Source organism: Rossellomorea sp. YZS02 (assembly GCF_033963925.1).
Taxonomy (GTDB): Bacteria; Bacillota; Bacilli; order Bacillales; family Bacillaceae_B; genus Rossellomorea.
In genome coordinates, this window is record NZ_JAXBLY010000024.1 from 1 (window position 1) to 57,671 (window position 57,671).

Annotated in this window: 56 protein-coding genes and 4 pseudogenes; 47 read left to right on the forward strand and 13 right to left on the reverse strand. The window is 41.5% G+C overall.

What is annotated here, in order from left to right:
* The 6 genes and pseudogenes from SLH55_RS19965 to rfbD form a co-directional block, all read left to right on the forward strand.
* Positions 1-698: pseudogene (locus SLH55_RS19965) on the forward strand (hypothetical protein); the annotation flags it as partial.
* Positions 695-1,003 carry a hypothetical protein gene (locus SLH55_RS19970; RefSeq protein ID WP_320324323.1) on the forward strand — a complete coding sequence of 103 codons (309 nt, stop codon included), beginning with the start codon at positions 695-697 and terminating at the stop codon, positions 1,001-1,003. The pseudogene SLH55_RS19965 and the gene SLH55_RS19970, both read left to right, overlap by 4 nt.
* Before the next feature lie 142 nt (positions 1,004-1,145).
* A complete protein-coding gene (rfbA, locus tag SLH55_RS19975; RefSeq protein WP_320324324.1) occupies positions 1,146-2,042 on the forward strand; it encodes a glucose-1-phosphate thymidylyltransferase RfbA in 897 nt (298 codons plus the stop codon).
* A complete protein-coding gene (gene rfbC, locus SLH55_RS19980) occupies positions 2,029-2,586 on the forward strand; it encodes a dTDP-4-dehydrorhamnose 3,5-epimerase (RefSeq protein ID WP_320324325.1) in 558 nt (185 codons plus the stop codon). Before rfbA ends, rfbC begins: the two co-directional genes overlap by 14 nt.
* 5 nt (positions 2,587-2,591) lie before the next feature.
* A complete protein-coding gene (gene rfbB / locus SLH55_RS19985; RefSeq protein ID WP_320324326.1) occupies positions 2,592-3,557 on the forward strand; it encodes a dTDP-glucose 4,6-dehydratase in 966 nt (321 codons plus the stop codon).
* On the forward strand, positions 3,526-4,422 hold the full coding sequence (rfbD, locus tag SLH55_RS19990) for a dTDP-4-dehydrorhamnose reductase (RefSeq protein ID WP_320324373.1): 897 nt from the start codon (positions 3,526-3,528) through the stop codon (positions 4,420-4,422). The genes rfbB and rfbD overlap by 32 nt, the downstream gene beginning before the upstream one ends.
* Here the strand turns inward: rfbD and SLH55_RS19995 are convergent.
* From SLH55_RS19995 to SLH55_RS20005, 3 genes are read right to left on the reverse strand one after another with little or no spacing between them, the layout of a single operon-like run.
* Entirely contained in the window at positions 4,417-5,283 is an 867-nt protein-coding gene (locus SLH55_RS19995) for a glycosyltransferase family 2 protein (protein ID WP_320324327.1), read from the reverse strand. The genes rfbD and SLH55_RS19995 overlap by 6 nt on opposite strands.
* Before the next feature lie 19 nt (positions 5,284-5,302).
* Positions 5,303-5,938, reverse strand: coding sequence for an acetyltransferase (locus SLH55_RS20000; RefSeq protein ID WP_320324328.1), 636 nt, complete (start codon positions 5,936-5,938; stop codon positions 5,303-5,305).
* Positions 5,935-7,050 (reverse strand): aminotransferase class I/II-fold pyridoxal phosphate-dependent enzyme, encoded by a 1,116-nt coding sequence (locus SLH55_RS20005; protein ID WP_320324329.1) that lies wholly within the window; start codon positions 7,048-7,050, stop codon positions 5,935-5,937. Before SLH55_RS20005 ends, SLH55_RS20000 begins: the two co-directional genes overlap by 4 nt.
* A 109-nt stretch (positions 7,051-7,159) precedes the next feature.
* Here SLH55_RS20005 and SLH55_RS20010 point away from each other — a divergent pair, with 109 nt between their 5' ends.
* From SLH55_RS20010 to SLH55_RS20050, 10 genes and pseudogenes are all read left to right on the forward strand, one after another.
* Positions 7,160-8,218, forward strand: a complete 1,059-nt coding sequence (locus SLH55_RS20010; RefSeq protein ID WP_320324330.1) for a glycosyltransferase — start codon at positions 7,160-7,162, stop codon at positions 8,216-8,218.
* Between the two features lie 30 nt (positions 8,219-8,248).
* Positions 8,249-9,778: a glycosyltransferase gene (locus SLH55_RS20015; protein ID WP_320324331.1), complete on the forward strand. Its 1,530-nt coding sequence runs from the start codon at positions 8,249-8,251 to the stop codon at positions 9,776-9,778.
* A gap of 8 nt (positions 9,779-9,786) precedes the next feature.
* Positions 9,787-10,035: pseudogene (locus SLH55_RS20020) on the forward strand (hypothetical protein); the annotation flags it as partial.
* Between the two features lie 308 nt (positions 10,036-10,343).
* Entirely contained in the window at positions 10,344-10,619 is a 276-nt protein-coding gene (locus SLH55_RS20025; RefSeq protein WP_320324332.1) for a hypothetical protein, read from the forward strand.
* A 227-nt stretch (positions 10,620-10,846) separates the two neighbouring features.
* Entirely contained in the window at positions 10,847-11,422 is a 576-nt protein-coding gene (locus tag SLH55_RS20030) for a hypothetical protein (RefSeq protein WP_320324333.1), read from the forward strand.
* Positions 11,423-11,589: 167 nt separating this feature from the next.
* On the forward strand, positions 11,590-11,772 hold the full coding sequence (locus SLH55_RS20035; RefSeq protein WP_320324334.1) for a PspC domain-containing protein: 183 nt from the start codon (positions 11,590-11,592) through the stop codon (positions 11,770-11,772).
* A 242-nt stretch (positions 11,773-12,014) separates the two neighbouring features.
* Entirely contained in the window at positions 12,015-12,272 is a 258-nt protein-coding gene (locus SLH55_RS23290; protein WP_413787118.1) for a PH domain-containing protein, read from the forward strand.
* 39 nt (positions 12,273-12,311) lie between these two features.
* On the forward strand, positions 12,312-13,274 hold the full coding sequence (locus SLH55_RS20040; protein ID WP_320324335.1) for a YafY family protein: 963 nt from the start codon (positions 12,312-12,314) through the stop codon (positions 13,272-13,274).
* A gap of 74 nt (positions 13,275-13,348) precedes the next feature.
* Complete coding sequence (locus SLH55_RS20045; RefSeq protein WP_320324336.1) at positions 13,349-13,981, forward strand: type 1 glutamine amidotransferase family protein; 633 nt, start codon at positions 13,349-13,351, stop codon at positions 13,979-13,981.
* 229 nt (positions 13,982-14,210) lie between these two features.
* Positions 14,211-14,687: an SRPBCC family protein gene (locus SLH55_RS20050; protein ID WP_320324337.1), complete on the forward strand. Its 477-nt coding sequence runs from the start codon at positions 14,211-14,213 to the stop codon at positions 14,685-14,687.
* Between the two features lie 12 nt (positions 14,688-14,699).
* Here SLH55_RS20050 and SLH55_RS20055 read toward each other — a convergent pair whose 3' ends face one another.
* Positions 14,700-15,212, reverse strand: coding sequence for a DUF6143 family protein (locus tag SLH55_RS20055; protein WP_320324338.1), 513 nt, complete (start codon positions 15,210-15,212; stop codon positions 14,700-14,702).
* Between the two features lie 861 nt (positions 15,213-16,073).
* Here SLH55_RS20055 and SLH55_RS20065 point away from each other — a divergent pair.
* Complete coding sequence (locus SLH55_RS20065) at positions 16,074-16,793, forward strand: glycerophosphodiester phosphodiesterase (protein WP_320324339.1); 720 nt, start codon at positions 16,074-16,076, stop codon at positions 16,791-16,793.
* Positions 16,794-17,355: 562 nt separating this feature from the next.
* Here the strand turns inward: SLH55_RS20065 and SLH55_RS20070 are convergent.
* Positions 17,356-17,865, reverse strand: a complete 510-nt coding sequence (locus tag SLH55_RS20070) for a GNAT family N-acetyltransferase (protein ID WP_320324340.1) — start codon at positions 17,863-17,865, stop codon at positions 17,356-17,358.
* 514 nt (positions 17,866-18,379) lie between these two features.
* Complete coding sequence (locus SLH55_RS20075; protein WP_320324341.1) at positions 18,380-18,619, reverse strand: hypothetical protein; 240 nt, start codon at positions 18,617-18,619, stop codon at positions 18,380-18,382.
* A 215-nt stretch (positions 18,620-18,834) separates the two neighbouring features.
* Here SLH55_RS20075 and SLH55_RS20080 point away from each other — a divergent pair, with 215 nt between their 5' ends.
* The 6 genes from SLH55_RS20080 to rbsB are packed head-to-tail and all read left to right on the forward strand — an operon-like array spanning position 18,835 to position 24,499.
* The gene (locus tag SLH55_RS20080; RefSeq protein WP_320324375.1) at positions 18,835-19,815 is read left to right on the forward strand and encodes a LacI family DNA-binding transcriptional regulator; all 981 of its coding nucleotides are present in this window, start codon (positions 18,835-18,837) and stop codon (positions 19,813-19,815) included.
* Positions 19,816-19,821: 6 nt separating this feature from the next.
* A complete protein-coding gene (gene rbsK, locus SLH55_RS20085) occupies positions 19,822-20,712 on the forward strand; it encodes a ribokinase (protein WP_320324342.1) in 891 nt (296 codons plus the stop codon).
* Positions 20,709-21,095: a D-ribose pyranase gene (gene rbsD / locus SLH55_RS20090; protein ID WP_320324343.1), complete on the forward strand. Its 387-nt coding sequence runs from the start codon at positions 20,709-20,711 to the stop codon at positions 21,093-21,095. The genes rbsK and rbsD overlap by 4 nt, the downstream gene beginning before the upstream one ends.
* A gap of 18 nt (positions 21,096-21,113) precedes the next feature.
* Positions 21,114-22,604, forward strand: a complete 1,491-nt coding sequence (locus tag SLH55_RS20095; protein ID WP_320324344.1) for a sugar ABC transporter ATP-binding protein — start codon at positions 21,114-21,116, stop codon at positions 22,602-22,604.
* Positions 22,597-23,550, forward strand: coding sequence for a ribose ABC transporter permease RbsC (gene rbsC / locus SLH55_RS20100; protein WP_034756545.1), 954 nt, complete (start codon positions 22,597-22,599; stop codon positions 23,548-23,550). Before SLH55_RS20095 ends, rbsC begins: the two co-directional genes overlap by 8 nt.
* A gap of 10 nt (positions 23,551-23,560) precedes the next feature.
* The gene (gene rbsB / locus SLH55_RS20105) at positions 23,561-24,499 is read left to right on the forward strand and encodes a ribose ABC transporter substrate-binding protein RbsB (protein ID WP_320324345.1); all 939 of its coding nucleotides are present in this window, start codon (positions 23,561-23,563) and stop codon (positions 24,497-24,499) included.
* 16 nt (positions 24,500-24,515) lie between these two features.
* Here the strand turns inward: rbsB and SLH55_RS20110 are convergent, their stop codons facing one another.
* Entirely contained in the window at positions 24,516-24,746 is a 231-nt protein-coding gene (locus SLH55_RS20110) for a hypothetical protein (protein ID WP_320324346.1), read from the reverse strand.
* Positions 24,747-24,867: 121 nt separating this feature from the next.
* Between SLH55_RS20110 and SLH55_RS20115 the strand changes: the two genes are divergently transcribed.
* The 4 genes from SLH55_RS20115 to SLH55_RS20130 all read left to right on the forward strand — a co-directional run bounded on the left by SLH55_RS20115 (position 24,868) and on the right by SLH55_RS20130 (position 32,854).
* On the forward strand, positions 24,868-25,272 hold the full coding sequence (locus SLH55_RS20115) for a hypothetical protein (protein ID WP_320324347.1): 405 nt from the start codon (positions 24,868-24,870) through the stop codon (positions 25,270-25,272).
* Between the two features lie 551 nt (positions 25,273-25,823).
* Positions 25,824-28,007, forward strand: a complete 2,184-nt coding sequence (locus SLH55_RS20120) for an AAA family ATPase (RefSeq protein ID WP_320324348.1) — start codon at positions 25,824-25,826, stop codon at positions 28,005-28,007.
* A complete protein-coding gene (locus SLH55_RS20125) occupies positions 27,961-29,748 on the forward strand; it encodes an ATP-dependent helicase (protein ID WP_320324349.1) in 1,788 nt (595 codons plus the stop codon). The genes SLH55_RS20120 and SLH55_RS20125 overlap by 47 nt, the downstream gene beginning before the upstream one ends.
* Positions 29,749-29,965: 217 nt before the next feature.
* Positions 29,966-32,854: a DEAD/DEAH box helicase gene (locus SLH55_RS20130; protein WP_320324350.1), complete on the forward strand. Its 2,889-nt coding sequence runs from the start codon at positions 29,966-29,968 to the stop codon at positions 32,852-32,854.
* A gap of 274 nt (positions 32,855-33,128) precedes the next feature.
* Here the strand turns inward: SLH55_RS20130 and SLH55_RS20135 are convergent, their stop codons facing one another.
* Positions 33,129-34,457, reverse strand: coding sequence for a purine-cytosine permease family protein (locus SLH55_RS20135; RefSeq protein ID WP_320324351.1), 1,329 nt, complete (start codon positions 34,455-34,457; stop codon positions 33,129-33,131).
* A 241-nt stretch (positions 34,458-34,698) separates the two neighbouring features.
* Between SLH55_RS20135 and ald the strand changes: the two genes are divergently transcribed.
* Together ald and SLH55_RS20145 are read left to right on the forward strand one after the other, a co-directional pair.
* Positions 34,699-35,817 (forward strand): alanine dehydrogenase, encoded by a 1,119-nt coding sequence (ald, locus tag SLH55_RS20140; RefSeq protein ID WP_113969681.1) that lies wholly within the window; start codon positions 34,699-34,701, stop codon positions 35,815-35,817.
* Positions 35,818-35,984: 167 nt separating this feature from the next.
* Positions 35,985-36,665 carry a metal-dependent hydrolase gene (locus tag SLH55_RS20145; RefSeq protein WP_219166602.1) on the forward strand — a complete coding sequence of 227 codons (681 nt, stop codon included), beginning with the start codon at positions 35,985-35,987 and terminating at the stop codon, positions 36,663-36,665.
* Between the two features lie 152 nt (positions 36,666-36,817).
* Here SLH55_RS20145 and lepB read toward each other — a convergent pair whose 3' ends face one another.
* Positions 36,818-37,360 carry a signal peptidase I gene (lepB, locus tag SLH55_RS20150; RefSeq protein ID WP_226673480.1) on the reverse strand — a complete coding sequence of 181 codons (543 nt, stop codon included), beginning with the start codon at positions 37,358-37,360 and terminating at the stop codon, positions 36,818-36,820.
* A gap of 518 nt (positions 37,361-37,878) precedes the next feature.
* Between lepB and SLH55_RS20155 the strand changes: the two genes are divergently transcribed.
* Both SLH55_RS20155 and SLH55_RS20160 read left to right on the forward strand, forming a co-directional pair.
* Positions 37,879-38,127, forward strand: a complete 249-nt coding sequence (locus SLH55_RS20155; RefSeq protein WP_320324352.1) for a hypothetical protein — start codon at positions 37,879-37,881, stop codon at positions 38,125-38,127.
* A gap of 308 nt (positions 38,128-38,435) precedes the next feature.
* A complete protein-coding gene (locus SLH55_RS20160; RefSeq protein WP_079533633.1) occupies positions 38,436-39,755 on the forward strand; it encodes a DRTGG domain-containing protein in 1,320 nt (439 codons plus the stop codon).
* A gap of 47 nt (positions 39,756-39,802) precedes the next feature.
* Here the strand turns inward: SLH55_RS20160 and SLH55_RS20165 are convergent, their stop codons facing one another.
* Positions 39,803-40,108, reverse strand: coding sequence for a YtpI family protein (locus tag SLH55_RS20165; protein ID WP_061809474.1), 306 nt, complete (start codon positions 40,106-40,108; stop codon positions 39,803-39,805).
* 94 nt (positions 40,109-40,202) lie between these two features.
* On the opposite strand from SLH55_RS20165, the gene SLH55_RS20170 reads away from it, so the two are divergent.
* The gene (locus SLH55_RS20170; RefSeq protein WP_320324353.1) at positions 40,203-41,144 is read left to right on the forward strand and encodes a bifunctional oligoribonuclease/PAP phosphatase NrnA; all 942 of its coding nucleotides are present in this window, start codon (positions 40,203-40,205) and stop codon (positions 41,142-41,144) included.
* A 32-nt stretch (positions 41,145-41,176) separates the two neighbouring features.
* On the opposite strand, the gene SLH55_RS20175 is transcribed toward SLH55_RS20170, so the two are convergent.
* Positions 41,177-41,530: a hypothetical protein gene (locus SLH55_RS20175; protein ID WP_320324354.1), complete on the reverse strand. Its 354-nt coding sequence runs from the start codon at positions 41,528-41,530 to the stop codon at positions 41,177-41,179.
* 87 nt (positions 41,531-41,617) lie between these two features.
* Here SLH55_RS20175 and SLH55_RS20180 point away from each other — a divergent pair.
* From SLH55_RS20180 to SLH55_RS20195, 4 genes and pseudogenes are all read left to right on the forward strand, one after another.
* Positions 41,618-42,214: pseudogene (locus tag SLH55_RS20180) on the forward strand (class I SAM-dependent methyltransferase).
* 383 nt (positions 42,215-42,597) lie between these two features.
* Positions 42,598-42,807 (forward strand): hypothetical protein, encoded by a 210-nt coding sequence (locus tag SLH55_RS20185; RefSeq protein ID WP_320324355.1) that lies wholly within the window; start codon positions 42,598-42,600, stop codon positions 42,805-42,807.
* Positions 42,808-43,174: 367 nt separating this feature from the next.
* Complete coding sequence (locus tag SLH55_RS20190) at positions 43,175-43,810, forward strand: hypothetical protein (protein WP_320324356.1); 636 nt, start codon at positions 43,175-43,177, stop codon at positions 43,808-43,810.
* A gap of 562 nt (positions 43,811-44,372) precedes the next feature.
* Positions 44,373-47,504 (forward strand): SBBP repeat-containing protein, encoded by a 3,132-nt coding sequence (locus SLH55_RS20195; protein ID WP_320324357.1) that lies wholly within the window; start codon positions 44,373-44,375, stop codon positions 47,502-47,504.
* Between the two features lie 386 nt (positions 47,505-47,890).
* On the opposite strand, the gene sph is transcribed toward SLH55_RS20195, so the two are convergent.
* The gene (gene sph / locus SLH55_RS20200) at positions 47,891-48,862 is read right to left on the reverse strand and encodes a sphingomyelin phosphodiesterase (protein ID WP_320324358.1); all 972 of its coding nucleotides are present in this window, start codon (positions 48,860-48,862) and stop codon (positions 47,891-47,893) included.
* 370 nt (positions 48,863-49,232) lie between these two features.
* On the opposite strand from sph, the gene SLH55_RS20205 reads away from it, so the two are divergent.
* The 4 genes and pseudogenes from SLH55_RS20205 to SLH55_RS20220 all read left to right on the forward strand — a co-directional run bounded on the left by SLH55_RS20205 (position 49,233) and on the right by SLH55_RS20220 (position 52,805).
* Complete coding sequence (locus tag SLH55_RS20205; protein WP_320324359.1) at positions 49,233-49,811, forward strand: hypothetical protein; 579 nt, start codon at positions 49,233-49,235, stop codon at positions 49,809-49,811.
* Positions 49,812-50,832: 1,021 nt separating this feature from the next.
* Positions 50,833-51,315: a hypothetical protein gene (locus tag SLH55_RS20210; RefSeq protein WP_320324360.1), complete on the forward strand. Its 483-nt coding sequence runs from the start codon at positions 50,833-50,835 to the stop codon at positions 51,313-51,315.
* A 123-nt stretch (positions 51,316-51,438) separates the two neighbouring features.
* Positions 51,439-51,900 (forward strand): nucleoside 2-deoxyribosyltransferase, encoded by a 462-nt coding sequence (locus tag SLH55_RS20215; protein WP_320324361.1) that lies wholly within the window; start codon positions 51,439-51,441, stop codon positions 51,898-51,900.
* A gap of 250 nt (positions 51,901-52,150) precedes the next feature.
* Positions 52,151-52,805, forward strand: a pseudogene (locus SLH55_RS20220) (DNA alkylation repair protein).
* 190 nt (positions 52,806-52,995) lie between these two features.
* Here the strand turns inward: SLH55_RS20220 and SLH55_RS20225 are convergent.
* Complete coding sequence (locus SLH55_RS20225) at positions 52,996-53,160, reverse strand: hypothetical protein (RefSeq protein ID WP_320324362.1); 165 nt, start codon at positions 53,158-53,160, stop codon at positions 52,996-52,998.
* 538 nt (positions 53,161-53,698) lie between these two features.
* Here SLH55_RS20225 and SLH55_RS20230 point away from each other — a divergent pair.
* The 7 genes from SLH55_RS20230 to SLH55_RS20260 all read left to right on the forward strand — a co-directional run bounded on the left by SLH55_RS20230 (position 53,699) and on the right by SLH55_RS20260 (position 57,547).
* Positions 53,699-53,932: a hypothetical protein gene (locus SLH55_RS20230; protein WP_320324363.1), complete on the forward strand. Its 234-nt coding sequence runs from the start codon at positions 53,699-53,701 to the stop codon at positions 53,930-53,932.
* Positions 53,933-53,948: 16 nt separating this feature from the next.
* Complete coding sequence (locus tag SLH55_RS20235; protein WP_320324364.1) at positions 53,949-54,443, forward strand: DUF1572 family protein; 495 nt, start codon at positions 53,949-53,951, stop codon at positions 54,441-54,443.
* Between the two features lie 17 nt (positions 54,444-54,460).
* Positions 54,461-54,883, forward strand: a complete 423-nt coding sequence (locus tag SLH55_RS20240; RefSeq protein WP_320324365.1) for a GNAT family N-acetyltransferase — start codon at positions 54,461-54,463, stop codon at positions 54,881-54,883.
* A 44-nt stretch (positions 54,884-54,927) separates the two neighbouring features.
* A complete protein-coding gene (locus tag SLH55_RS20245; protein ID WP_320324366.1) occupies positions 54,928-55,458 on the forward strand; it encodes a GNAT family protein in 531 nt (176 codons plus the stop codon).
* 76 nt (positions 55,459-55,534) lie between these two features.
* Positions 55,535-56,401: a GNAT family N-acetyltransferase gene (locus SLH55_RS20250; protein WP_320324367.1), complete on the forward strand. Its 867-nt coding sequence runs from the start codon at positions 55,535-55,537 to the stop codon at positions 56,399-56,401.
* A gap of 102 nt (positions 56,402-56,503) precedes the next feature.
* The gene (locus SLH55_RS20255) at positions 56,504-56,983 is read left to right on the forward strand and encodes a hypothetical protein (protein WP_320324368.1); all 480 of its coding nucleotides are present in this window, start codon (positions 56,504-56,506) and stop codon (positions 56,981-56,983) included.
* A gap of 18 nt (positions 56,984-57,001) precedes the next feature.
* On the forward strand, positions 57,002-57,547 hold the full coding sequence (locus SLH55_RS20260) for a GrpB family protein (protein WP_320324369.1): 546 nt from the start codon (positions 57,002-57,004) through the stop codon (positions 57,545-57,547).
* Positions 57,548-57,671 lie beyond the last annotated feature (124 nt).

A 57,671-nucleotide genomic window follows, 5' to 3' on the forward strand; every position in this document is an offset into this window, starting at 1 on the left:
CCCACAAGGCGAACAAGGCCCACAAGGAGAGCAAGGCCCTCAGGGTGAACAGGGTCCTCAAGGAGAACAAGGTCCACAAGGAGAGCAAGGTCCACAGGGAGAACAAGGCCCACAAGGCGAACAAGGCCCACAAGGAGAGCAAGGCCCTCAGGGTGAACAGGGTCCTCAAGGAGAACAAGGTCCACAAGGAGAGCAAGGTCCACAGGGAGAACAAGGTCCTCAAGGAGAGCAAGGTCCTCAAGGAGAGCAAGGCCCTCAGGGTGAACAGGGTCCTCAAGGAGAACAAGGCCCACAAGGAGAGCAAGGCCCTCAAGGAGAACAAGGCCCACAAGGCGAACAAGGTCCACAAGGAGAGCAAGGCCCTCAGGGAGAGCAAGGCCCTCAGGGAGAGCAAGGCCCTCAGGGTGAACAGGGGCCTCAAGGAGAACAAGGTCCACAAGGAGAGCAAGGTCCACAGGGAGAACAAGGCCCTCAAGGAGAGCAAGGCCCTCAGGGTGAACAGGGTCCTCAAGGAGAGCAAGGCCTTCAGGGAGAACAAGGCCCACAAGGAGAGCAAGGTCCACAAGGAGAACAAGGTCCTGAAGGGGGCCCTCAGGGTGAACAGGGTCCACAAGGGCCATCAGGTCCTTCAGGTGGAATGTCGGCGATTTTCCTTGCCACATCACAGAACGTTTCAAACGGAAACTATGTCGGGTTGAGTACCACTTCGGGTGTCTACTCACGAAGTACAGTAGTGGTGCCTCAGAACGCTACGATTACAGGAATCGCTTTACACACTCGCGATAACATCATTGGAACTGTCACGGCTACGGTTGTGAGGAGCACTACATGTGACCTCACTCCTGTCGATACTGCAGCGACGGTAACCGTTAATGATCCGGATTGCTGCGATTTTGCACCTGCAAGTGTCGCAGTCAATGAATGTGACCTATTATCTGTTAGGATCGATTATACTGCTTCAAACCTGACCACAGGGGTTGCCGTCACGATTTTACTATCCTAGGAGTGGAATGAAAGAAATAGTCGTACTGCGGTATGGCTATTTTTTTATTCAGACAGAGCACTTCCTCTTCAGAATAGTACCAATTCATTTTTTGACTCATAGACTAAAAATGAGAGATGTATTTGTTCAGGGAGGGATGGAATTGAAAGGCATCATCTTAGCAGGAGGCAGCGGAACCCGGTTATATCCCTTGACGAAATCGGTTTCCAAGCATTTATTACCAATTTATGATAAGCCGATGATCTATTATCCCTTGTCGTCTTTGATGAATGCGGGAATCAGGGAAGTCCTGGTCATCTCAACCAAGGAAGATGTCTCGCGTTATAAAAATTTGCTGGGAAACGGTTCCCATCTTGGGATCAGGATCGAATATAGGGTTCAGTCAGCGCCGGAAGGGATCGCTCAGGCGTTTCTAATCGGCGAGGATTTCATAGAAGGCGATCGGGTTGCACTGATTCTCGGGGATAATCTTTTTTACGGGTATACCTTCGAGAAGAAAATGATGAAAGCCAAAAAACAAGAGAGTGGGGCTACGATCTTCGGCTGTTATGTGAACGACCCTGAGCGATTTGGGGTGGTGACCTTCTCTAAGGAAGGGAAGGTGCTCTCGATTGAAGAGAAACCAGTAAATCCCTCATCACATTATGCGGTGCCGGGACTCTATTTCTATGATTACCGGGTGGTGGACATAGCTAAAACGCTCACGCCTTCCAATAGGGGGGAGCTTGAGATTACGGACATCAATCAAGCTTATCTCTCAGAAGGTGAACTATCCGTGCAATTGCTGGGTTCGACCGATGTCTGGATAGATGCCGGTACCCCGCAGTCTCTGTTCAGGGCCTCGCAGTTTGTCAAGACAATTGAAGAGACACAGCAGACGAAATTGGGGTGCATTGAAGAGATTGCTTACCGAAAGGGGTATATCTCTGAAGCGCAATTGATTCCCCTTGCAGATTCTCTAGCGAAAAGCGATTACGGTAAGTATTTAAAAGAGTTGGTCAAGAAAAGACGATTCGAGGTGGAGCATGAAGATACGTGAAACAGAAATAGAGGGGGTGTGGATTCTTGAGCCAAGGATTCATACAGATCATCGGGGGTTTTTTATAGAAACCTTTCATAAAAAACGGCTGGAAAGCCTGGGGCTCCCTCACGAGTTCAAACAGGATAATCACTCCTTTTCCAAGGAGAGAGGTGTCCTAAGGGGGTTGCATTATCAATTGAACCCAAAGGCCCAGACCAAGCTAGTGAGGGTGGCCACCGGTTCCATCTATGATGTGGTAGTGGATCTGCGCCGAGATTCAACCACATATGGCCACTGGCTTGGTTTCGTACTGGATTCAGAGAGTAATCGCCAACTGCTTGTGCCGAAAGGGATGGCTCATGGATTTTGTACACTTTCTCCAGATACAACGGTTTTGTACAAAGTCGATGAGTGTTATGATCCTACATTGGACAGAGGGATCAGATGGGATGACGAAAAACTGTCCATTGATTGGCCGGTCGCGTCTCCGATATTATCGGATAAGGATTCTACTCTGCCTTTTTTAGAACAGGCGGAATTTGATTTTTCAATAAAGGGGTAACGTATATGACGATACTGGTGACAGGCGGGGCGGGATTCATTGGAAGCCACTTTATCCGCTACATGATTGAGAAGTACCCGAAGCAGCCCATTGTGAATGTGGATATTTTGTCGTATGCCGGCAATTTGAAGAATGTGAATGATATCCAAGGGAGTGAGCACTATTTCTTTGTGAAGGGGGACGTGACACATTATGAATGGATGGACGATGTGATAAGAAAGCATGATGTGGAGCTGATTGTCCATTTTGCCGCAGAATCCCACGTGGACAGGAGTATCCTGAGCTCTTCAGAGTTCGTCCGGACCAATGTGATGGGGACCCAATGTTTGTTGGATATCGCCAAGGAACATGGGATCCGGTTTATACAAATTTCCACAGACGAAGTGTATGGCTCATTGGGGCGAAGAGGGGCATTTACAGAAGAAAGCCCCCTGAAGCCGAACAGTCCTTACTCTGCCAGTAAGGCAGGTGCAGACTGTCTGGTGCGTGCCTATCACGAAACATTCGGGCTGAATGTAAATATCACCCGGTGTTCCAATAATTATGGTCCGTTCCAATTTCCGGAGAAACTTATTCCGCGTATGATCCTACTTGCCCTTCAAGAAAAGAAGCTGCCGGTTTACGGAAATGGACAGAACATCCGTGATTGGCTACATGTCAGGGATCATTGTTCTGCCATCGATGCTGTAATTCAAAAAGGGAAGCCCGGCGAAGTCTATAATATTGGAGGACATAATGAGCGAACCAATCTCGAGATTGTGTATAGTATTGTGGATGCAATCGGGAAGTCTCGGGACCTTATCACGTTTACTTCCGACCGACCGGGTCATGATTTTCGCTATAGTATTGATTCCGGAAAGATTCAAAGGGAGCTCGGGTGGAGACCGTCCCATCCTTTCGAGAAGGGCCTTCTTGAGACGATTAGCTGGTATCAATCGAATGAGGCTTGGTGGGGAAAGAGAACGGAATGAAAAGGAGGGGATCTCTGTGAAGAAGGTGCTTGTCACAGGAGCAGAAGGACAGTTAGGGACAGACCTTTGTCTGCTTTTGAAAAGTAGAGGGTATAAAGTGTTGGAGAAAAATAAAACACAGATGGATGTGACCAATCCAGACAAAGTTGAAGAAGTCATCCTTAACGCACATCCCGATGTCATCATTCATTGTGCTGCATACACAAAGGTGGATGAGGCGGAAAAGAATGCGGACCTGGCCTTCCTGGTCAATACTTTGGGGACCCGATATGTAGCAACGGCTGCAGAACGTTTAGGAATACCGATTGTGTATATGAGCACCGATTATGTATTTGATGGAGAATCAGGTGTACCCTATCATGAATTTTCCTGTCCATCACCAATCAATGTCTACGGTGAATCAAAGTTTGCTGGTGAAAGGATCGTAAAGGAAGTGCACTCACGCTATTTTATCGTGCGAACATCTTGGTTGTTCGGTCAAAAAGGTCCGAATTTTGTAGAGACGATGCTGAAGCTTGCACGAGAGAGAGCATCCCTTTCCGTTGTGGATGATCAAAGGGGGAGCCCGACTTATACCGTGGACCTTTCCTCGTCCATTGTCGGGCTCATCGGCACCTCCCGATATGGAACGTACCATATAAGCAACTCAGGCGACTGCAGCTGGTATGGATTTGCGAAAGAACTGTTCATCCAGCGCGGTATGGACGTCGACCTGAAACCATGTACGTCAGAACAATTCAAAAGGCCAGCTAAGAGGCCCTCCTTCTCCGTGCTGGATCACATGGGACTCAGGAATAATCATTTCGCACCGATGCCTCATTGGAAAGACGGTTTGAGGAGGTATTTAGCTCAGAATCCATCATGACCTCAGTTGGTTCAAGGTATCAGTGATCCGTTTAAGGTCGTCCTTGAAAGCGGGCCGATGCTGCACCCTTTCCCGATAGCGGAGAAGGGCTTTTTGAAAATCTTTATCTGCTCTTAAAAAGCCACCTTCCCTTGACGCAATGATCAGGTCCAGCCACTGGCTGAACGTCTTTTCACCAAGAGTCTGATTGTTTTGGAACGGATGGATCCTGAAGTAGCTCATGGCTTCCGTCAAGTAAGCTGCCTTCCCTTTTGAAAGCAGCCCAAGCCAGGAAGCGAGATCATTCAGCAGGGAATATTGGTTTCCCTTATAAACGCCAAATGGTTCGTCAAGATCGCTTTTTCTGAATAGAACCGTCGTAGGCTCACCGATAATATTCAAACATTGTGTCAGAGCCATGTCCCCCAATACCCGGCCATCCATGATCCTTGATTCTTTGAATAAGCGTTTCGTAGCGGTTAAGGGGGCAATGGGATCGCCTGCTTCATTAATGGTTTGCCTGAAAGAAGTGACAAGGGAAATCCCCTCGAATGATTCAAAGAAATAGATCATTTTCTTTATCTTGTCACGATGAAAGACATCATCGTCCATCAGATAATTGATGTATTCCCCCTTCGCCAAATCAAAGCATTTATGCCAGTTTTTCAAGAACAGATTCTGCTCGTTCTTTACATAGGTGATGAATGAGTGCTTCTTTAAATAGGGCTGTACCATTTCCTTTACATCATCATTCGAACTGTCATCACAAATGACCACCTCGATCGCCGGATACGATTGGGAGAGGACGCTCTCTAAAGCAATTTTTAATGTACCAGGTCGATTGTATGCGGGAATAACGACGCTTACCAATGGTCGATCCATCTTATCACCTCATTCTTCTTTATGGCCATTTTCTTTTATACACGGCGGGAACCCCGGCATACAACGTATGGGGAGGAACGTTTTCTTTCACAAATGAACCGCCTCCAATCATCGACCAGGCTCCTATGGAAACCTTCTCCCGGATCGAACTTCCGATTCCAATTGTCGCCCCTTCTCCCACCATTACATTTCCCGCGATGCTTGCACCTGGGGCAACCGTTGCATAATCTTGAATGATATCGTCATGACTCAGGATGACGCCCCTATTAAGAATCACGAAGTTTCCTACCTGAACATTCGTCGTCAGGATCGTTCCTTCGCAGATGATCGTTCCTTTGCCGATTGTATTCCGTTTGGACAAATATACGGATGGGTGAATCAACGAATTCGCAGGCTGAAAGCCGAGGCGTGTCGTTTTATCAACGAAATGCTTCTTTAAAAAAGGATCACCCACCCCGGCACACACAATCCTCACCTGATCCTTGAGATGTAGGATATCTGGGAGGTCCCCGAAAACAGGGAGTCCGTCCATGACCTTTCCTTTATACTCCGTTCGTTCATCAAGAAATCCGATGACCCGCGCTCCCATTTGCTCGCATAGATGAAGAACCTCCCTTGCATGGCCGCCGCATCCCCATATGACAAGCGGTTTCATGAGAAAGTCATCCTTTTTACGATTCGTTCCACCAACGGCTCCGTCATTTCCTCCCATAAGGGGAGGCTGACAATCCTTCTTGATATATGGTCCGTGTGGTGCATGGTCGTTCGCTTATGGTTTGAAAACAGGGGATGCTGATGGCAGGGAGGTGAGAAATAAGTGCGGGCTTCGATCTGATCTTGATTTAGGGTCTCAATAATTTCATGGTTATTCTTTTCAGGTGGGCATAAAACGGGCATGAATTGATAGGGAACCCGTCCCTTTGCGGCTTGAAGTTCCCACCCCTCTGATAAAAGCCGCTTATCCGTCAAGGCATCAACATACCATTGGTGGACTTTTTGCCGTTCACTTATTTTATGAGGATAGGCCGGTAACGTGGCAAGTCCGATAGCCGCCGGATATTCAGACATTTTGCCGTTCAGTCCTTTTAAAGCGGTTTCTCTTCCTTCGGTGAATCCGAAATTTTCCGTGTGTCTGATGTCTGAAATGAATCCTTCATCCCTTGAATAAATGAGACCGCCTTCTCCAACACCAAATGATTTTGTCGCATGGAAGCTAAACACAACAGCTCCAGGAAACCCTTTGCCGAAATGTCCATACTGTCCATTCACACCGAAGCTCGCTGCTGCGTCTACAATGATCGGTATCCCTGAATCGTGTAACGAGGCATAATACGTAAGAGCCATATCAGTTCCGAATGTGGCATAGGGCATTATGGCGGCCACTTGATCTCCGAGGGTCGAAAGTAATTCTTCGACCATTACTGTATCCATGCACCAATCGTCCTTATTTACATCGACAAAGTATGGTTCCAGTCCACACCATAACGCCGATAAAGGGGTAGCTGAAAAGGTGAAGCTAGGCATCAGTACATACTTTCCATGAGGACGTTTGCATCTTGAAAGGGCCAATATCAACCCGGTGGTTGCGTTGTTGACAGTGGTGACTGCTCCAACTCCGTCAAAGTAATCGCCCAGGATCACCTTTTCAAGACGTGCATTGAGCGGGCCAAAATTGCTATATTGTCTGGAAGCATCAATTTCTCTCAAATATGGAGAAAGATCTTCCTGGTTCACTAAATGAGGTCGTAAAAAGGGAATATTCATCATAATATAGGAACGTTCAACTCCTTTCCCTATTCAATATATTTTGAGTATGGGGAGAATAGAAGTTGAAGAAAGTCGTGCATTTTAGATAATGCAGAAAGGAGGTGGATTGTTGAAGTCTCCTCGAAAGCGACGACTTGCGGTTATAGATACAGTCTTTCCTTGGAAACAAAGCGGCTTCAGGTATTGGGAGTGCTGTGAAATTTTTCATCAAAGGCCTGACACGTTGTTTTTTGCTGTCAACGTTCAACGGGAGGGGTTTCCTACAACGGTCCATCGTTTTGAAGAATTTAAAGAGATGGCAAAGGAGAATGGAATTACAGATGTTTACTGTGTTTTTCTAAACCTGGCCTGTAGTCTGCTCGGGTGCCGTACCTTACCGAGCGGAATGAACCTTCCAGGATCAAATCCCCATTTGGATATCTCTACTTTTTTAAGAGAAAAGAGTATCAGGTTGCATACCACTTTGTATCCAGGGGGTGGCATGGGACCTGATACTCCTGCACCATTCCTCTCACTGATAAGAGAAAGGTGCACAAGCATATTTACTAATGTACAGGAAGTGTTGGACGAGATTCCAAGTAGTATCTTCACTCCTGTTGTCATTCAAACGGACCATTATTCGTACAAAAAGAAATCTCTTAATGGGAAGATTCAACTAACGTTTGCTGCTAACCGAGGTGTTCGTAAAGGATTCTCGTTGCTGGCAAATGTATTTAATCAGCTTGATGACACGTTCCATTTAAATATAATCGGAGATTGGGAGAGGGATCTTCATCTTTTGAAGAATAGACAGTTTACTTACTATGGTCCTTTGCCACCAGAAGATTTGACAAGCGTATATCAACAAACTCATGTGTTTCTTTATACTGGTACCCAGGATCAATTCGCCCTTGACGGTTTTCCTGTTACGGCGGCGGCGGATGCCATGTCCACAGGATGCCTGCTCATATCAACAAATCCAAGAAACGATTGTCTGACACTGGTCGCAGGGAAAGATTACCTCGAAGTCGAAGCGATGAGTTACGCGTTCGTCAATGAATTGAATTGGGTTAAAGACAATACTGCAGCTGCTATGAAAATAGGCGAAACAGGAGCGATGACTATTAAGAAGTTATTTGATTGTAAGGGAGTAGTGAAGAAAAAGATTCATCATATCTTCCAATCATAGCCGTTTTAATTCAACGAAAGGAGGGTGATTATGCTGTCAAGTGATACGCCAATGATGACCGCTTATCTTGTGATTTCGAAACAAAATAAAGATGAGAATGTAGGCGGGATGATCTTGAGGTTAGAGGAAAGAGGAATCTCGGTAAAGGTATTGGGATCGGTCGATCCATTTCCGGAGATTCAGCCGAAACATCCCCGTGTATATGTCACTCTTGGACCAGACTGGAAAGAGTTCAAAGAGATAAATTCACTTCCCGTCACTGAAAGGAGACGCTGGCTGCATTATTCCACCTCAGATGAAATCCAACCTGATCAGTTGTTCTACTGCTGGTTGAAACGGACCGATCCCATGCCTGTCACTAAAGTGGTCCCATCCAGCCGTTTTACAACAGACCTGCCCTTGGTATCCGTATTCACTGCAGCCTATCGTTCAGGTGAAAAAATCAAGCGTCCCTATCGCTCGCTCTTGAATCAAACGTATACTAACTGGGAGTGGGTCATCGTGGATGATTCCGGTGACGATGATGTCACATATCATAATGTTCTAAAGTCGCTCGGGGATCCTCGTGTGAGATGTTACCGCCAGGATTCAAGGAGTGGTTACATTGGAGCAGTGAAAAGGTATGCAGCGGGCCTATGCACCGGAGAGATTCTTATAGAAATCGATCACGATGATGAATTGACATCAGACTGTCTGCAGAAAATCGTGGCTGCTTTCATTGACAATCCAGATTGCGGATTTGCCTATGGGGACTGTACGGAAGTCTATGATACAAGCAAGCGGGCTCATTGGTACGGTTGGGATTCAGGGTACGGATACAGTATCTATTATCGAGTGTGGATCCATACTTTGAACCGGTGGCAGAATGTAAATAAACACTCAGCCATCAACGGGAGCACCATCAGGCATCTGGTGGGCTTGCCGAACCATCCGCGCGCATGGACGAGAGAGTGCTATCACTTGGTGGGGGGACATAGGGAAGAACTGATGGTAGCGGACGATTATGATCTCCTTATCCGCACATTCTTGACCACTACATTTGTAGCCATTCCCGATTTATTGTACATCCAATATCGAAATGAACACGGCAGCAATTCGACCTTTACACGAAATCAGCAAATTCAGATTCTGGTCAAACAGCTCCATCGTTATTATCATGAACGAATCGTTCAACGATTGAGGGAAAAGGATCTTATAGAGGATATTCCTTACAAGCGCGTTTGGGAAAGGAATGAAGATGATAAAGGAAAAGAAACGGCCCATATCATCCATGAAGATGAGTCGAGGGTGTCGATCCTTTTTCCCATTCCATACTCATGCAAGGACTACGATTCCACCCAGTTGATCAAGACCATCAAAAAAGGCATCGAAACCCGATTTCGGGATTATGAAGTTGTCGTGGTGGGGCGAATCCCGGCTGAAGTAGAAACCCTTGCGTCCATGGCACCGATGGGATCCATCAAGTGGTGGCCGATGGAACCTGGTGATTCTGTAGAAATATGTATTTCGTATGCTAAATATTGTTCGACATGCAAAGAGAAGATTGTGGTGATGCCATAGGGCTAAGGCTCAATCGATATGGTGATCAAGCTTATATGAAAGACGCGATTCGCAAGGCATGTGGAGCCACTAATTTTGAAGCAATTATCACGTACCCGAATACGGAAACGCAGATTCCTTAAAGTTATCAGTATACCTATACTTAAATGGGTAACGAAATCGTCGATATATTTGACAATGAGAACCCTGATAAAGTAAACGAATCACTCGGATTAACAGATAGTGAGTCTTTCAATTCAATTAGTTCTAATACAAATATAATGTCAATATGCTATTCCGTCTGAAAAATGCCAAGGATCCTTATTATAAAAGGGATCTTGGCATTTTTCATTATGTCATAAGTTACTCATAAAATCCCATTAACTAAGAACAAAACAGAAAATATTCCTGCGGTCAGTAAGCTAAGATTGTCTTTCTTCCGTAAAAGGGCCATTTAATGGAACAAGAAAAAAAAGACTGAGTATTTGTGTTAATAGTAGTATGATTTTTGTGAAGAGATGCACTTAAACTGACTAGGCAGATATACTGTTGAGTAGAATATTTTATTTTTGGGAGATGAATGTTGATGTTAAGAGATGTTTGTAATTGCGAAGTTACTAGTTCATTTAAGCTAGAAGCAGACTTTGTGGCTGATCCAATTTGGTGCAATATATGTGGCTGGAATCTTGATATTGATGAATTTCCGTTAATAGATAATCTTAAAGATGAATTATATCAATGGACTAAACAATATAAGAAAATTCACATTAATAAACATAATTCGATCGGGCAAAATCTCACTAAAAAAGTGGAAGAAGAATTAGGCTTAGATTATAGAATCATATTTATACCTGACAAATAAAAAGTACACTCCAAGATTGTTTTACTAATTGGGCAATTTAGTGTAATTAGCCTTATGGAACTAACAGGAGCTTATCCAGAACAGGGTAAGCTCATTTTTGAGGGGAAATGGTCTTGAGTAAATTGTGGTATTTTGAAATAATTGGTATTAAGGTAAAGGGCAGTTTAGTTTAACAAGCATATTCGATTTTTTGTGCCATAAAAAAAACGGTTTCTGGGGGATAATGTATGAGATTTATTTCGATAATCATTTTAGTATTCATCATTTTAACAGGATGTTCGGATAAGCAATCTCTAGAACTAGTTCGTTCGTCTGTTGAAATTAGTTACGATCGTGCAGGGAAGACAGGTATTACATCTGGGGAAAAAGAAGGGGAATCTATTCAACCGATTTCATTAAGCTATCATTTTGTTTTGAAAAATACAGATGAAGATGCTATTGGTGGAAATGAAAAACTCAATAAAGAAACGTATGAGTATGAAGATGGATTAAAAGTGAATCTTGAACCCAGTAAAAAATTAATAGAAGTTTCTAAAGAAGTCATGGGTTTCAATATTTTTAATGAAGAAGAAAGAACTGAAGCAAAAATGGGAATGGGAACAGAAACGATTCCTGTTCTTGAAGCCAATCACGAAGGAGAATATGATCTTGACTTTGATTTAGGCGCATTAGAGGAAAATCCTGAAATGAGACTTGCACCATCTGAAGAAAAATTAGAAAAATTAATAAACTATGCTCAGGATGCGACATTAGTAATTTATATCAAAGATGAGGAAATCGCTCGTTTTGACCTCACAAATTAACATATGTACTCAACTAAAGGTGGCAATAACTGAAGATCAGCTAATTGATCGCCTGGTAATGCCTTCTTCAATTAATGGAAAGTTAAAAGGAATAATTCCCGACAAAATTATTAGGTTATCTCTAAAAATATACTAAAAAATTTGGTCTCCTAAGGAGGGGAGTTGAATTGAAAAACAAGTTAACAAAATCCCGAACAGATAAGTTAGTAAGCGGTGTTTGTGGAGGAATAGCGGAATATTTCGGTATTTCTTCTTTGGGAGTAAGGTTAATTTTTCTTTTATTACCTGCTAATGTATTTATATATTTAATTCTTGTTAATACAATGCATGACAGTCCCCGATTATTATAATTCTTTAAATATCTTATACAAGTATAAGGGGCAGGTTAGCGAAACGTATATTGAATTGCATGGGGGTGAACGTACTGAAAATTAAGTCACGGAAAGATTGGTGGTTATCCCTTATCGTTTGGACGACCATGATATTAGCTATGGGAAGTGGAATTTATGCAATTATTGATCAAACACCAAATACCTTGGATTTAATCATTACTTTTTCTCTTTGTGTTCTTCTGCCACTCTTTATATTATGGATGTGGGTAACGACCTATTATGTGGTAGACGAGAACCACTTAACCATTAGGTTTGGTCCTTTTAAAAAGATTGTTCCGTTAGACACGATAAAGTCTGTACGAAAAACAACGAACCCGATATCAAGTCCTGCGTTGTCCCTAAAAAGGCTTGAGATTGTTTACGGTTACTATAACTCCATCCTTATTTCTCCTATTCATAGAGATGAGTTCATTGAGATCCTTTCCAAACGGTGTAAGAATATCGAAATTATAGCTTAGTTTTTTCAAAAATATAGAGGGATATAGAGGTAGAGTCATATGCCTAAAACTGACAATATGTTAGCGATTCTATGGATGCTTCGTTCAGGTGGAAAAGTGACGGCACAGCAAATGGCAGAAAAGTTAGAGTTGAATATAAGGACGGTGTATCGTTATATTGATACCATTTCTACAAGTGGCGTACCGATTGTTTCAGAACCAGGACATAACGGTGGATACTCTTTATTGAACCATTTTATTGAGGCTCCGCTTTTTTTTGATGTTGAGGAGCAAACATCCCTACTTCACGCGGCTGTTTTTGCAGAGGAAGCCGGATATTATGGAGGGGAAGCACTCCATAGGGCCATTTCAAAACTAAGTCACCACTCCAATCAAGAGCAGGAAACAAAGATCAACCAACATGTTAATAGTCTTGAAGTCATAAGTGGATTACGTCCACACGCTATGGAACCTTTTTTGAAGGAGTTGGAACAGGCCGTAGCGGACGGGTACTCAGTCAACATTCTTTATCATAAAAGTGGCGAAAAGCCATTACATGAGAGATTGGTCGATCCGTACCGAATGATTTATTGGAATCATAAGTGGTATGTGATTGGATTTTGTCATCTTAGAAATGATATTCGTAGTTTTAGAGTAGATCGAATGGAATGTCTAACCGTAACCGAAACCAAGTTTAACCGGCCAGAGAATTTTTCAGCAGGGGACTATTTTATAAAGGGCCTCCTTCCAACTATAGAAGATAAGGAAGGAATTATGTCTTTGGTTCTTCATGGGGATAAAAGTGCATTGGATGATATTTGCCAACATTGGTTTTTAGGGCATTATGTACAAGAACGGACTTCCAAGCAAGCCGTGTTTCTTCTGGAAAAAGAGATCATACATACATATGTACCTTATTTACTTTTACCATACAATACATCGATTAAAGTGGTTGAACCAATCAGCCTTAAGAAAAGAATGGTTGAAGTTCTGTCGGAATTAATAGAATTTCATCAGGTTTAATGACTTCCCTGACGCTAACTGTCAGGGAAGTTTTATTATAATAGCAATATCAATGGTGATTGGAGTGTTCTTGGATGCAAACACAAAAAGCTTATTTATATGTATTTGATACAATGTCAGACTGGGAATATGGATATGTAATGGCTGAACTAAACTCAGGAAGGTATTTCAAGAAAGATGTAGCACCTTTAAACGTCATGACAGTAGGAGCTACTAAAGAAATGATTACGACGATGGGAGGACTGAGGATAAAACCGGATATGTCCTTTGATGAATGTACTCTTGAGAGGGAAGATCTTTTAATCTTACCGGGAGGGACCACTTGGAGTGAAGACATTCATCAACCCATCTTGGAAAGAGTTGGCCAAGCTTTAGAGCTCGGCACGATTGTGGCTGCTATTTGTGGTGCAGTTGAGGCCGTAGCGAATAGGGGATACTTAGATACTAAAAAACATACAAGTAATAACTTGGAATATACGAAAATGGTTTGTCCTAATTATAAAGGAGAGACGTTCTATGAGTCGGAACCTGCGGTAGCTGATGGTAATTTAGTTACGGCATCAGGAATAGCTCCTTTGGAATTTGCAAGGGAGGTACTGAAGAGAATGGATGTGTTTACACCAGATACATTAGATTCATGGTATCGCCTGAATAAGACCCATCAACCCCAATACTTCTTCCAGTTAATGAATTCAATAAATAAATGATGGGACTGAAATGCTCAATTTCTCTATTTTAAATTTGTAGAGAAGTTGGGCTTTTTAATCTGGAATTTTATATAATTTCCCAAAGGATCGGTTCTCCAAACTATTGAAGGGATTTTCAGCTCTTTGTTGAACTATGTAAAGAAATGAATTGTAGTGGATATGATGATGAATTTGGCTATTTAAGAGAATTGTGACTATGTGACTAAACTTACATGTGGAGGAGATTGTCATGGATGATGCGCCAAATAACACGAGGATAGATACTGCTTCAAGAATGATTTCAGTACCACCACAAACCGTCTATCGTTCTTTCTTGAATCCGGAGGACCTCGTTTCCTGGCTTCCGCCAAAAGGGATGTCAGGTGAAATTGAAATGTTTGATCCCCGTGAAGGCGGAAGTTTTAAAATAACGCTGATGTATGAAACAGAGCATTCAAATCCTGGTAAAACGACCGAAGAAACGGATGTTGTCCAAGGGACGTTTCTGGAGTTAGTTCCAGATAAGAAAATTGTGATATCCGTAAAATTCAATTCCGATGATCCTGCTTTCTCGGGGGAAATGATACAGAAATGGCTCCTGGAACCCAATTCGGGAGGTACAAAAGTGACCATCATTTGTGAAAATGTCCCTGAAGGAATTAAGAAGGAAGATCATGACATCGGTTTAAGGTCCACATTAGAAAATCTCGCTTTGTATACTGAATAATGTTTCCTTTCATTAAAAGATTGCCTCACTCTCAAACCATTCAAACTCAATCTGAGATGTAGCAGGGGAGCGGCTGCATAGAAAGAACATTGCGTTCGTACCTGGCTCTATAATCAGTCGACCATCCACTCTAAAACCCAGCTCTGTTCTTTCGGGACTTAGCGCTCTGGTACCGACAAACTTACCTCCTGAGAATGAACCTGAAACACTGGGATTGTAGAAGATTTGTCCCACAGGTGTATGCTTGGAGGCCAGCTTCAGAACACTCACGTCTGATGACAGAGTCGGGGTTCCGGGAGGGTCAGCATTCACAACAAAGTCTGCCGTCACTAGTTTAGTTGAAAAGTTTGTCAAAGCAAAAAAAGAGACATATAAATTCACATTAGAATGAAGCGGGTTTACAAGCTGTGCCCATGCATGTTTACTGGCACTTGTATTTAATAATCCGGAAGTACCAGCAAATAGCCTTCCTTTGGTACTTTGATAGGCTGGGTTTATGATATCCACTGTTGGTTTTATTTCCATGGTAAGTTTCCCTCCTGATAAGTCTACTTTTAAAATATATATACTTTAGAAGAACCATTATGCTTTAATACTAAGGTAAAGTTTATAATGGTCTGTAGAATCAAGTGAAGAATTGATCAAAGCTTATTTTTGTTGAGGAGTCCTATAAATAAGAGATAATGATAGTAAGAGCCGAACGGTGACCAACATTCCTATCCTTAAAGAATTTGATCTGGATATCCTATGAAAATAAATAGACGGAAAAATTCCGCTTAATTTGTCCATACGATTAAAAGAGGCTGATATAGGCGGAAAAATTCCGCCTATTAACTCAAAAATACATAAATCGATTCGTACTTCTGTGCATAAGCGGAAAACCTCCGCCTATATACCGCTAAAAATAGTTCGAGTCTGAATATAACCGGAAAACTTCCACTTATTTCCTTTTGCTTTCAGCTTAAGGCTGGGATGACACCCCTCTATTCAGGTCAATCGCCTAAAAATGTAAGTGGACAAGAGAGAAATGGGCGGGGAAATCTTAACAAAGTCTATTGTATCTTTACGATATAAAACATTCGATTCACACTGTCTTAACATGAGGTCTTTATTATTAATGAAGCAAAACAAATACCGGCATGGGAGTTCATGAAGTACCTGATGTCACCTGAGGTTCAAGCAGAATGGCATATGAAAACAGTATATTTCGCCATTAGCCCGGGAGCGAAAAAAACGGACCGTGCTTAGGAAGTAGCCAACAAAAAGCAAGGGAACTAGTATAACCTGTTTGGAATACGTATACTAATAGTACAACGATGTAAGCCCTTGAAGGTAATGCTTCAAGGGCGTTCCTATTCTAACAACGAGAAGAAAAGAGGAAAGAGAATGGAATTATTTGCTCATCGTGGAGTGAGTGGAGAGGCTCCAGAGAACACGCTCGCTGCATTTAAAGCAGCCGCAGAGTCGGGTGCACACGGTATCGAATTGGATGTCCAACTGACAAAAGACGGTCAAATCGTCGTCATTCATGACGAAACCATCGACCGTACCACCAATGGAACAGGCTACGTGAAGGATTTGACATGGGAACAGCTCAGAACCTATGACGCCGGGAGTTGGTTTCACCCCTCTTTTAAAGGAGAGTCCATCCCTTCACTAGAAGAGGTCCTCGATGTTGTGACCGCTCACTATGACTCGATGATCATCAATATTGAATTAAAAAACGATCTCATCGACTATCCGCAGTTGGAAGAAAAGGTCCTGGAGCTGCTCAACGAAAAAGGGATGAAAGAACAGACAATTATTTCTTCATTCAATCCTGCGAGTTTGAAAAAGGTAAGAGAGCTTGATCCTGATATTGAGACAGGTTTACTTTTTGAAGGGATTCCAGCGAATATTCTGGACCGGATTAAGCCCTTGCAGGTTAATGCACTTCACTGTGATGCGTCTTTTGCTCAATCTCCAACTGGGCGAAACGTGATGGACATGGGGATGCCTCTGCGCGTATTTACGATTAATACAGTGGAAGAATTTCAGTTAGTGAAAAAAGCGGGTGTTGAGGTTGTCATGACGGATTATCCGGGGTTGTTTTTGGAGCATCTATAATATATTGAAACTCAAACTGGCAGCAATAAAAAAGAAAGAGATTCGTCGATTGACGAGTCTCTTTCTTTTGGAATAGAGTGACACCATTTTTTTCACGAGCACCTCAAATAGGTACCCTTTTGACAGTTCCCTTGTGGTCTCTACTTATTGTTTATTCTATACTTATCGATGAATTTTATAATGACAATTGATGTAGCAATTAAAAGGATAATCCCAATAAAACTAACCGTAAATCCATTATTATACACTGTTATTGCATTAAACATATCCGTATCAAAGAGTGACCCTATGAAGTAATACATAACGTACGCAACTAGCATAACAACTATAAGTACTAACCAATACAATAAATTCACACCCATCTACCAATTAATCAATTTTAGTTTTTATTTTCTTATTCCTGCCCTCTACTTGAACAAAGGGCGGCTGCTTGTTCAGCAAACGCCACGGTTAGTGAAATAAGCCCGTTTTTCATAATGAGTACTCTTTCAAAGTCACTCTATTATTAGTTATTTAATCACTCACTAGTTTGTCCATTTCTCAAATTAAAGAGTAAAACTATTTATACTATACGAGAATAATAAGCTACATCTGCAACTCGCCCGTGTAAATGCGATTCAGGCAACACCGCCACCAAAGTAAATCCGAGTTTTTCAATTAACTTTTTTGACGGTATATTTTTATCATCTATAGTAGCAAAAAGGCGTGTAAGGTGTAATGTGCTTTTACTATGCTCAATGACAGCGGAAACCGCTTCATACGCATAACCGCCTCCCCAATGCTCCCTCATGAAGCGATAACCGATTCCGCCAAGATAGCCTTCTGCTATTTCTGGAATCATGACATCACCGATGAATTCATCCGTATCTTTTAAGGCGACCGTCCATTTTGTTTCAGTGCGATTCCTCACCATTTCTAACATGGAGTGTTCATCACGAGGGGGATTAAGCCCTAGAAATTCTCTTACTTCATCATTGTTCATCATTTTCATCATATTGGGAATGTCTTTTTCCGCTCTCGGACGTAAAATCAATCGTTCTGTTAGAATGATCGGTGCTTCTTTTTTTTCCATGATGTATTCCAGCCTTTCGTCCATTATATAAATAATCTATCATGTGAACGCTCACCGACACTGAGTCAAAGAACCTTCATTCTATTAACGTATGTCTCATCCAAATCATTTAGGGGGCTTCATTTAATGGCCATTTTCCTTTTTCACCACAAGTTTCTTATCAAGCGAAACATCATTCTTGGTATAAACAATATGATGTTGAAAACCACTTCAGATATAAACTCTAATAAGGTATCTTTATAGAATTCTTTTCTGTTTTGTTTTTCATTTTTCATTTTCTAGCTCCCCAATTATATGATCCTTTCAAATAGTTTTTGATAACCAAAAGGTAGAATAGTAGAAATCAACATACCCACCCCAATAATAGAAACGGATAAAATGGAAAACTTCACAGTCGAAATTTCCTTTCTCTTATAAGCGATCGTTAAGATTCTAATCATCGAAAAAACAGTAATGAAAATCAGTACCGCTGAAAAAATACTTATCAGAATGACCGGCATCTTAAAATAGCCACTTAATCATTAGACTTCTTCTTTTCAATTATGGATAAGATCGAATACAAGATAATTCCACAGGCGATCATCAGAAGAAAAGTGTTGGTGATAAGGTTGAAATCAAGCTCATGAATGACTTGTTCTACTTCTCCGTTGTCACTGACTGAAATGTATTTCCATCCATCATATTCGAGCGTAAAGAAAGAGAGGATCAAGCCTACTATAATTCCACCGACAATCGACATCCAACCTTTTTTCATTGTTTCACCCCTTAACGTAAGTATAAAGGAACAAATGGAGAAATATTAGTAAATTCTGTTGTAATATTCGATAAAATTCCCCTCGAACAGGTCCATTTCATCCATTTAAAAAGAGAACAAAACATACGAAATGATTGCAAACGATTACAAATCTATGTTATTTTATATGTAACCGGTTACATAATAACCAACCAAACGAACAGGAAGTGACTTACGTGGCAACAATCAAGGATGTGGCGAGTGAAGCGGGGGTGTCGGTGGCGACGGTCTCCCGGGTGCTGAATGATAACGGCTATGTAGGAGCCGAGACGAGGAAGAAGGTAATGACGGCGATTGAGAAGCTGAATTACAGTCCGAACGAGGTGGCACGCTCCCTTTATAAACGGGAGTCGAGACTTATCGGACTGCTGCTTCCGGATATCACCAACCCGTACTTCCCGCAGCTGGCGAGAGGGGTCGAGGATGAAGTGAGCGAGGCGGGGTTCAGGCTCCTCCTTGGAAACAGCGACGAAAACATCCAGAAGGAGCTGGATTATATCCAGACCTTCGTTCAGAACAATGTCGTCGGCATGATCTCAGCGACCAATCATGTAGAGCATGATCAGCTGTATAGTGAATTGAATCTCCCACTCGTCCTCCTAGACCGGACCACGGACAACTATCCGGCAGTGTATGCGGACGGCCGCAAAGGAGGACGCCTGGCGGCAAAGACCTTAGTGGAAAAAGGGGCGAAGCGGATCACCGTCATGAAGGGGCCGGCACACGTGAAGCCGGCACAGGACCGATTCCGGGGAGCCGTTGAGTACTTGAGCGGAACAGACGTCGACTTCACGGTGATGTCCACGACCTCGTTCTCCTTTGAAGACGCAAAGGGCTGGGCAGAGGAACTGTTCGCTACCTATCCTGATACGGACGGGGTCATCGCAAGCAATGATATCGTTGGGATCGCGATTCTCCATGAGGCGCTCCGGCTCGGGAAGAAGATCCCGGAAGACGTCCAGATCATCGGCTACGATGACATCCCCCAGAGCAGCCTTTCCTATCCAGCGCTATCAACGATCAGGCAGCCGGCTTACGAAATGGGCAGGCAGGCCGCGGCACTTCTGATTAAACTGATAAAAAAAGAAAAAGACATCGATACATGTGTTCAGCTTCCGGTTGAACTCATACAGCGAAACACAACACGAAAGGGATGAAGGAAGATGAATAAAGCGAAGATTGCCGTGATCGGCAGTTCATCCATGGATCTAGTGGTGACATCAGCGAAACGCCCCGGTGCAGGGGAAACGGTACTGGGCGACAGCTTTGACACGGTACCCGGAGGAAAAGGCGCCAACCAGGCCGTTGCAGCAGCAAGACTTGGAGCAGACGTTTACATGATCGGATGCGTCGGCGATGATCCTTACGGCAAAGAAATCTTGGAAAACTTTAAGAGCAACGGTGTTCATACAGAGTATGTGGAACCGGTTACAGGTCAGAAATCCGGAACCGCCCATATCATCCTCGCTGAAGGGGACAACAGCATCGTCGTTGTTAAAGGGGCCAATGATCTTGTGACACCAGAATACGTTGAGAAAGCAGCCGATTTCCTCAAAACATGTGATCTCATCATGATCCAGCAGGAAATCCCAGAGGAAACAGTTGAATACGTGGCAGACCTGTGCAACAAGATTGAAGTACCACTGCTATTAAACCCGGCTCCAGCACGAAAGATTTCACAAAACGTTATCGTTGGTGCCAGCTATCTGACACCGAATGAACACGAAGCAGATGTGCTCTTTAATGGAATGAAACCGTCAGAAGCGCTGAAACAATATCCTGACAAAGTCATCATCACCGAAGGAGCAGCAGGAGTCCGTTACCATAATGGAACTAAAGAAATCCAGGTTCCCTCCTTCAAAGTCGAAGTCGTCGATACAACAGGGGCCGGCGATACCTTCAATGCCGCATTCGGAACCGCCGTTGCTGAAGGACAAACAATGGAAGAAAGCCTCCGATTCGCAAACCGCGCCGCATCCCTTTCCGTGACCGGATTCGGGGCACAGGGTGGAATGCCGACAAGAGACGAAGTGGAAAGGAAGCTGGCAGAATGAAACGACATGGCATCTTGAACAGTCACATTGCAAAGATACTTGCCGATCTCGGCCACACCGATACGATTGTCGTGGCCGATGCCGGTCTCCCGATTCCGTCAGACGTCGTGAAAATCGACCTGGCATTGAAACCGGGAGAGCCATCCTTCCTTGACGTGGTCGAACTGTTAAAGGAAGAAATGGTTGTTGAAACCGTCACGTTAGCTGAAGAAGTCGAAACAAATAAAGGGGTTAAAGAACAAATGACCTCATGGTTCGATGGGATCCAGTTTGTATCCCATGAAGACTTCAAGAAAGAAACCCATAAGGCGAAGGCCGTCATCCGCACGGGGGAAGTCACACCGTACGCGAATTGCATCCTTCACGCGGGAGTCATTTTTTAAACCAAAGGGGGTAGTAGCATGCAGATCAGCATGAAGAATATCCATAAAGCATTTGGGACGAACAAGGTCCTCGAAGGCGTCGACATCGAGATCGGGGAAGGCGAAGTCCATGCCCTGATGGGAGAAAACGGCGCCGGAAAGTCGACCCTGATGAACATCCTGACCGGTCTTCACAAGAAGGATCAGGGAACGATCACCATCGACGGGAAGGACATGACGTTCGATAATCCGAAGCATGCCGAGGAATTCGGCGTTGCCTTCATCCATCAGGAGCTGAACGTCTGGCCGGAGATGTCCGTCCTTGAGAATCTGTTCATCAATAAGGAACCGGTTACACAATTCGGTCTTATCAATACGAGAAAAATGAAAGCGGTTGCGAATGAACAGTTTGAAAAGCTGAACATTTCCATCCCTCTCACAAAAGAAGCAGGACAGTGCTCGGTCGGACAGCAGCAGATGATCGAAATTGCCAAAGCCCTCATGACGGATGCAAAAGTCATCATCATGGACGAGCCAACAGCGGCCTTGACGGACCGGGAAATCGAGACGCTCTTCACTGTCATCCGTTCCCTAAAGAAAGCCGGCGTGTCGATTGTATACATCTCCCACCGGATGGAAGAAATCTTCACGATCTGTGACACCATCACAGTCATGCGTGACGGACGCACGGTGGATACGACGCCGATCCCCGAGACGAATTTCGATGAGGTCGTGAAGAAAATGGTCGGACGTGAATTAACAGATCGCTTTCCAAAACGCCAACCAAAACCAGGTGAAACAATGCTTGAAGTACGGAACCTGACGAAAAAGGGACTGTTTGAAAAAGTAAGCTTCGCGGTCCGCTCAGGAGAGATCGTCGGCGTGTCAGGATTAATGGGGGCAGGCCGAACGGAAATCATGCGAACCATCTTCGGACTCGACGGACGGTATGAAGGTGAGATCATCGTGAACGGGAAACCAGTCACGATTAAAACACCAGATCAGGCGGTGAAGCTCGGTCTTGGATTCATCACTGAGGATCGGAAGGATGAAGGACTCGTCCTCGACTTTTCCCTGAAGGATAACATCGCCCTACCAAGTCTCTACAGCTTCACGAAGAAAGGCTTGATCAATGATAAAAGCGAACAGGACTTTGTGGAAATGCTTATCAAACGGCTGACAATCAAGACCGAATCAGCCCGGACTCACGCAAAGAACCTTTCGGGTGGGAACCAGCAGAAGGTGGTCATCGCCAAATGGATCGGGATCGGTCCGAAAGTGCTCATCCTCGATGAACCGACAAGGGGAGTCGATGTCGGAGCAAAACGGGAAATCTATCAACTGATGAACGAGCTCACCGACCGGGGCGTCGCGATCGTGATGGTATCATCCGAGCTGCCAGAAGTACTCGGGATGAGCGACCGCATCCTCGTCGTCCATGAAGGGACCATCGCAGGAGAGCTATCAAAGGAAGACGCCACACAGGAAAAAATCATGACATTGGCGACAGGAGGTCACGCACATGAATAACGCACTCAAAACGAATCACGTCGGCAATCTGATGCAAAAGCTCGGTCCACTACTTGGACTGTTTGTGCTGATTGCGACCGTATCCATCATCAACCCTAGTTTTCTAGAACCCTTGAACTTATTGAATCTATTACGACAGGTCGCGATTAACGCCCTGATTGCCTACGGGATGACCTTCGTCATTTTGACCGGAGGGATTGACTTATCCGTCGGCTCGATCCTCGCCTTATCCAGTGCCCTCATGGCCGGGATGATGGTATCAGGAATCGACCCGATCCTTGCGATCCTAATTGGCTGTATCCTTGGAGCCGTGATGGGAATGGTTAACGGACTACTCATTACAAAAGGAAAAATGGCCCCATTCATCGCAACACTTGCAACGATGACGATGTTCCGCGGGTTGACGCTCGTGTACACCGACGGAAACCCAATCACGGGACTCGGTGACAGCTATGCCTTCCAACTGTTCGGAAGAGGATACTTCCTTGGAATCCCAGTACCTGCCGTCACCATGATTCTGACGTTTGCGATTCTATGGGTGATCCTGCACAAAACCCCGTTCGGCCGTAAAACGTATGCCATCGGTGGGAATGAAAAAGCAGCCCTGATTTCAGGGATCAAAGTACCACGAATCAAAGTGATGATCTACTCCCTGGCCGGCTTACTGGCCGCACTCGCAGGAGCAATTCTGACGTCACGCCTGAATTCAGCCCAGCCGACTGCGGGTACATCCTATGAACTTGATGCCATCGCCGCCGTCGTCCTAGGCGGGACAAGTCTGTCAGGCGGACGCGGACTGATCGTCGGAACACTGATCGGTGCACTCATCATCGGAACATTAAACAACGGTCTGAACCTGCTCGGCGTCTCATCCTTCTTCCAAATGGTAGTAAAGGGTGTCGTCATCATCATCGCGGTTCTCATCGACCGAAAGAAAGCAGCGTAGGAGGGATACTATGAAAAAAGCATGGTTATTACTAATCAGTCTATCACTCCTATTCCTAGGCGCCTGCTCCCTGCAGCCGCCGGAATGGGCAAAGCCAAATAAAAGCTCGAACCCGGAAGACATCAAAATCGGACTATCGGTTTCAACACTCAATAACCCATTCTTCGTCTCCATGAAAAATGGAGTAGAAGATGAAGCAAAGAAACAAGGCATGGAAGTCGTCGTTGTTGATGCCCAGAACGACGCTGCCAAGCAAATCAATGACGTTGAAGACCTCATCCAGCAGGGCGTCAACGTCCTACTCATCAACCCGACGGATTCAGCGGCCATCTCCACTGCAGTACAATCCGCCAACAGCCTTGGTATTCCGGTTGTCACCCTTGACCGCTCAGCGGAAAAAGGAGACGTCGCCACACTCGTCAGCTCGGATAACGAAAAGGGCGGCGAAATGGCCGGAGAATACCTTGTCGAACAGCTCGGTGAAGGAGCCAAAGTAGCTGAACTTGAAGGTGTTCCCGGAGCATCTGCCACTCGTGAGCGGGGAGCCGGGTTCCACAACATCGCGGATGAAAAGCTGGATGTCGTGGCTAAGCAGACGGCAAACTTTGATCGTACCGAAGGATTGAATACAATGGAAAACCTAATTCAGGGGAATCCAGATATCAAAGCTGTATTCGCTCATAACGATGAAATGGCATTGGGAGCACTGCAGGCAATTCAGAGTTCCGGCCGTGAAGTGTTAGTCGTTGGATTTGATGGAAATGAAGATGCGATGACTAGCATTCAGAATGGTAATCTGTCTGCGACTGTCGCTCAGCAGCCTGAGAAGATTGGTTCGTTGGCCGTTCAGGCTGGGGCTGATGTGTTGTCAGGGAAGAAAGTGAAGAAGAAGATTCCGGTTCCGTTGAAGTTGGTGACGGAGGAGAATATAGGAGACTCTTCAGAATAAATTGTGGTGGTAAACCTCATTCGTGCATTTGTACGGATGAGGTTTTTTCCTTTGTTGATAAAAGTAGTGGAGAAAAGAATTTAGCTTTTCTTACTAGTGTTTGCTCCAAATGAGTTGGGGTCTGACCCTGATTAAGCCAAAAGCAATATTCATCTTTAAGATAACAAACCTGCTCTTCATTTTTTCCCCAATAATAATACATGAATAGAACATATTCTGTATGAATATTTTCTACCACTTCTAGCATTTAGCCTTCCTCTAATTTACTTACAACATATTTTAAAAAAGAAAATTCACCAAAGGGTATCCTTTCCAAGTGTATCTCACTATATTAGGGTTGAATACATATTGAAGCAGGAGTGAATCAAATGAGTAGATGGAGAAATTTAAATCAATGGATGTTGGATTTGGATAAATTTTATCACCTGGAGGGTATTTACCTGTATATGTGGATTCTGTTAATTACCATGTATGAGGGCGAAGTTCAGTTGGGGTGTGTGGTGCTTGGTGAAAAGCAGTATATTCGGTCGATCGGGAAGTTTCGAGAGGACCTGTTTTTTACAGTGAGAATGAGGCCTTTTTGTAAGCGGTTGGAGTCGGAGAAGTATGAATATGAAGATCTGATTACGTTTAAGCTGATGAATGATTTCGCTTGTGTGGAATATTTCTATTGGAAGAGAATGTCTGTCAAAAGTGGTGTTATGATTCTGGGATTGACAGGCTTAATGATAAAGCTGATTCCGGAATGTCATCGTGCGGCGAAAAGCATGTGAATCGGGTACGGAAATAACCTGCAAATAGACTTAAGAACTTAGAGATAGAATAGATTTTAGAGAACAACAACATCAAAACTACCGCCATTAGAGACGCTAAGGATGTAGATAGGATGTAGGTGTTGATTAGACATTTCATTGGCAGGATGGACTCCTAATATTTAAGAAGTTCATACGGAGGAATTACGGTTCGTGCACTTGGAAGAGTATATTTCCTACTGGGTGAAGAGGAGAATTCAGGACCATATCATCAATGGCTGTTAAGGATCATTTATCGTTAGATTAAAAGTGTGCTTTTCCAGATTAATGCAAAAAGTTAAATTAGGTACGTCCCAATTATCCTTAAAAATAGCCAAAGGCTTTTTAAGGAACCTTATAGGGTTTGTCCAAAAAAATCCCTAATTGTTCACATCCCTTCGTCAACTTTTTCCCTTTATCATGAGGTAATCAAAGAGATTTCAAGGTGCAAGGCAATTCATAGAGTATGAGTTTACCATCTAAGTTAAAAGTGATAGAGTATGTATATAAATTCCATTTGAATAGGAGAAAATATGTATATATCTCAGCTGACTCTACGGAACTTCAGAAATTTCAAAGCCCAACAATTCAGTTTTAAATCAGGGGTAAATACGCTTATTGGAGAAAATGGCTCAGGGAAATCCAATGCTTTTTTGGCTCTGCGTTTAATGTTGGATAACAACCTTCCGAACAGTGCTGCAAATCTGATTGAAACGGACTTCAATCGGAGTCTTGGCGGTTGGAAAGGTCACTGGATTACCATCTCATTGACGTTTAAGGATTTAGACACCAGTGAAGGTGCCAGTTTGTTAGCACATAAGTTAGAGGACCTCCAAAGAGACAACGCAAGTGGATCGTACCACTTTTTCTTTAGACCAAAGAAAAAAATACGGAAGGTGCTTTATGAGTTATCACAGTCTCCACAGAAAGATCGGGATCAGCTTAACGCCATTCTCGATCCTCTGACAATAAAAGATTATGAAACCGTGTACCATTTCAGAGGCACAGCAGATTTTTCAGATGACGAGACCTACAAGAGCTTGATCGGAGATTTCGATTCCATTGAGTTTCCGAATCCAGATGAGGAACAAAGACATCTCCTCGGTACTCCGAACTCTCAGATTTTTATGATCCGTTCAGAATTGGCATGTACCCATATAAAAGCGTTAAGGGATGTCATGTCAGAACTGAGGAAAACGAGGCAGAGTCCCTTGTTAAATTTGTTGCGGGATAGTGCAAAAAACATACAAATTGGTGATTCGGAAGAAATCATAAAAAAAGTCACCCAGTTAAATAATGCCATCAGTGAATTAGAAGAAGTAAGTAGCCTTGCTGGACGTGTTAAACAAACCATCGATTCGACCATAGGTCATACCTATGCTCCTGAAATTAGCATACAGTCGGAACTGCCCGAAGACATTAACAAGCTATTTCAGGCCTTGACTCTCTGGGTCGGGGATGGGGAAAGTGATCATCAAGGACGATTAGAAGATCTGAGTCTAGGTGGAGCCAACCTAATTTATATCACCCTGAAGTTACTGGAATATGAGTTCAATCAGCCAAGAGAAGAGAAAGCTGCTCATTTCCTCTTAATAGAGGAACCTGAAGCCCATATACATACACACATCCAAAAAACCATGTTCGAGAATTATCAATTCGAGAATACGCAGGTCATTACCACTACGCATTCAACCCATATTTCATCTGTGAATAAAATTGAATCTGCGAATATCCTGTGTAAGGAGCCAAACGAGACCTTAGTATGTCATCCAAGCAAGGGTTTATCGGAAGCGGAATGCAGGAAAGTGGAACGATATTTAGATGCGACAAGAAGCACTTTACTCTTCTCAAAAGGTGTTATTTTGGTGGAAGGGGATGCAGAGCTAATACTCATTCCACTTTTGTTTAAAGAAGTGTTTGGAATCAGTCTTGATGAAATAGGCGTGAGTTTAATCAATATGAGTAGCACTGTATTCACTCACATAGCAGATCTTTTCCATGACGATCGAATAAGGAGAAAGTGTGCCATTATTACTGATCATGATCAAACTCTCGTATCCTTTACAGGAAGGGACTACAGGGAACTGTCTAAATCAGAGCAAAAGCAGTACAATTCAGCTGAAAAGGGCGAAGAGAGGAAACAAAAATTAGATGCTTATTGTTTTAACAATTCTTGGGTAGATGTGTTTTATGCTAAGCATACCTTTGAAGTGGACTTTGTTCTGAATAGTAATGTACCTGAGATTATAGGTACACTGAAAAGTATATATAAAAGGCAAAAAGAAATTACTGACTCGACAGCTATACTGAAATCACAAGTGGAATCAAGGATAGGATTGGAAACACTCCGACTTGCCGAAAAAGAAGGAAAAGGATGGTTCGCTTTGATACTAGGTGATGAGGTCACCTATGAAACCTTCATTCCTCCATACATCCTTGATGCCATAGCGTTTGCAACCTCTCACATCGGATTTAAGCATTATGAAAAGATGGCCAAATACAGGGTAGAGAAAAATTGCAGTGAAGAGGAATATGAAGAGTATTGTTCGGAATTGGCCGAACTAACATCAACTACAAGATCCATCCAAAAGTTATCTGATCTTACAAGGAATTACTTAGATAATGACGACGATTTCTTTTTATTTGTCAAACGTAGTAAGGAGGGGGCTAATGCTAGAAGGTCTGGATCCTCAACAGTTAAAAGCGGTAGAAAGTGAACATGATACCCTTTTGTTAGCATGCCCTGGGAGTGGTAAAACCCGTGTGTTGACAAGGAAGATAGCATATGAACTAGATCGATTGGAAAGCAACAAGAAATTCATTGTGGCTCTGACGTATACCAACCGAGCAGCTGATGAAATTCAAAAAAGAATTGATGAAATGGGCATTCCCCAGGAGCAACTTTGGGCAGGGACCATCCATTCTTTTTGTTATCAATGGATTATTAAACCCTATGCTGAATTAATTCCTGCGTTAGTAAACGGCTTTACCATTCTGGATGAGTTTAAAAAAGAGACAATACTAAAAGAGTTAAAAACGAAGCACTCACTTCCATCTTATCAAGCAATTAGCACAAGCATCACTAGAGATGGAAAATACACAGACCAAGAGCCAGTCAACAAAATGGTGGCCAAAGAGTACCACAAAAGTATAGTAGAAAATAAAGAAATCGATTTTGATCTCATTCTCTACCTTTCGTATAGGCTTCTGAAAAAGAATAAAAAAATCCGAAGACATTTATCCCGCTTGTTTCGTTATATCTTTGTAGATGAATACCAGGATACGTCAGATTTACAGTATGGGATCATTGGGCAAATTATTCGCCCGAGTGAAGGGAGTTGTAACATCTTCCTCGTTGGAGACCCTGACCAATCTATTTATAGTTCACTTGGAGGTATACCAAGAACATTAGAGGAAATTCAAGATGAAATCAGCAGCAAGCATATGGAGCTACACAAGTTGTCAGGAAATTACCGATCAAGTCAACGAATTGTAGACTATTCAGTTGAATTTCAATACGAAGATATGATGGTAAAAGCCTTAGGAGAGTATTCAAACAAACACGGTCGAATAAGTTTGAATACTACAATCGATAAAGAGGACGTGCCTCAAGAAGTCGCCAACCTCATCTCGTATTATATTGAAAAGGGCTGCAGCCCAAATGAAATATGCGTAATTGCCCCACAATGGTATTCCCTTTATCCAGTCGCGAAGAAATTACGAGCACTTCTACCAGGCGTTCCATTTGAAGCTCCAGGTTCAATCCCTTTACCCAAGAATAAAGATAATTTTTGGTGGAAGCTGGCTCGCTTGTTTCTGACTGAACCTAATCCACAGAACTCATTGAATCGATTTAGATGGGTAAGAAGGGTAATTGAGGACTTAAATGACTATACCAATGAAGGTTTTACATTTACTCATAATGATTGTAGAAGATATTTGAAATGGATAAACTCAATAAAGCCCAGACCAAAGGAAGGCGTTCTTTATCTTAAAGAAGCTTTCAAAGAATTCTTCAATAAGCTTGAAATTGATTTTACACACAACCAAACGCTTCATGATCAATGGGAAACATTCTTCAATGGGATCAAGCAAAGGTATGAAACTGAATCCTTTGCGGATGTCCCTAATACAATCGACTACTTTAGAGGCATGTTTAAACCCTCAAGTGGAGTTGTGATTAATACCTGCCACGGAGTAAAAGGGGAGGAATATGAGACTGTCATCGCTTTTGGATTGCTGTGGGGGTACATTCCTCACTGGAATGCAATATGGAATGAACCTCCCATTGTAAGAGATACCTCCTCAAAGAATTTGTTGTATGTCATAAGCTCTCGTGCAAAGGAAAATTTGCATTTACTAGCAGAGACCGGAAGGAGCACGACATCAGGCTACCCTTATGAGATCAATAGACACTTGGCCAATGTCAGATTTGAGTATGATGCTTTATATGTTTGAAGAAGGCCAGGGATGGAGTACTGGAAATTCTAAAAGATCATCAAAAAAGAACTGGAGATGAATATTGGGGTCTGATCCTTGGCGCGATAATACATTAATGTACCGGGGTCAGACCCCGATTTTCATCCTTAACTCATTTTTTAAAAAGATAATGTCTACATTTAATTATTTTTAATGAATAATTGATTTATAACGCCCAATTAATTAGGAGGGTAAAATGTATTGCTATTTTCAAGAGAACTACGAAAACTTGCAGTTTAGAAAAGCAAAAAAAGAAAATAGAGGACTAAGAAAAGCTCAGTTAGGAGCAACCCATGCAATAGCTTCCTATTTCACAAAGGAAAATAGTAAACAAGCCTTAGTGGTGTTGCCAACAGGAACAGGTAAAACAGCGGTAATTATGATAAGTCCGTATTTATTAGATGCTAAAAAAGTGTTAATCATTACACCTTCAATTTTGGTTAGGAATCAAATTGCTGAGGATTTTAGAAACTTAAAAACTCTTAAAGATATAAATGTATTGCCAGAAATTTGTATGAACCCGATTGTTTTTGAACTTACAGATAGTAAAATTGAAAATCATATAGATACTATTAATAACAGTGATGTAATTGTTGCAACACCACATGGAGCGTATAATCTTTCAATAAACACAAAAGTAAAGGATAAATTTGATCTTATATTAGTTGATGAAGCACACCATGAACCAGCTAAAAAGTGGCGAGAAGCACTTGAGAACTTTGCAAATACTAAAAGGATATTGTTCACTGCCACCCCTTTTAGATTAGATAATAAAAAAATTCAAGCAGATTTAATATATTCCTACTCTCTATCACAGGCTTATGAAGACAAGATATTCGGGGAAATCTCTTTTATACCTGTTGAAATAAGTGCTAATGAAAATCGAGATGTAAAAATTTCAGTTGAAGCTGAGAAAATATTCTATGAAGATAAATTAAAAGGTTATAAACATTCATTGATGGTGAGAGCGGGTTCAATAGAGGAATCAAAAATCTTATTAGAAATCTATAAAAAGAATACTGAATTAAAACTAGAAGTTGTGCATAGCCGGCTTTCTGCTAAAACTGTTAGAACGATTATTGGTAAATTGAAGAATGGTAACTTAAATGGTGTTGTTTGTGTAGATATGATGTCAGAAGGCTTTGACTTCCCTAATTTAAAAATAGGCGCTATTCATTCACCCCATAAATCTCTAGCGGTTACACTTCAATTTATTGGTAGGTTTGCTAGAACTAATGCCAATAACATTGGTAGTGCAAAATTTATAGCTGTAAATGATGATGATTTCATCCTTGAAAACTATAAATTATTTTCTCAAGATGCCGTTTGGAAAGATATTATTATTAATTTATCTGAATCTCAAATTATCCGAGAAGAGGAAAACCAAAAGTTTATAAATCGTTTTACAATAGAATCAGATACCTCTAAAGACATTGTTAAAGAAATAGCTCATTTAAGGCCAAACTTTCATGCGAAAGTATTTCAAACGGATTCTTTTAACATTGATGCAATCTTTCCAGAAATGGGTTTTAAATTAGAAGGAGTTTTAGTGAATAAAGAAAATAGTACGGTTATAACTATATTAAAGGACTTGGTTGTTCCTAGATGGGCAACTACTCAAAGTGAATTATATGATAAGAGTTATTATTTAGTAGTACTTTATTATTCGCAGGAGACTAACTTGTTATTTATTAACTCACAGCTTAAAAGCGAAAACTTATATTATATGGTTGGAAATGCATATTGTGGAGAAGATTTCTTTCATAAAATAAGCAGGAACCAATTACACAGAGTATTAGGTGGTATGACAAACTTTGAAATTTTTAATTCTGGTTTACAAAATAGAGTATCAAATGAAGAGTCTTATACTATCAGCTCTGGTCCAAATGTAAGTAACACATATGATCCAGCCACAGGAAGGTTATATGCTGCAGGCCACGTGTTTTGTAAAGCAAGAATCAATGGGATAGAAACCACACTTGGTTATAGTAGTGGTTCGAAGATATGGAGTAGTTCATATGGATCTATAAAAGAATTTATAGACTGGTGTAGTTTAAATGCTTCAAAAATAATTGATAAAGAGCTAGTTGTTAAAACGAATACAGCATATGATTTTGTTCCGCTCCCAGAAGTAATCACCAAGTTTCCTGAGACAATATTCTGTGTTAAATGGTCAAATAATACTTACTCAAACCCACGTAATTTGATATTGGGAGAAAATATAAGCGAAAAGACAGTATTAGATATAGATTTAGTCATTTCCACAATAAATGAAAATGAAATACAATTCTATTGCAATTTCGAAGGGGAAAGATATTTGTATTCACTTTCAGTCAATGGAAAAGTAAAGTTAGTTAAAGAAGATAAAGAATTATTTCTACAAGTTGGAAAGCATCAACAAAGATTGTCAGATTATTTACAAGGGAATCCATTAGAAATGTTAACGACGGATTTAAGTTTAGTAACTGATGGAGAAATAGCAAAAAATAACTTTAGAGTGGAACAATTTGTACCGGACTTAATTAAAGAAATCAAATGGAAAGAATATAAAACAGATATTGCGGTTGAATTTGGAATAACTAAAAATTCAGGTTTGATTTCGATACATGAGGCACTAGAAAGAATTTTAAGTGAAATCAACTATGACTATCTTATTTACGATCATGGAACAGGGGAAGTAGCTGATTATGTAGGAATTAGGATTACTGAAAATGAAATACACGTACATTTTTTTCATGTAAAAGCTATGAAAGGAAAGACTTATAATAACTCTGTAAACGATCTTTATGATGTTGTTGGCCAGTCAATAAAATCAATAATTTGGTTGAAAACAAAATCTGTATTTAGAACAAAAATAATTAGCAGGAAAAAATCCGGTTACTCTAAATTTATTGTAGGTAACTATAGAGAGTTAATAAATGTTCTTCAAACAAACAAAATATTAAAAGCAAAGATTATAGCTGTACAGCCATCTGTAAAGCATAATCACAAAATGACAGAAAAAATATCAGAATTATTGGCTGCGACTAACCATTATATAAAACATTCAGGTTCGGCGAATGAATTTATGATTTGGGGTAGCTGAACAATATTATAAATGAGCGTTAATAAAAGATTCTTTCTCAATCTCATATAAATTCTTTGATCCCTATTTCGAATCGCAGCCTAAATTAATACACCACTATATCTCACATTATTTTGTGTTTACTACCTTCAGCACTCCAGACAGGTGAAGTGTGGTAACTATTTAATTAAAAGCCTATCTAGTGCATAAAATAGAAAAATGGCCTACTAATGGAGAGGTTAGATAGTTCTTTACAAAAGAGAGTGAATCTGAACATCAGGTTCACTCTCTTCATTTAAGATGTTTTTTGGACAGAACTTTTTTTTATTATCCTTTGCCTTCTCTTACTCACCACATAAACCAAAGAAGTAACCAAAAAACAACTAAACCCCGGCGAAAACGAATCAGGAATCACCAAATAAACCACCATCCCAATCACTAAAACATACAGCGCCTCACGATTAAAATTCGACTCCCCACTAGCCAGCCGCACAAGCGAACTCTCCGAAATCCTCCCTTTCCTAATAACCAAATAATCAGCCACCACAATCGCCGATATCGGAATGATCAGAATCCCCAGATAAGAAATATACTCCTGCGCATTATAAACCAGCTGCGGAAAAGAGCTTAATATGATCCCGGCAATACTAAACAACAGTGCACTCTGAATCCGCGAAAGGGACGGCAGTGCATTAAGCAAACTATACCCCCCTGTATACGCATTACTAAGATTAATAGATATCATAGACACCATCGCGCAAGCCGTAATCACCAAGAGAAGCAGACTGGAGTCAGTCAGTTGCCCAGCTGCCACGAATGGATTCAAATCCTTGAACAAGCTGGCACTCAACCCTCCAAGTAATGCCGTCATCATGAATCCGACGACGTTTCCACTATACAATCCCCAGAATCCGTGGCGGTCGCTTTTGCTGTAGCGGGTGATGTCGGATGATGCGCTGACGCCTGAGATGTATTGGACGAAGACGAGGCTTGAGTAGAATAGGAACGTTCCGATGGAGAAGGGTTCCTGACCTTGGCTTAGTGTTTGGAGGGAATCGGCTCCTTTTGTTAGGAACAGGTAGAGGATAATTCCCTGGCCGATCACGAGGATCGGGATGAATAGTTTGGTCGCTTTCTTGACGGCTTCGAAGCCGATGAGGGCTAGAAGGGTCATGATGATGGCGAGTCCAATGGCGATAGGGATGAATGGAATTGTATAGGGTGTTACTTTTTCCACCATGGAGATGATGACGAAGGTTCCTCCGATGGTTTGGACGCTGAACCAGTAGAGGGACGTCAGGGACCGGATGGGGGATGCGATGAGCATCGACAGCCGGGTTCCGATAATGGATCTCAGGACGTATTGAGCGGGCAGGCCGTAGCGGGAGCCCGGTAATGATAAGAATGATACGAATAGGAAGGCGACGCTTGCTCCGAGTACGGTGGCAAGAAATGCTGCCTGGAAGGATAGTCCGCCTTCAAGGACGGCCAGTGCAGGGATGAGGAAGTTTCCTGCGTTCACGGAGAAGGCGAGCTGTATGATGAAGTATTCGATCCATGTGGTTGATTTTAATTGTGGTGGGACCTTTTCGAGTCCGAGCCGTTCGATCATGGGTTGTTTCATGAAATAGTCTCCTTTGGGTATACTAGGATGCATGGTTTCTATTTTAAAGAATTTTTGAAAAAAAGCGAAGAAATAATCATTTATTTTTTTAAAGAAAAATAGAGATATTTCCTTATTTATTTGTTAGAATGTAAGTGCTTACAGGGTGAGTAATTGCCCTTCGCTATTATATATGAATAGTGTTATATTTAGAAAGTGAATGCTCCAAGGAGCAATAGTGCATTTAGGAGGTTGGCTTAGTATGCGTATTGGTGTACCAACGGAAATTAAAAACAACGAAAATCGTGTGGCCATGACGCCGGCTGGTGTTGTGAACCTTGTTCAATTCGGACATGAGGTTTACATTGAAGCTGGAGCGGGAATGGGTTCAGGATTTACAGATGAAGATTACAAAGCAGCAGGTGGACACATCGTTGATTCTGCAGCGGAAGCATGGTCCATGGATATGGTCATGAAGGTAAAAGAGCCACTTCCAAGTGAGTACTCTTATTTCCGCGAGGGGCTTATCTTATTTACATATTTACATCTTGCTCCAGAGCCGGAATTAACGAAAGCGTTAATTGATAATAAAGTGATCGGAATCGCGTACGAAACGGTTGAACTGAATCGTGCCCTTCCATTACTGACTCCGATGAGTGAAGTGGCTGGACGTATGGCGACTCAAATCGGTGCCCAGTTCTTAGAGAAGATCCACGGTGGTAAAGGTGTATTACTTTCAGGTGTCCCTGGGGTTCGCCGTAGTAAAGTAACGATCATCGGTGGAGGAGTGGCCGGTACGAACGCAGCGAAAATGGCTGTCGGACTTGGTGCCAACGTCACGATCCTTGACCTTAACCCGGATCGCCTTCGTCAGCTGGATGATATCTTCGGTAGCGACGTAACAACACTTATGTCTAACCCGCTAAATATCGAACAAGCTGTCAAAGAAGCAGACCTAGTGATTGGTGCTGTACTAATTCCAGGAGCGAAAGCACCTAAATTAGTAACAGAAGACATGATCAAAGCCATGACACCTGGTTCAGTTGTTGTCGATATTGCCATCGACCAAGGCGGAATCTTCGAAACAACAGACCGCATCACAACGCATGACGATCCAACATACGTGAAGCACGGCGTTGTACACTATGCCGTTGCCAACATGCCTGGTGCCGTACCACGTACGTCTACCATCGCATTAACAAACGTAACTGTACCTTACGCGGTTCAAATCGCTAACAAAGGCTACAAAAAAGCGTGCCTAGACAATGAAGCTCTGTTAAAAGGTATTAACACATTGAACGGATATGTTACTTACCAGGCGGTTGCTGAAGCGCATGATGTAGACTACTCAGATACTAGAACTCAATTAGAGCAACAATAACAACGAGAAGCCGACTGGATGGGAATGTTCAGTCGGCTTTTTGTGTGCTGAAATTTCCCTCTTTGATTAAACACACTTTTAACTTTATGAAATTCGGGTATAACATAAAAGTAGCGAAAGAAAGTAAGAAAATAAAAATAGATACGTTCATTTGGAGGAGAGAGATTATGAAGATTTCATATCACGGACATTCAGTAGTGAAAATCGAAACAAACGGTAAAACGATTCTGATCGATCCATTCATTAACGGAAACGAATTGACGGATCTTAAGGTGGATGACGAAAAGCCGGATGTGATCATCCTTACACACGGTCATAACGATCACGTAGGGGACACGGTGGAGCTTGCGAAGAAAAACGATTCGCTTGTTATCGCCAACCACGAACTAGCGACCTACCTAAGCTGGCAATTAGTGAAAACCCATCCGATGCATGTTGGGGGAGCTTACGAATTTGATTTCGGTAAAGTGAAGCTTACTCAGGCCTTCCACGGATCAGGTCTGATCACTGACGGCAATGAAATCATCTATATGGGTATGCCAGCAGGCGTTCTGTTGATGATTGAAGGGAAGACGATCTTCCATGCAGGGGATACGGGGTTATTCTCTGATATGAAACTGATCGGGGAGCGTCATCCGATTGACCTTGCTTTCCTACCGATTGGTGATAATTTCACGATGGGACCTGAGGATGCGGCGACGGCAGCAAGCTTTTTGAAAGCTAAGAAAGTCGTGCCGATTCATTATGATACATTCCCGCCGATTAAGCAGGATCCGCATAAATTTGTTGAGATGCTTGAGGATTCTGAGGGGCAGGTTATGAAGGCTGGGGATGTTATTGAATATTAACATGTAAGAGCGGTATAAATTAAGTAGTTCAGATAATGTGGTGAAAACATAAGATTTCACATATAGTGATATACGTTTCTGATATGATAAAAAGCTTGGGTTACCCCAAGCTTTTTTCTTGTTCCATTAAAGCCCCCTATAACGGAATAGCACTAATTTTCAATTATCCTAATGTCACTAATTGGATAAAAAACAACATTTGTAGTCCCTACAACCTCATCTATGGGGATTGCTCCTATTTGTCTGCTATCTGTACTATTTCTTCTGTTATCCCCCATAACGAATAAATGACCTTCTGGTACAGTAGCTTGTCCGACAGCAGTATCCTCTAATTTAAAGGGTCTCGTTAGGTCACCATTAATATTTTTCTTTTGCTTATCTAAGTATGGTTCTTTATACGCTTTTCCATTTACATATAAAGTATCTTTTTTAAACTCAATTTTATCCCCAGGTAAACCAATAACACGCTTAATATAGTCTTGTTTCTCATTTGCGTGAAAAACAACAATATCAAATCTTTCAGGTTCTCTTAATTTTGATACAATCATTCTTTCGTGATCTTGTAGGGTAGTATTCATCGAAGCACCATCAACTACAATAGGAGTAAATAAGAATGCACGAACCGTAAACACAATAACTACAGCTATAACCATAGCTTTCATCCATTCTAGCGTCTCATTTTTCTTTTTAACCATTTTTTTCATCCTCTCACTTTAAAAAGTAAAGTTCGTCCTCTTTGGCTTTTCCATTAAACTGCCCTTTACTGGAACAAGGGGCGGCTGCTTGTTCAGCTAACGCCCTCTTTTCTTAAAAAAGATTTAACATTGGTATCCAAACGATAATGGATAGCCACCAATCCTTCCGTGACTTAAACTTCAATAAGTTCATTCCCAAGGAATCCAAAACTTCTAACCTAAAAGATCACCTATAAGTTTCGAAATGTTCCGTTAACCTGCCAGTTAATTGAAGGTAAGCATTCTGACAATCTCTAAGTTTGTTTTACCATATATTGTTAAATTATCTTGAGACCCTCAACAAAAATAACCATTAGATTTAATACGCTAAAAGGAATGGCCATTCACATCCAATGGACAATACTTCTCCCTAAATTTGAACTCCTAAATGCAAAAGCATCGCCTTTTTCTCACCTTCACACAACATCCTCCACCCACTCGCATATACATGATACAAGCCTAGAAAGGAGGAACCATACTTGAAACAACGATACATTCTCTGTTTATTAATAACCGGGGCCCTCATCTACTACGGAGCCCCCCGAATGTCCATATTCGCAGAAGGCCTAAAGGGAACCTTCGCCATCAGCTGGCTAATCCTGGCCACCTGCGTCATAGCCGGCAACCTAGCCGCAATACTTTACACACCTAAAGGAACAGGCAAAGGCGGCGGCAAGAAATTGAAATCCAAGCCGGTGCGCAAAGTAAAAGCACGGTCGTTTGGATAAGCTCTTTAAGGCTTTTGGCTATGAAAGGAACAAACCGCCAATGTTGATTGAAGCGGAAGGGGCTCGACTCCTGCGGGAAACGCTGGACAGGTGAGACCCCACAGGAGCAGCCGAGGAGGCTCACCGCCAGCCCCGCGGAAATCGAGCCCCTGCAGCGAAAATCAACCAGCACTCTCTCATCAAAAGGTTAAAAATGCACTAAACCATCAGGGCTTTCACCCCAGAAAGCCCCGATTAAATTGAAACACCACGCTTTTCACATTATAATAAACATATAAAGTAGGACGTTACAAAGAAGGGTGAAAAGCTTGGCTACAAAACACGAACAAATACTGGAGTACATAGATACCTTGCCTGTCGGAGAAAAGATCTCCGTCCGCCAGATCGCAAAAGCACTGACCGTCAGCGAAGGAACGGCATACCGGGCGATCAAAGATGCCGAAACGAAAGGTTACGTCAGCACCATCGAACGCGTCGGAACGATCCGCATCGAACAGAAGAAAAAAGAAAATATCGAAAAGCTCACCTACGCAGAAGTGGTCAACATCATCGATGGACAAGTACTCGGTGGACGATCCGGCCTCCATAAGATGCTCAACAAGTTTGTCATTGGAGCCATGAAGCTTGAAGCCATGATGAGATACACGGAAGCCGGAAACCTCTTGATCATCGGGAACCGGAACCAGGCGCAGGAGCATGCCTTGCGCGCAGGAGCCGCCGTTTTGATCACAGGGGGATTCGATGCAGACGAAGACGTCAAGAAGCTCGCAGATGAACTCGAACTCCCAATCATCTCCACCTCCTATGACACTTTTACCGTCGCCACCATGATCAACCGTGCGATTTACGATCAGCTCATCAAAAAAGAGATCGTGTTAGTGGAAGACATTTTAACGAAAGTCGATGATACGATTTATCTGCATCTCGATGACACATTGGAAGAGTGGTACGAAAAGAATCAATACACTTTCCACAGCCGTTTCCCAGTCGTGGACCGAAACCTGAAAGTCCACGGAATGGTGACGTCAAAAGACGTCATGGGCCAGGAAAAGTATGCAGGCATCGATAAAATCATGACGAAGCAGCCGATCACCGTCAGCCCAAATACGAGCGTCGCATCCGCTGCCCATATCATGATCTGGGAAGGGATCGAATTACTTCCCGTCGTCAATGAACAGAACAAGCTGCAGGGAATCATCAGCCGTCAGGATGTCCTGAAAGCTCTGCAAATGATCCAACGTCAGCCACAAGTCGGGGAAACAATCGATGACCTCATTTCAAACGCAGTCGAAGTAGTTGGAGAGAAAAAAGACAACAAAGAAATCTACCAATTTGCTGTCACACCGCAAATGACCACGGGGATCGGGACGCTATCCTATGGTGTCTTCACTACCTTGATGACCGAAGCCGCCAACCGTGCATTGAAACCATACAAAAAAGGTGACCTCGTCATCGAAAACATGACCATCTACTTCATCAAACCGGTCCAGATGGAAAGCATCCTAGAAATCCATCCAAAGGTACTCGACGTAGGAAGAAAATTTGGTAAAGTGGATGTAGAAGTATATAACGAAGGCGTGCTAATGGGTAAATCACTGATGATTTGTCAGTTGATCGACCGGCATTAATCGGTAAAACAAAAAGACTAGATGGGCATCTAGTCTTTTACAGTACTTTATTGGTTATCCAGTTCCTTCGCTTCCCTCTGTGCAAAGGGGAGCACATGCTTATACATCTTATATCCGGCCCAGCAGCTTCCAAGTCCCAGCAGGATGAAAAGCGTGCCGATGACATACGTCAGTGTGCCGGGGAATAAAAACAGCTGATTGATCCCGAACAGGGCAACGAACAGCCCAAGGGCAATACTTGCTTTAGCCGATAACCATTTCTTTTCCATCGGTCGTCTCGTCCGCACTTGTCTAATTTTATAAAAGACATAGAACGTGAACGTAACGACAATCAGTAATGCGAGAAAATACATAGTTTTTGTCCTCCATCGTTGACTACTCTCGCTACTATTTTACAGATAACGGAGCAGAATGCCAAATATAAATTCCACTACAAAGGAGATTCCCATGAAAGAACAAATCCTGAACCTCATCAAACAATACGAAACGATTATTGTACATAGACATGTCCGCCCGGATCCGGACGCATACGGCTCCCAGGGAGGTCTTGTGGAAATCCTGAAAGCTTCATTCCCTGAAAAGAACATCTACGCCGTCGGGAAAGAAGAAGAAACCCTTCATTATTTAAATCGACTTGATGATATCGAAGACTCAGTATTCGAAGGTTCCTTGATCATCGTCTGTGATACGGCCAACGAAGAAAGGATCTGCGACCGCCGCTACAATCTCGGCGACCTGCTTGTGAAAATCGATCATCATCCAAATGAGGATGCCTACGGGGATCACCTGTGGATCGATACAACCGCAAGCTCCGTCAGTGAAATGATCTATGAATTTTACCAGTTCGGGAAAGACAAAGGATTGACCCTGCCTGATTCAGGCGCAAGGCTCCTGTTTGCCGGGATTGTCGGCGATACGGGGAGATTCCTGTATCCAAGCACGACCCAGAAGACGTTTGACATCGCCGGTGAATTAATCCGATATGACTTCGACCGGAACGAATTATTCAATCGCATGTATGAAGTCGACTCAAGCGTGACGAAGCTGAACGGATATGTGCTTCAGAATTTTGAAATGGACGAAGATGGCTGCGGTATGATGGTCATGACCAAGGATATTCTCGAGGAGCACGATGTTGTCCCATCAGAAGCTTCCTTACTTGTCAGTACGTTAGGGAACGTGAAAGGCATGAAAGCGTGGGTCTTCTTTATTGAAGAGCATGACCAAATCAGGGTTCGCCTGCGTTCAAAAGGACCTGTGATTAACACGATTGCCAAGAAGTACAATGGCGGTGGCCATCCACTGGCGGCAGGCGCTTCGATTTACTCATGGGAAGAGAAAGAAGCAGTCATGAAGGATTTACGAGAAGTGTGCAGAAATCACCAATAATATTGAAGAAGAGCCGGCGTTTGCCTGCTCTTTTATTCGTTCAGATAAGAAACGGCCATTTGAAATGCCTTGATCCTTCTCTCAATGTAGGTCCGCTGTCCGCTACCGGGCTTGGTTTTCTCAAGAAATCCGGGAAGCATCAACAGTAAACCTTCCAATACTTGCTTCGCTTCGACCAACTCCTCATGGTCCACATCTAACTCTTTACCTTCCCTGTGTGCAGTAAGCAAACCTTCACCAATCCTTGCAGCCCTCAACCTTTTCTCAAGCAACTTTGTCTGTGGCGAACCTGATTTCATCGAAGCAAGGGCATTTTCCGATTTACGGATGACCGACTGAAACGCTTCAATACACTGCTGCTGTTCCTCTGGTGTCACTTTTTCCATGTAGGCATCACCTCAATTCTCTATATGTAGTGTAACAGAAGACTTTGGTATAATGTTTCACAACGATACCAATTAGGAGGATAAACGATGGAACCGAACGTCTTTGAAGAAATGGCCAAACGATACGATACGGAAGAGAGGGTGAAACTGGCCAACATCGTCGTAGAAGAAGTGAAAAAAGAGCTGCAGGACAGTACCTCCAAAACGCTCATCGATTATGGGAGCGGCACAGGACTTGTTAGTTTAGAACTTACAGATATGGTGAAATCCGTTCTGTTAGTTGATTCATCCTAGCAGATGGTCGAAGTGGCCAAAGCCAAAATCACTCAAAGAGGGTTCATGAACGCAGATGTCCTCTATTCCAATTTTACTCAGGGAGCCCCTAATTTGAAAGCTGACATCGTGCTCATGTCACTGGTCCTACTTCATATTCCCGATACGGAAAGTATATTACAAGAACTCTTCACCATTTTAAATGACGGCGGCGAGCTTATTATCGTAGATTTTGACAAAAACGAGAATATCAGTCATCCGAAGGTTCATAACGGCTTTGTTCATGAAGAGCTGAAAGATCAATTATCCGAAGCGGGATTTAGATCCACTGAAATTAGAACATTTCATCATGGACATCAAATCTTTATGAAACAGGATGCTTCCATGTTTATAGCGAGTAGTAGTAAGTGAATCAGGATGACGAGTGTGGGCATGTCCATACTCGTTTTTTTGTGCCCCTGAAAATTCTAGTTCAACTTTTTATTCATGAATATGAAGGATCCCTAATATGATACGTAGTAAATACGTCTCCGTGGAGGATCTTATGGAAAAAACAAATATAAGGAATATCAGGGTATTTATCGCAAGTCCTTTTTTCACGGAGGGGGTTTTGAAAAACTCTTAATAGAAACACTTTTTAAAAACGATTGAAATAGAAATGAAGGCTTTAGTTTATACCTTTATCTTTTTAAATAGAGCAATTTTAAAAATAATAGGTTGATGTACAAGCAAAGTCCTTAATCACAAAATATATTGGTAGGTATAGATTAACCTTTCTAGAAAGGAGTTTTATTATGCACCGTACTTGTGATGAACTAGCTAAAATTCTACACTGTCAAATAAACAGAACAGTTGCTTTGCTGCTTGGAAGTGGAGATATTCAAAATCTTGTTGTTAAAAAAGTTGAGAATGGAGTAGTTTCTGGTAAAGATTTAAACAATCCGCAAGCAGTCTATTATGTAGCTATTGATAAAATTGAGCGTATTATCACATATCCAGAGTAAGTTGAACCTCTTGAGGAGACTACTAGAACTTCTCAATGCAATTGAAGTGGTACCCTTTTTCAATACGCATGGAGATCTATTGAACTAGACAGATATTTTCCAAGACATGCAATTTGCCTCAAAACGAGCTTTGGCTACTAATAAATAACCCCGGTGATTATATTCTTCTACTCAAATATTACCCAATTTCCCTATGGAGTGAATCTCAAGCACAGTTCATTTTTTTTGAGACATGTACATGGTAGGGAATCTGCTCAAACTGAATTGATAGTATCATAAAGCTATCATTCTGCATAAACTATGCTGAAAGGTATATGTTTAATATACCTTTCTATTTTAAATGATTTTACTAAAGGAGATAGAAGATATGGGAAAAAAGAAATGCAAACCTAAACTTCGCTTAAGTTTTGAATACAATAATAATGAATTTACGGGATATCATCAATTTAATATAGCGGATGAAGAAAACTATTTTTCTGTAATTGATCAGAAGTCCGTACAGGGGTTAGTACGTTTAGAGATGGAGGATTTTCTTGAATCTCCAAGGGATTGTAGAAAAGGTGGAGGATGTCTATCAGCGTCATCTATTGAATTTGAAGATTTTAAATTTCACCTATTAAAAAATAGTGGAATTGCTACATTGGAAGTAAGAGAGATTACCACAGCCAATGTCCAACCAACCGATAATGGAATGATATATACACTAAGAGGAACGGGGGTCATTGCAGATTTAGGGATATCTAGTAATTGGACTTTAGTAGGAGGGGCTCAACGATTATTAGAGGGGGCAATACCTGGACCTCATTTAATGATTATTCCAGCGTTTGAGATGAAGACATTGGAGGCAGACGCAGCATTCTCTTTACGCCTTGATAATGATGTGTTGCTGACAGAGGGTACGTCTGCAAAACAAATTATCAGAACTCCTTTACTATCTGAGTCAGCAGCAACGGTTGCTACTTCCAATGACAGGATCGGTATTCTTCGTGCCGAATCTATATAGAAATTCAATATCCACTGCGTCTGACTCATGACTTCGTTAACATTCGAGAGCGTAATTCTAAAGGAAGTGTCATATCAAGCCCACATACTTGTTACTGTGTAACAAGTGAGATAATCTCCTTACATCAATAGATGTAGGGGGTTTTTTTATGAAAAGTGGGTTAAACAAAGAAGAAAGGAAGCGCACATTCAAGACTTTAGAGAGTGTGGATATAATTAATTCATCGGCTGGCGTACTGGTTGAGACAGTGTTCCCATCAAGGGGAAGACCCGAGTGTGCGATTCTCAACTAGTTGGTTTCCCATGGAGATGTCCCTGGAGAAGATCAAGAGATTCCTGATCCCATTCGGATTCGAGAACGATAGCGTGAAAGAATTGATGGGGTCATGAAACAATGGAAAATGAAAGAAGCCAAGGGACCTGTCCCCTTGGCTTCATTTTCGTAATAGTCATCAATTGAACTAAATGAAGGCCTCCGATTTGTTCTAGAGTGCCTATACCACTCGAAGGACTTGTACATAAACTAGAATAAATATGTACAAGTTTAGGGTGGCGATACGCGTATGAGTAAACGTACACAACATTTAGTTGGAGAGAAAGAAATACCGATGTACTTCATTCCTAATCAGGGGCAGTGGAAAGATGAAAACGTTCATTATTATGCTCATGGAATGGGTTATGAAGTGTTCTTCACTGATCAAGGAGCGAGTTTTGTATTTTTGGAACGAGAGAAAGAGAAGGGGCTTCGACTGGATTTTCATTTTCTAAATGATCATCATGCCATTGTGCCTTCAGTAAGACGGGAACTGCCGGGAAGAGTCAATTATTATCGTGGTGCAGATGCTAAGAAATGGCTTACGGGCATTCCGACGTTTGAGGAAGTGATGTATCTAGATGTGTGGCCAGGTATTGATCTTCACTTTTATGGAAGAGAAGGTCAACTGAAATATGAATTCAATGTGCATCCTGGTGCAAGCGTTGAACGAATCAAGTTTGCTTACAAAGGGATGGATGAGATAGCGTTAGATGAGGAAGGCAATATTCTCCTTCAAACAGTGATGGGTGAGATGGTGGACAAGCGCCCTGTGAGTGTTCAAGAAAATGGAGGGGAACAAGACCTCATCCAGACGAGGTTTACGATATTGGAAGATGCAGCGAATGGACCCACTCTTGGATTTTTTCTAGAAGAGAACTATGACTCTCAAAGAAGCCTTCTGATTGATCCAGGATTGATCTATTCTTCCTATTTAGGGGGAGCGGAGCAAGATCAAGGAGTAAGTATTGCGGTTGATTCGAGTGGAAACGCTTATGTGACGGGTGTAACCGCTTCCACTGACTTTCCCATCAAGAATGCGTTCCAGGGAGTGAATGGAGGGCGTTTTGATGCCTTTGTCACGAAAGTAGACCCAGCTGGATCCTTGGTCTTCTCTTCATACCTGGGAGGAGTGAATTCGGATTTTGGGTTGCACATTGCTACAGACTTGAGCGGAAACGCCTATGTTTCGGGTAACACGTCTTCAGCTAATTTTCCGACCCTTAATGCGTTTCAGGGGACGTTTGGTGGTATTCAGGATGTCTTTATTACCAAAGTAGACACGGTAGGTGCCTTGATTTACTCTTCCTATCTAGGGGGATCGGTTTCTGATTCAGTAAGTGGCCTAACCACAGACTCCGGTGGAAACGTTTATGTGACAGGTGAAACGTCTTCAACTGATTTTCCGATGCAGAATGCGTTTCAGGGGGTATATGGGGGGAATGTTGATGCCTTTGTTACCAAGGTAGACCCGACAGGATCCTTGGTTTACTCCTCCTATCTAGGGGGGACGGGGCGAGAACAAGCCCAAGGCATTGCCATTGACTCGAGTGGAAATGCTTATGTGACGGGTTCTACGGGTTCAATTAATTTTCCGACGCAGAATGCCTTTCAGGGGACGTATCAAGGTGTTCAAGATGCGTTTGTTACCAAAATAAACCCGACAGGATCCTTGATTTATTCCTCGTATCTAGGGGGAACGGGGCAGGATGACGGGAGTAGCATCGCCACAGACTCGAGTGGAAACGCCTATGTGACGGGGTTGACGTTTTCAAATGATTTTCCGACACAGAATGCGTTTCAAGGGACGTATGGAGGTGCTAAAGATGCCTTTGTCACAAAGGTAGACCCGACAGGATCCCTGATTTATTCCTCGTATTTAGGGGGAGCGGGGCAGGATGAAGGGCAAAGCATCACCACAGACTCCAGTGGAAACGCCTATGTGATGGGTTTCACGACATCCTCTAATTTTCCGACGTTGAATGCATTTCAGGGAACGTATGGAGGAAATGATGATATCTTTGTCACGAAGGTAGACCAGACCGGATCCTTGGTCTACTCCTCCTATTTAGGGGGATCAGAGCAGGATAGTGGAAGTAGCATCGCCACAGACACAAGTGGAAATACCTATGTGACGGGTTCCACCCAATCAACTGATTTTCCGACTCAGAATGCATTTCAGGGAACATTTGGAGGTCTCCTGGATGTCATCGTCACGAAGATAGACCCTGCAGGTACCTTGATCTACTCCTCGTATCTAGGGGGATCGGGGCAGGATATTGGATTTGGCATCGCCATAGACTCGAATGGAAACGCCTATGTGACGGGTTTCACCGATTCAACCAATTTTCCGACGCAGAGTGCATTCCAATCTACATTTGGAGGAGCTTTCGATGGCTTTGTCACAAAGATCGGTTTGGTATGTTCGGATGATATAACAGTTGATAACGATCCTGGAGAGTGTGGGGCAGTGGTTCAATACACGTCATCTACCGGGTCAATATGTTCTCCTCCATCTGGTTCCTTCTTTCCGGTTGGTGAGACGGTCGTAACATGCAGTGAAGGTGACCAAACCTGTACCTTCACAGTGACCGTTCAAGACACAGAACCTCCAGTCATTTCTTGTTCAAATTCCATCACCGTATTTGTTTCGTCTAATGAAAGTGGAACAACGGTGACCTACCCTGATCCTGTGGTCACAGACAACTGTCCAGGAAGTACGTTCTCCTGTTCTCCTGCATCCGGAAGCTTCTTTCCCATCGGAACGACAACGGTTACGTGTACAGCGACGGATGAGTCAGGAAATACATCAAGTTGTTCCTTCGATGTAGTTGTTCTCCAACAGCAGCCGGAAAGGTTAAACGCAGAATGTATACACACCTTAAAAGTGTATGACTGGCTAATCTATCAGAACAAATATAAAGGTAAATATATGATTCCAGATCCAGCATGTCAACGAGCGGTATCCAATGCATTAGAAAATGGCGAGCTGGTAACGGTCAAATACACGCCGCCAACACCGGATCAGATTCAATGCAAGGTATCCATTCTGGAACAGGGAACTCCAGGGAAGCTCCTGATAACGTGGACGATTCCAGTGGATGTCTCCATCTTCATTCAAGAGGAAAGCATCTGTTCATTTACAGTACGAACTCAAGTTCAGGATGAAGTCATGGTTTGTATCCCGGAAGGAATGACGGTTGAGAATATTAAATGTAGCACCCGGCAAATTCTGTGTCATACGGATGGCGTCTTAATGGGCAGCGATCCATTGGGACCAATGATTCCCTTGAGTGTTATGGTATGCAAGGAGATTGAGGTTACTTTCCCTGTTAACCTTGAAGTATTTGGGACGTTCTGTTTTCCAAGATCAATCATGTAGATATCGAAAGGAACAATTCAATGGGAATTGTATACTGTAGGATCTGAAATGGTCAAATCTAGAGGTGTCCGACTACCTTTTTGTGAGACAATACGCATTGTCAGTGAAAAAATAATCCGAGCAGGAGATCATAACTTTATGATCTCCTGCTCGATTCTTTTTAAGACTTTTATATGTGTCGATCAGTAAAGAAACTGTTTCATTTGCAGGGGCCAGTCCACTTAAGGATGGCCCCGTAGAATAAGTGACAGTTGAAAAAAGAGTTAGGGTTATTAGGATTTAAAACATAGAATCAAAACAACAAAATGAATACAAAAATGCCCTGAGCCGAATTTTCTGTTCGACTAATAACAATGAAAACGACTCACTTTAATTAATAGCTTAAATCAAGGTTTAGAAGATCCGCTTACTGGATAATGGTCAGAGTAATCGGTATACGAATACGATTTTCCTAAAGAAGTCACTGTCCATTCAGGCGATTTGACATTCAGGGCATTTACAAACCAAGAGCTTGGTTGTTTATGACTCTTTTCAACAAAGATATAATCTAAATATTGTGGCTGAAGGTTTGGATAGTTATAACCTGCGATTCCATTGGTAGCAGGATCCCAAGTGGAGGTGAAACCGGTATAGTCACTCGGCTCCTTGACATTGAGATTTGTTAGCATGGAAGAATATTCTGCAGTGTCCTTTATCACATTCATATCTCCAGCAATATATAACACTTCATCTGCTGGGATGTTTTTCTTTGTAATGAACTCTTTCATTTCCACCATTTGGGACTTTCTGACGGATGCATCCTTACCAACCGAACAGCGTTCATCTTCGGATTGCATATGAGTACCAACTACATGGTAGAAGTGCCCATTTTTATTGATTTTCACATAAACAAATCCTTTATTTGAAAACCAATCAGCGCCGCAGCCTTCACTGTAAACATATTGAATCTTTTCAACGATTGGCCACTTACTGATGATGGCCACACCGCCGTCTTCAGGGGTCAGGTTTGAATAAGATCCAAGGGTATCATCCCAGTTATTTTTACTCCGTCCAAGGACAGGGGTTTGATACGGATATTGCGTTGATAATCCATTTAACAGCTTGTTCGAAGCCTCGTTATCAAATATCTCATTGAGTATGACCACATCCTGATTTTTGATGTAATCTGCTCTTGAAATAAGCTCCGCACGTTGCACTTGACCCCAATTTGGATACAGGTTCTGTGAAAGCATATACACATTATGTGTCAATAGCTTAAAATCATTTGGATAGTCTGTCTCTTCTGCTGCCACATTCGTGCTAAACATCAATGATACCATTAAAGCTGCCACAACCAGTATGTTCATTTTTCTACTCATTTTTAACTCCTCCAACCTTTAGAATTCCCTATAATCATAATGGAAACGCTTTAAAAAGAGGATGAATTTACAGTTATTTAACACAATTTTACATAAAGTGGTATGAAATCTTTGGGAAACTGCCTACCATGACGGTCTTCTTTTTTCTAATTTTATTTGATGATCTAATTACTAATTTTATGGTCATTACAAAAATACAAATATATTTTCCGGAAAATATATTTGTATAATATTATCTTAAAAATATTTAAGGTGGATCACGGGTATTTGTATTATCATGACTCATTAATAAAAACAAGACTCATATTTTGATATTATTCCGATATTATAAGATGGCAGCTGCGTAATATTTGTAATGGAGGAATTTTTTGTGAGAAAGTATTTTATTATGGCATTGGTTTGTATCCTTTCACTTACAACCTTTGCAACATCTATGAGTGCAAAAACAAATGAGGAAAGTAATACCAAGGGCACTATTGACCAAAATAGTAGTATTGAAGAAGTAGAATTAGTCATGGAGAAATACACATATACAGAAGGTGGAACTGTCTTTTTTGATGTAGAAAAAGCTAAAAATGATGGTCAATCTGAGTTTATTATTGAATCAGGTCTAGCTTTAAATAGCATTAGTCAAGAGTATAAAGATTATATAAATGGTCCTGAAAAAACAACAGGTCGTTTTCTGCTTGCAAAAATGTCTATACCTGTATATGGAAATTGGTGCGGTCCGGGACATGGAAGTGGGTCTCCAATAGATTATTTAGATAATGCATGTAGGCAACATGATTATGGATATCAAAAATATGGTTATTATGATTGCGATACAGATGCAAAATTAATTTTCCAGATTAATCAAGATTATAAAAAAATGGGAGTTAAAGAAAAAATATACGCTAATGCTGTAAAAGCATACTTTAGTGCTCAAATGAAGGTTAGAGGCTGTAAATAAAATTATTTAAATGTAAGGGGATTTACATTGGAAAAGAGGTTATACATACAATGGGACAAAATAATAAAAATAAAATTTATAAAAATATCTCTATTGCCTGTCTCGTCATCTCTTTATTGCTCTGGGTACCTAACATAGTATTTCAAGTGTCTAGTGGAGTATGGATATTGACCTTTTTAATAGCCCCTATAGGAGCTATTTTAGCCTGGTTTTGTAAACAATACCTGTTATTAATAACAAATACGTTAATGACCTTTAGTTTCTTCATTTTTATGGCGCTTGGATATAGTATTAATTCCATAGGTCAATAAATTAAAGCCCTCTCACAAATGAGAGGGCTTATAGTGTCCTGAATAATCTGGATATCATTCAAAACCTATCAAGACGTCCTATTTAGCATGTCTAGGAGGTCAATTAATAATCAAGCAAGCGGTATATACAACAAAGAACCTCTTCAAAATTAAAGAAGGGGAGGAATTCAACCTTCGTCCACTCTCTCCAAGAATTATTGGTTGTGTTATGAGCCAGTGAAAAACTCGTTCCTCGATCATTTAACTATTATAAAATCCATGGGGACCGGTCCCTTGGCTCTTTGAAAAGGAGGCACGGTGCCTGTCCCCGTGGCGCTCCAGGACAGTGCTAAAATTGAAAAATCGAGTGTGAATCAAATGATTCCATACTCGATTTTTTTGTTTTGTAAATAATATTATCTCTAATGATTGATTTATTCATTGAAACCTTCCGTTCTGATCCATACAGAATGGGTGTGGAAAAGAAGGTGGCAATTCATCAATATAAATTAAGGATTAATTATGGTTCTATTAAGGTTCCTGAAATGTTGCTCCGGTATAATTTGTATTTGTTCAGAATACTCCGAAATGATGAGCCTGACTCCTACTCTCACACTGAAAGGTACATGCTGCTCTATGAAATACATTCTCTTTGGATTTATCATGATTGGTTTACTATCTGGATTCTTAATCTGCTCTGCCAATATTCAAGAAATAAGGAGTTAAATCAAATGGATTCAAAAGATAAAATGCAAGCGGAAGCTCTTCTAAACAACCTCTTCCAACATTCGCAGCTGGACGGTGTTCAATTTGGAATCTCACCAGGTCCGCTGATGCTCTCTTTCTTTCATTATCAAAACACTGATGTGGAAGATCCTCAACTCTTCTTGAACATTGAATCAAAGTGGTGTTTATTGGACCCGGGTGTGAAGCAGTATCCCTTAAGTGAAGATGAGATCGTAGATATGTCGGAAGAAGGGAAACTTCTACAGATCATTCGAATGAGAAGACAATCCGTGACAAAGGTAGAACTGGTTGGTGAGGAGGCTCCCCACCTGTTCATCCGATTTGAAAATGGGTCTTCCATCTTTATAAACGGCAACGATGATGAATTTGAGTGCTGGCATGCAGGGATTGATGGAGAAAGTGAACTTGTCAGTGCCCTGCCTGGTCAAGAATTGGCAATCTGGACGATTGAAGAAGAACCCTCCTAGATCAAGAGAATCCGAGTATGGAGACTTCATACTCGGTTTAATTCATACTCACCAATAATCGTATACATGAATGTGAAGACTCCTTAATATGATACGTAATAAATACGTCTCAGGGGAGGTCACATGGAGAGCTCGATCACAAGAAACGTCAGAGTATTTATCGCAAGTCCTTTCTTCAGTGAGGAACAAGTAGACCGGGTACAAAGGCTCGAACAATCCCTCATGCGGAATCCGTATGTGTCGGAAATCTTCTCAGCACGATTTCATCAGTTCGAACACCTTGAATTTGGATCAAAAGAGTGGAGGCGGAAGGTGTTTCGCAATGATCTGAGACATTTGAGGCGTTCCGATGTACTGGTGGGCATCCGTGATTTCGAAGGCAAGTATGTGGACAGCGGAACGGCATTTGAAATCGGGTACGCTCACGCCATGCGAAAGCCCATCCTGTTGATTAATGAAAAGAATTCCGTCATGAATTTAATGATGGCTGACAGTTTACACGCCTACTTCACTGAAGTGGAAGAACTATCGACGTATGATTTTTACAGGATGCCGAAAGCTCCGTATGAGGGGCCGGTGATATGATGGATCAATGGCAAGTTGCTGGTATGAGGTATCGCCCATTTCTCAATGAAATGAGGCGATTTTTTATGTGTTTGATTTTCCGTTAATGGCCAGAATGTTGAAGATGCAGTTTCGCACTAGTAGTGGAGAACCGTACCAAAATAACGGTGAAATGAATCATTCCTATTACATTGTTATGGTACAATTGTTTGCAATAAGACTTATATATCCTGCCAAGGACTGACAGTGCTTTAATAAGGAGTTGTGTCAAATGAGTAAAAATAAAAGCACAGAAATAAATCGCTCATTAATAGCAGAGAACATTCTATCCCAGATCAATAGAAAAACCAAGCTAGGCGACTTACGAAAAATCGCGAAGGACATTAAAAAAGATCACGAACTAGCTATGGAACTTTGGTCAACCGAAGAGTTTTTGCCCAGACTATTGGCCATCTTAATTATGGACAAAAAACTTCTTTCCCAAGATGTACTGAATAAGCTTGATAAGGATATGCAGACTCACACATATGATGAGCGAAATAACTTAATGGATTGGTTAATGGCTAATCAGCTCACTAAAGACAAGAAGAATATTGCATTGATGGAGTCGTGGGGAAATAGTCCTTCTGCTCTTCAAAGGCGAACTTTCTGGTATTATCAAGGGCGATTGAGATGGACTGGACAAACCCCGCCTGATAACACTGCAGACTTACTATCTGCCATTGAAGCTGCTATTACGGAGGAAGAACCGGAAGTTCAATGGGCTATGAATTTCACCGCAGGCTGGATAGGCGTTTATGATGAAAAGTATCGTGCACGTTGTATGAAACTTGGTGAGAAAACGGGTCTTTACAAAGATGAAAAGGTATCAAAAGGATGTACTCCCAATTATTACGATTGAAGTGAACAAACGAATGAATAAATAGCTACAGCTGAAAAATTCACAAGTTTTTAATGTGAAAATAAAAGAATGCAAAGCCTCAATAAGGACAGGATCTGAAGGTAAGCTTCCAGATCCTTTTTTCATGGAGTTTTGATGAGAAATAAATTACCAAAGGATTCTAGAACTATCTGATTGAATAAACCTGAATACTGGTTTTCATTCCCTATGTTAGATCATTTATGTTCATCACGTTCATTATACATAATCAAAACAGCTAACCCGTTCGCACTACTACTAAATTTAATATCAACTAATTCAATATTACTATCTAAAAATTCATTTACTTTTTCATCAAGCTTTTTGCTACTTGACATTACTGTAAAAGTTTTTATTTTCATAGTTTACACCTACTTTTCTTTTATTGTATCAAAATCGGCTCCTTTCTGTATTATCTTTAAGAAGGAGCCGCGGGGACAGGTACCTTGGCTCTTTAAAGGAGACGAGGTACCTGTACAAGTTTAGTTCTTGTTAGTCACGATAAAGTAAATTCGACAAGTTGGCATGATAATCAGAATTCTCGCATGATTTCATTAAAAACTCGCACGATTAAAAAGGAAGCCGCATGATTCTTCTAAATCCCGCACGATTATTGTAAATCTCGCATGAATCTTCTCTATATCCCTTTTCAAGGAGAGAATTGAAAAAGAATGTACAAAGGAAAATGTTTTAAAAACGTCCGTTGGTCTGACCTTAGGACGTTTTTTTGATGAGAGTAGAAGATGCTGTGGCCCAAACACTTTCTCAATTTCTAGTAGGTGTTTTAGTTGTTGTTATTCTGTTAAAGGGCCATTTAATGGAATAACATATTGATTAGTAACTTAATGTTTGAAATAATTGGAATTATTGTATCAGTGCCATATGCTCTGAGTTGAAAAAATGGGTATCAAAGTGGATGAATACAAGGATGATTTAACCGTATATCCAGGGGAACCTAAATCGGTAATAGTAGAAACCTATGATGACCATCGGGTAGCAATGTCCTTATCATTAATAGGTACGAGGGTTCCTGGGATTAAAGTAAATAATCCGGGTACAGTCTCAAAAACCTGTCCCACGTACTTCTCACTATTAGAAAATATGGGGATAGGCATTACATATCATAGAGAGTAATTACGGGGGTTGAAACATGGAGTGTAACCAATTTGCCTATTTAGAAGTAATCAAGCAACAGTTTAACCATTTTAAGGAACGTGCAGAAGAGGCCATTGAGCAACTGACTGAACAGCAATTGCACTGGAAACCAAATGAAGAATCGAACAGTATTGCCATCATTATTCAACACCTTCATGGAAACATGAGTTCCCGTTGGGTAGACTTCTTTACTTCTGATGGGGAAAAGCAAACGAGGAAAAGGGGTATGGAATTCATTGACCAACACTTCACCAAAGAGTCCCTAATGGCAAGGTGGCATCAGGGATGGGAATTGCTCTTTAACGTCATAAATAACTTAAAGGAAGAAGACCTGGGGAAAACCATTACCATTAGGAATAAATCATTAAGTGTCTTGCACGCCATCCAGATAGAAATTGCGCACATTAGTTATCATCTCGGGCAAATGATGTATATTGGAAAACAAATTAAGAATCTTGACTGGAAGATCCTTAGTATTCCTAAAGGATAGGAAGGTGAGGGAAGAGTGTGGAAGTTCTATACAGAAGGGTGATAAGTAGTGATCGAGATCAATTATTTGCTTTGGCCAAAAAGTTGGCAACAAGTTTTGAGCCTAATTCCAGTGATTTTGCAAATGTTTTCGATTCACTAATAAATGACAAAAGTGTAGACTTAATCGTTGCCGAAAAGGAACAAGAGCTGATTGGTTATGTACTCGTCCTTCATCATCCAGCATTTTATGCGAACGAAATAGTCAGTTGGGTCGAAGAACTATTGGTTTTAGAACAATACAGAGGGAAAGGCATTGGCAGAAGCTTAATGTCTCAGGTGGAGAGGTTATCCAAAAATCGGGGCTCTAAGCTGGTTGCTCTTGCGACAAGAAGAGCAGATAAGTTTTACAAATCGATTGGATATGATGAATCAGCTACATATTTTAAAAAGACTTTTTAATCATGACGGGTACTCCAAGCACGTTCAAGAAAAGAGGTTTTACTATGTTCATTAGACTCGAAACTGAACGGTTAATCATACAACCTTTTATAAAAGAAAATGCCCCAAGAATTTCAGAGCTTGCAAACGATAAAGATTTGGCAAGCATTCTAGGTCTCCCTCATCCATATCAATTGAAAGACGCAGAAGAGTGGATTGCCATTCAGCCTGAGCAAATTCGCAAAGGTACTGAATATCCCTTAACCATTACACATAGAGAGTTTGGTGAAGTAATAGGGACTATTACCATAAGGATAGATAAAAGTAATAATAAAGGTGAGCTTGGTTACTGGATTGGAAAAAAATATTGGGGTAACGGTTTTGCAACGGAAGCAGTAAATATGATGCTCGATTTTGGATTCAATCATTTACATTTGAACAAGATTTGGGCATCGGCTATTTCCAGAAATCATGCTTCATCTATTGTGTTACAAAAAGCTGGTTTACAAAAAGAAGGAGTATTAAGGCAGAATAGGTTACTTCTCGGTAAGTATGAAGATGTTGATGTATATGGTCTTTTACGAGAAGAGTACTAAACTCTTTTATTCTAAATAGGAACTAGGATAGAAGTTCATTCTCTCAATATATGGAATCAATGGAGGAGAAAACTGAATGATTACAGGTAACGTATCAAAACTACATTTAGTCCAGTTTGACAAGAAAGACATCCCGGCATTTATAGAACTGTCTAAATCAGTTGGGTGGGACTATGATGAACGAGAAATTGATACAGTGCTGTCAGCAGGTAACGTATTCGGACATAAGAATTTTAAAGGGAAAATTATTTCAAGTGCGGCCATCATACCATATGAAAAGAGTGTCGCTTCCATTGGGATGGTCATAGTTAACAAAGAATATAGAGGAATAGGATTAGGTAAAGAAGCAACGCAACAATGTATAGATTCCCATTCAAGTAACATTGCCATCATGCTCATTGCGACTGAAGAAGGGAAGCTTCTCTATGAGAAAATGGGATTCCAAATCGTTGATCGTGTACATAAGTATATATGCAACACCTTTTCACCTTCTCACTTAAGTCATGGAACAGTTACCATTGAACGATTTAGAGCAGGCGACTTACATAAGGTTATTGAATTGGATGAAGCAGCTTTTGGAGATAGGAGAAGCGGCTTCCTTACGCAAAGAATCAATCAATCTGAGGAATGTATAGTGGTGAGAAATAGCACAGGAACTATTGTAGGGTTTGGACTATCTACAATAACCCCTATCAATCTTATAATAGGTCCCATTGTGGCAATAGATCCTCAGGTAGCATCTATCATTCTGGATAAGCTGGCAATTAGGCATAAAGGCAAATTAAGAATCGATGTACCATCAAGTAATGACGTGTTTAGAGAAGCCATAGAGAATTGCGGATTTTTAAAGGTTAGCAGTCCGCCAGTTATGATGCTTACTTCAACCAAGATGCCAGGGAGGAATGGTGAATTATTTGGTATAGCTGCTCAGGTATTTGGGTGAGAGAAACGACATTTATTGTTTCTCCGGCTTGGATGGAGACAGCTTTTTTTAAAATAAAGGGCAAGATGATGAATAGAAGAGAAATTAAAGAGGAGAAAAAAAATGCAAAGCAGTACAAATGAAGATTGGAAAAATGACAGAATTGCATCAGCACATACTGGAGAAAATCCAATGGTGATGGCAAAAATGAGAAGTGGTTTTGTTGCCATTGGAGATACTCAATTCCTACCGGGTTATTGTGTACTACTACCCTTTGAAGAATATAGTTCACTTGAAGAATTGGGTTTTAAGCAGAGAAGTGAATTCTTGTTAGATATGAGTTTAATAGGAGAAGCCATTTTAAAGGTATGTAATGCTAGAAGAGTAAATTATTCAATTTATGGAAATACAGATGCTTATCTACATGCCCATGTGTTCCCTCGTTATAGCTGGGAACCTAAAGAAAGGCTTCCTAATCCTGTTTGGCAATATCCTATTGAAAAGTGGCTTAACTCTGAATATCAGTACTCTGACTATGATCATAGAGAAATGAGAGGTGAGTTAACCAATAAAATTCATTTATTAATGGAGCACGCTTATTAACTAAAGGGGGGTTTTGCTTTGCCATCTCCTAGAATAGAGATTTTACAATATGATAAAAGATGGGCTGAGACTTTTAAAATAATTAAAGAAGTGATAAGCAATTCTTTAAGTGGTTTAATTATTGATATTGAACACGTTGGAAGTACATCTATAGTTGGCTTGGCAGCTAAACCCATTTTGGATATTGATATTGTAATTGAGGATGATAGTGTTTTTCCAAATGTAATCAACGAGCTTGAAAAAATAGGTTACTACTATCAAGAAGAATGGAGCTTTAGAGGTAGAGAAGCATTTGGAAGAAAAGATGAACTTACTCCGTGGGACGGCAAGGATACACAATGGATGGAGCACCATCTATATGTTTGCAATAAAGATAGCGAGGAGTTGGCAAGGCATTTGGCTTTTAGGGACTATCTTAGTAATAATCAAGAAGCAGTAATGGAGTATGAAAACTTAAAAAAGAACTTGGCTAATTCAGTGAAAAACAGAACCTCTTATACTTCAGCCAAATCTGAATTTATAAGTGGAATCTTAAAAAAATCATCTAAAAACCAAAGATACTAACGTAGGGCATCTTCAATTACAGGTGGCAATAACTGAAGATCAGAGCTAATTGTTCTCGGCTACTGCCCTCTTCAATTAATGGAGATTAATCCAAAAACACTATGACATATTATGGAGAGGTTTC

Bases quoted from the DNA above. Each gene is read 5' to 3' on its own strand.
- SLH55_RS20120 (WP_320324348.1), top strand. From the start codon at position 25,824: ATGTATATATCTCAGCTGACTCTACGGAACTTCAGAAATTTCAAAGCC.
- SLH55_RS20075 (WP_320324341.1), bottom strand. From the start codon at position 18,619: ATGAAAAAAGGTTGGATGTCGATTGTCGGTGGAATTATAGTAGGCTTG.
- lepB (WP_226673480.1), bottom strand. From the start codon at position 37,360: ATGGTTAAAAAGAAAAATGAGACGCTAGAATGGATGAAAGCTATGGTT.
- SLH55_RS20250 (WP_320324367.1), top strand. From the start codon at position 55,535: ATGATTACAGGTAACGTATCAAAACTACATTTAGTCCAGTTTGACAAG.
- SLH55_RS20055 (WP_320324338.1), bottom strand. From the start codon at position 15,212: ATGGAAATAAAACCAACAGTGGATATCATAAACCCAGCCTATCAAAGT.
- SLH55_RS20050 (WP_320324337.1), top strand. From the start codon at position 14,211: ATGGATGATGCGCCAAATAACACGAGGATAGATACTGCTTCAAGAATG.
- SLH55_RS20195 (WP_320324357.1), top strand. From the start codon at position 44,373: ATGAGTAAACGTACACAACATTTAGTTGGAGAGAAAGAAATACCGATG.
- rfbB (WP_320324326.1), top strand. From the start codon at position 2,592: ATGACGATACTGGTGACAGGCGGGGCGGGATTCATTGGAAGCCACTTT.
- rbsB (WP_320324345.1), top strand. From the start codon at position 23,561: ATGAAAAAAGCATGGTTATTACTAATCAGTCTATCACTCCTATTCCTA.
- SLH55_RS20015 (WP_320324331.1), top strand. From the start codon at position 8,249: ATGCTGTCAAGTGATACGCCAATGATGACCGCTTATCTTGTGATTTCG.
- SLH55_RS20190 (WP_320324356.1), top strand. From the start codon at position 43,175: ATGGGAAAAAAGAAATGCAAACCTAAACTTCGCTTAAGTTTTGAATAC.
- SLH55_RS20185 (WP_320324355.1), top strand. From the start codon at position 42,598: ATGCACCGTACTTGTGATGAACTAGCTAAAATTCTACACTGTCAAATA.
- rfbD (WP_320324373.1), top strand. From the start codon at position 3,526: ATGAGGCTTGGTGGGGAAAGAGAACGGAATGAAAAGGAGGGGATCTCT.
- SLH55_RS20030 (WP_320324333.1), top strand. From the start codon at position 10,847: ATGAGATTTATTTCGATAATCATTTTAGTATTCATCATTTTAACAGGA.
- sph (WP_320324358.1), bottom strand. From the start codon at position 48,862: ATGAGTAGAAAAATGAACATACTGGTTGTGGCAGCTTTAATGGTATCA.
- SLH55_RS20065 (WP_320324339.1), top strand. From the start codon at position 16,074: ATGGAATTATTTGCTCATCGTGGAGTGAGTGGAGAGGCTCCAGAGAAC.
- SLH55_RS20170 (WP_320324353.1), top strand. From the start codon at position 40,203: ATGAAAGAACAAATCCTGAACCTCATCAAACAATACGAAACGATTATT.
- SLH55_RS20045 (WP_320324336.1), top strand. From the start codon at position 13,349: ATGCAAACACAAAAAGCTTATTTATATGTATTTGATACAATGTCAGAC.
- rbsD (WP_320324343.1), top strand. From the start codon at position 20,709: ATGAAACGACATGGCATCTTGAACAGTCACATTGCAAAGATACTTGCC.
- SLH55_RS20040 (WP_320324335.1), top strand. From the start codon at position 12,312: ATGCCTAAAACTGACAATATGTTAGCGATTCTATGGATGCTTCGTTCA.
- SLH55_RS20115 (WP_320324347.1), top strand. From the start codon at position 24,868: ATGAGTAGATGGAGAAATTTAAATCAATGGATGTTGGATTTGGATAAA.
- rfbC (WP_320324325.1), top strand. From the start codon at position 2,029: ATGAAGATACGTGAAACAGAAATAGAGGGGGTGTGGATTCTTGAGCCA.
- SLH55_RS23290 (WP_413787118.1), top strand. From the start codon at position 12,015: ATGTGGGTAACGACCTATTATGTGGTAGACGAGAACCACTTAACCATT.
- SLH55_RS20130 (WP_320324350.1), top strand. From the start codon at position 29,966: ATGTATTGCTATTTTCAAGAGAACTACGAAAACTTGCAGTTTAGAAAA.
- SLH55_RS20255 (WP_320324368.1), top strand. From the start codon at position 56,504: ATGCAAAGCAGTACAAATGAAGATTGGAAAAATGACAGAATTGCATCA.
- SLH55_RS20215 (WP_320324361.1), top strand. From the start codon at position 51,439: ATGGAGAGCTCGATCACAAGAAACGTCAGAGTATTTATCGCAAGTCCT.
- rbsK (WP_320324342.1), top strand. From the start codon at position 19,822: ATGAATAAAGCGAAGATTGCCGTGATCGGCAGTTCATCCATGGATCTA.
- ald (WP_113969681.1), top strand. From the start codon at position 34,699: ATGCGTATTGGTGTACCAACGGAAATTAAAAACAACGAAAATCGTGTG.
- SLH55_RS20000 (WP_320324328.1), bottom strand. From the start codon at position 5,938: ATGAAACCGCTTGTCATATGGGGATGCGGCGGCCATGCAAGGGAGGTT.
- SLH55_RS20230 (WP_320324363.1), top strand. From the start codon at position 53,699: ATGGGTATCAAAGTGGATGAATACAAGGATGATTTAACCGTATATCCA.
- SLH55_RS20070 (WP_320324340.1), bottom strand. From the start codon at position 17,865: ATGGAAAAAAAAGAAGCACCGATCATTCTAACAGAACGATTGATTTTA.
- SLH55_RS20025 (WP_320324332.1), top strand. From the start codon at position 10,344: ATGTTAAGAGATGTTTGTAATTGCGAAGTTACTAGTTCATTTAAGCTA.
- SLH55_RS20175 (WP_320324354.1), bottom strand. From the start codon at position 41,530: ATGGAAAAAGTGACACCAGAGGAACAGCAGCAGTGTATTGAAGCGTTT.
- SLH55_RS19995 (WP_320324327.1), bottom strand. From the start codon at position 5,283: ATGGATCGACCATTGGTAAGCGTCGTTATTCCCGCATACAATCGACCT.
- SLH55_RS20095 (WP_320324344.1), top strand. From the start codon at position 21,114: ATGCAGATCAGCATGAAGAATATCCATAAAGCATTTGGGACGAACAAG.
- SLH55_RS20125 (WP_320324349.1), top strand. From the start codon at position 27,961: ATGCTAGAAGGTCTGGATCCTCAACAGTTAAAAGCGGTAGAAAGTGAA.
- rbsC (WP_034756545.1), top strand. From the start codon at position 22,597: ATGAATAACGCACTCAAAACGAATCACGTCGGCAATCTGATGCAAAAG.
- SLH55_RS20135 (WP_320324351.1), bottom strand. From the start codon at position 34,457: ATGAAACAACCCATGATCGAACGGCTCGGACTCGAAAAGGTCCCACCA.
- SLH55_RS20110 (WP_320324346.1), bottom strand. From the start codon at position 24,746: ATGCTAGAAGTGGTAGAAAATATTCATACAGAATATGTTCTATTCATG.
- SLH55_RS20235 (WP_320324364.1), top strand. From the start codon at position 53,949: ATGGAGTGTAACCAATTTGCCTATTTAGAAGTAATCAAGCAACAGTTT.
- SLH55_RS20210 (WP_320324360.1), top strand. From the start codon at position 50,833: ATGGATTCAAAAGATAAAATGCAAGCGGAAGCTCTTCTAAACAACCTC.
- SLH55_RS20245 (WP_320324366.1), top strand. From the start codon at position 54,928: ATGTTCATTAGACTCGAAACTGAACGGTTAATCATACAACCTTTTATA.
- SLH55_RS20145 (WP_219166602.1), top strand. From the start codon at position 35,985: ATGAAGATTTCATATCACGGACATTCAGTAGTGAAAATCGAAACAAAC.
- SLH55_RS20225 (WP_320324362.1), bottom strand. From the start codon at position 53,160: ATGAAAATAAAAACTTTTACAGTAATGTCAAGTAGCAAAAAGCTTGAT.
- SLH55_RS20005 (WP_320324329.1), bottom strand. From the start codon at position 7,050: ATGATGAATATTCCCTTTTTACGACCTCATTTAGTGAACCAGGAAGAT.
- SLH55_RS20165 (WP_061809474.1), bottom strand. From the start codon at position 40,108: ATGTATTTTCTCGCATTACTGATTGTCGTTACGTTCACGTTCTATGTC.